We start from the raw sequence: 57671 nt of genomic DNA on the forward strand, positions 1-57671 counted from the left end.
AGCAGGTTTTGATCCTGTCATTCCCAGGTTCGAATCCTGGTAGCCCAGCCATTTTGCGGAAGTAGTTCAGTGGTAGAACATCACCTTGCCAAGGTGGGGGTCGCGGGTTCGAATCCCGTCTTCCGCTCCATGACTACAATTATGGCGGCATAGCCAAGTGGTAAGGCACAGGTCTGCAACACCTTTATCACCGGTTCAAATCCGGTTGCCGCCTCCAATATATCCTTTATATAATATGCCAGTATGGCGGAATTGGCAGACGCGCATGACTCAAAATCATGTTCCCTCTGGGAGTGCCGGTTCGACCCCGGCTACTGGTATCGAAAATATTGATAAATCAAGATTTTTAAAAGACTTTCCAGAAATGGTAAGTCTTTTTTGCTTTTCGAGAGAGATAGATCAATCATTCATTCATTCATGTGCATTAAAAGTGACATGTCTTTATTTTTGCATAGATTCGTTTTGCCACCCACTGTACTTATGAAACCGAAAAAGGAAGTTAACATAGACGAATTGATAAAGCTAAAGTTTACCTGGAAATAACACGGAACAGAAGGGGGTTCTAGGATATTGAATAAAACGCTGTTTGCTTTTTTAGTGATGATCACCACAGGCTTAATGGGCTCCTCATTTGCTGTTGGTAAAATAGGATTGAACTATATTTCACCTTTGCTATTAGTCGGAATACGTTTTACGCTAGCAGGTTTATTGATGGCCTTGATCGTCATCTTATTAAAACGGGATCATCCTAGGAAACTAACTGAATGGCTTAAAATTGTTGCTGTCGGCATTTTTCAAACGACTCTGGTTATGGGTCCTATATTTCTAAGTTTACGTACGATTACTGCGGGTGAGTCGTCTATTTTAACATTCACCAATCCGTTACTTGTGGTTATTTTTGGAACTTTTTTTATGGGAATGAAATATCGATGGGCTCAGTGGTTAGGTGTTTTGGTTGGCTTCCTAGGTGTTTTTATCACATTAGGTGCTAGTTTGGATATTCGGGAATCAGGAACCCTTTTGGGTCTAGTGAGTGCAGTCTCTTGGGCTATCGCAACATTGTTCTTGAAAAAATGGGGTTCTTCTTTCGATACTTGGGTTTTAACCGCTTATCAAATGCTTTTTGGAGGCCTATTACTAGTATTAGGAAGTGTATTATTTGAACAAGCTCACATAATGTTTACTCCAGTATCAATTTTTATAATAGTATGGCTAGCAGTCATGGCTTCCATTGTTCAATTCGCCATTTGGTTTTTCCTTCTAAAGAAAGAAGATCCGGGGAAGGTAAGTGCCTTTTTGTTTCTCGCACCCTTGTTTGGTGTTATCTTTGGTTGGTTTTTGCTGAATGAACAACTACATATCTCAACTTTGGTAGGAGGAGGTCTAATATTAGCTGGCATAATTTTGGTGAATTACTCCCCGAAAAAAAATGAGAATGATAGCGTCTACTAATTGGATTTACTGCTGTATGGCGGTTTTGGCAGACGCGTGTGATTCAAAGCTAATCCTGAATCATTCTAGACATCTATTGGTAAAATATTAATATGCCTGACGCTGGAACTGGCGGAAACAATGAATTCCCACTTGCATCTTCCTCTAACTTCCTTCAATATAAGTATAATGTGATTAGAAAGAAGGATGCTTTATGCAAAATGTTTTACGATGGGCGTTTTTTGTTGTGGGATTACTATTTTTTAGTCTTGGTATTTCTGTAACAATTAATGTACAGCATTTAGGTATTCATCCATGGGATGTGCTTAATGTTGGTCTGTTTGAAAAATATGGTTTTACCATTGGGACATGGAATATTGTTTGCGGAATTATCCTTGTACTAATCTCCTATATTCTCGATAAGCGATACATTAAATTTGGTACATTCTTAAATGCACTACTTGTTGGTGGGTTTGTCGATTTATTTTTATGGTCAGATTTTTTACCAAATGCCACACATACGTGGATAGATATCGCTCTACTTCTAATAGGTATAGCTTTTATGGGCTTTGGTGGGGGAATGTATAATGCAGCGGGAGTAGGTTCAGGGCCGCGGGATGGATTTATGTTATCCATATCTGATAAAACTGGTGCTCCTATACGGAGAGTAAGGATTATTACTGAAACTAGTGTACTCGTAATTGGTTTACTTTTAGGTGGGCCCGTGTTTATTTTTACATTTCTTTTTACATTTATACAAAGCCCATTATTCCAGTATTTTTATATAAAAATCAATGCCCTTATTAATTTCATAGAAAAACGGGGACTAAAAAGTCAAAATCGATCAGCATGAAATTAATAAAATCGAGAATCCAAGAAAGCTTACTAGTAGCTTTCTTGGATTTTTGTATGAGGCAGTATATGTAAGAATAATCAAGAATAAGAGATTATCTTAGAAATAATTACGCTTACACATAGTTTTAATTCTAAGTCTATATGTGGTATGATACATAGGTTGTTTACGGATAAAGCTTTATAGATAGCTTTGAAAAAATAATAATAGGAAGGGGTATAGATGTGAATATAGAACAATTAAAGAAGGATTGGTTTGGAAACGTCAGGGGAGATGTCCTATCTGGTATGGTCGTAGCTATGGCGTTAATCCCAGAGGCGATTGCTTTCTCTATTATTGCCGGCGTTGACCCAATGGTAGGCTTGTATGCTTCATTTTGTATCGCAATTGTAATTTCCATTGTTGGCGGCCGCCCCGCTATGATATCAGCAGCCACTGGAGCCATGGCGCTGTTAATGGTAACACTTATTGCAGAACACGGTTTACAGTATTTATTGGCTGCAACTATTTTAACAGGCATAATTCAGATCATATTTGGTATATTTAAATTAGCTAGAGTAATGAAATTTGTACCACGTTCGGTGATGGTTGGTTTCGTTAATGCATTAGCTATTTTAATTTTTATGGCACAGCTGCAACACTTTGTGGGAGAAACATGGGTTATGTATGCGCTAGTGGCTCTTACTCTAGCAATTATTTATCTATTTCCTAGAATGACAAAAGCAGTTCCATCAACGCTAGTTGCCATTATAATTATTACAGTAATTACTGTATTTGGTGGGCTGGATATTAGAACGGTAGGAGATTTAGGTAATCTATCATCACAATTACCAGTATTTTTGCTTCCATCTATTCCGTTAACAGTTGAAACGTTTATGATTATTTTGCCATATTCATTAGCACTTGCGATTGTAGGATTACTAGAAACGCTTTTGACCGCTAGTATTGTAGATGATATGACAGATACAGAAGGTAATAAAGATAAAGAAAGTCGCGGTCAAGGTATTGCAAACGTTGTAGCAGGTTGCTTCGGTGGGATGGCAGGTTGTGCAATGATTGGTCAATCAGTAATCAATTGTAAATCTGGTGGAAGAGGTAGATTGTCCACATTTGTTGCGGGTGCATTTTTAATGTTTTTAATTATTGTATTAGGTAGTGTTGTGGTGAAAATTCCAATGGCTGCACTAGTTGGAGTAATGTTCATGGTTTCTATTGGAACATTTGATTGGTCGTCCCTTAAAAATTTGCATAAGATACCTAGAACGGACGCAGTAGTTATGGTGACAACGGTCAGCATTGTATTGTATACACATGATTTATCACAAGGTGTTCTTGCTGGTGTATTGTTAAGTGCCATTTTCTTTGCTGCTAAGATATCAAAAGTGAAGGTAACAGATGAATTGGTATCTAGTGGTGAGAAACGAATTTACTATGTGAATGGACAATTGTTTTTTGCTTCTGTCAGTGATTTTCCGAAAAAGTTTAATTTCCATGATTCAGTGAAGGAAGTAGAAATTAATTTAAGTCTTGCACACCTGTGGGATGATTCAGCTATTGGGGCATTGGATAAAATTGAAACGAAATTTGAACAACAGGAAGTAAAAGTAACATATACAGGATTAAATGAAGACAGTAAACATCTGAAGAATCGAATTGGTGGGTTGTCAAAAGCTTCAGGACACTAATATGATGATCATCTAAATTGGGAGAGGTGTAGCGGATGTTTAAAAATATCTTACTGGCGACGGATGGTTCGGAGCACGCGATTCGTTCAACGAATCATGCGATTGAACTTGCTCAGAAATTTGAAGGCACGATTAAAGTGATTTATGTTGTAGACGGGCATGCATCAAAATCTGATGTATTACACCATGCAGATAAATTTGGAGTAGAACAGAGTCGTAGAGAAAAAATTCATCCTGTAGAAGAATTGCTTCATCGCTCAGGTGTAACGTACACGGTTGACGTGCTTCACGGGGAAGCAGGACCAACAATCGTAACATTCGCAAATGAACGAGACTTTGACTGTGTAGTGGTTGGAAGTAGAGGACTAAATGATTTACAAACATTCATCTTAGGCAGTGTCAGTCATAAAGTAGCAAAACGTGTTAACTGCCCCGTATTAATCATAAAATAAATCAAAAAAGCGCAAGCGCCCGTTTAGCGACGTATGAACTGCGCCCGTGCAGCACGGGTAGTTCGTGCTGCTCATGCTGTGTGGCGATTTTAATCGAACATTCCTTCCGCAGGAGATAAAGGAAACACGTCCCTTCATAGGGGGGGGGCGCCGACGCTTGTTAAGTGGTCCTTCCTTCTAACAACCGATGTTAAACTTATCGTACGGAGGCGAGGGAAGTCCATACAGCTTTAGCGTTGGTGCTAGACAGATAAATTCAAGAACTTATACTTTGCTTTCATGCGAGAAAAAACCCGATTTGGTATTTCTGACCAAATCGGGTTTTATTTTATTGCTTGTGCCACATCATAATCTTCCAGGTTAACATCTAGTTGTTGCTCTAGAGCTATTTTTGCAAGCTGCTCACCAATAAACGGTCCCATAGTAAGTCCAGATGCTCCTAATCCATTTCCGACTAGAAGTCCGTTGAAACCTGGGACAAAACCAAATACAGGCAAGAATCCAGGTGTGAATGGGCGAAACCCTACACGACTTTCTAAAAACGTGCTTTCTGCTAATCCCGGTGCAATTGTCAGCGCCTTCGATAAAATTTCATGTATTCCACCAGCAGTGACCCGGCAGTCAAATCCTACATCATTTTCATGTGTAGCGCCAAGAACAATGCGATTATCCGTTGTTAAGATGTATTGATCATTTGGCGGCATAATGACAGGCCACCTGGACGAATCAATTTGTGGGTGTTGGACATGGATGAGCTGTGCCTTTTGGCTGGTAACATCCATAGTTATTCCCAATGGATGTAAGAGTTCATGCATCCATACACCATTTGTAGCGATGACTAACCTGGAGTCAACTTTTTCTCCAGCAATCTGAACACCAACAATCGTTTTTTCGTCATGAAGTATTGATGCTTCACCTGAAATGAACTTTGCACCGTGCTTTTGTGCTCCGTTAATCAGTGACCTACATAGCTTTGCTCCATCTACTCGAGCTGCTCCGCTAACATGTACAGATTTGTAATCAGCTTCTATAAGCGGAAACATTGCTTTTGTTTGTTCATGGTCAAGAAGCGTGATATCACCTATCTCAGGTGCATTTTCCCGACGTTTTACTGCACGTTTTTTCATCGCTTCTAACTTTTCGAGCGATGTATGGATACTTAATGCTCCAACACGATCATAGCCTGTGTCAGTCTCTCCATCAAAAGCTAAGGAATCAATTAAACCAGGATATATTTTAGCGCCACCCTTTGCTAACTGATACCACTTTTGGTTTCGCCGTTGCGATAGCCATGGACAAATAATTCCTGCCGCTGCATCTGTTGCCTTCCCACTATCATCTCGATCAATAAGAACAACGTCAGCACCATTTTTGGCTAGGTGGTAGGCAGTTGATGCACCCAAAATTCCTGCGCCAATTACTATTATTTTTTCCATAAAAAATCCCTTTTCAGCTTAGTATCTTCACTTCACTATAAAAACAAATTGCCAGTTTGTAAAATATATCGCTTTTTATAGGGATTTATTTTTGTAATGTGTCATAATAATGAAGAGGAGGCAAAGTCTAATGTATGAAAATATCATAGCAAAAATATTATTTATTATCGGTATCGCACAAATTACAATAGGTATATTTGCTGGGATTCTGATAGGCTCGGACTATGATAGTTGGGCAACATTTTTCACTTGGTCCATAGGTGGTTTTATTTTGGGAATGTTATTTATTGGCTTTGCTGAAAATATCCAGCTTTTGCACCGAATTTATATGAAAATGTCCGCGGAAGAATTGCTGCAAGATACTGATGTTATAGTAGAAGAAATAGGGAAGCCAGCCGAATCGGAGGGATGGTATTTACCTGAGGACAGAGAAAAAATTGAACACTATTATAAAAATGAAACAATTATTGAGATCATACCATCAACTATCGAGGGCTATTGCATTGTAAAACTGGAATATGCGTCAAACGAGTTTGTACGGGTGGTAGATATCCATGGTTTTGGTCTAACGGAAGTTCAAGATGAGGAAACAAAAAGTTCTATTATTAGTTGGTATAATAATATGGAGTAAGTTAATCCCGATCTTCACATAGGAGACCGGGGTTTTTAATTAATTTTTCGTTTTAACCAAAGGCTAAAGACGGTTTCCTCAATGAAACTGGGTGTTTTTTCTTTTGCAATTAGGTCCTATAATTGATATAAATAGTAAGGATATAAAAAATTCACATAATCGACAGAGGAGAGTTACCATGGCTAAAACATTTATTTTTGGACATAAAAATCCAGATACAGACACGATAACTGCAGCACTTGCAGCTTCCCATTTGAAAAATAAGCTAGGACAGGATACAGAGGCTGTACGTTTAGGTGAAGTAAATAAGGAAACCCAATATGCACTTGATTACTTTAAAGTAGAAAAACCACAACTGATTGGGCGTGTTCCAAGTGATGTGGAGAATGTCATTTTAGTTGACCATAATGAATTCCAACAAAGCGTAGAAAATATCAATGAGGTCAAAATCATTGAAGTAATTGACCACCATCGAATTGCCAATTTTGAAACGAGAGAACCGCTTTATTTTCGCGTGGAGCCAGTAGGGTGTACAGCAACAATCTTAAAGAAAATGTATGAAGAAAATAATGTAGAAATTACAAAAGAAATTGCTGGATTACTAGTATCTGCAATTATTTCTGATTCATTATTGTTAAAATCACCAACTTGTACACAGGAAGATGTGGAGGCAGCACATGCATTGGCTGAAATTGCGGGGATTCATCTAGATGAATATGGGCTAGAAATGCTACAAGCAGGAGCAGATCTAAGTGATAAATCAATCAACGATTTAATAACCATGGATGCGAAGGAATTTGAAATGAATGGAGCAAAAGTAGAAATCGCACAAGTGAATGCAGTGGATACGAAAAAAGTGATCGAGCTTCAGTCAGATTTGGAACAAGAAATGAACGCAACAATTGCTGATAAAAAGCTGGATTTATTCTTGTTTGTTGTGACTGATATATTAAATAATGATTCTGAAGTTATTGCACTTGGACAAGCTAAAGGCAATGTGGAAAAGGCATTTGATGTACAACTCGAAAATAACCGTGCATTATTAAAAGGTGTTGTTTCACGTAAGAAACAAATCGTTACAAATTTGACTGACACGTTTATGTAGAATAATGAAAATGTTAAACAAAATGACTATCAAATTTCAAATTTGATAGTCATTTTGTTTATATTACGGATAACAATGGTTTGCAGCAGGGCTCCTCGACGGTTTCATTATATTGATTAAAGTTCTGAACGAGTGGATAATCCAGATCTAGTACTAGTTACTTATTTAGATTACTGACTAATCCCAGTTGGTGATGAGGTACTTTCAATGCTTGATCTAGATCGGCGATTAAATCTTCCACATGTTCCAGTCCAACAGAAAGTCTTAACAATCCATCGGTAATGCCTCTTTTTTCTCTTTCTTGCTTGGGCATTGCAGCATGAGACATTGTTGCTGGATAAGAAAGAATCGATTCGACCCCTCCAAGGCTTACGGCAAAAACAGGTAGTCGAATTTGTTCGACGAATACTTTAGCTGCAGCTTTATTTGGTAAACGGAAAGAAAGAACAGCACCAAAACCTCTAGAATGCCTAATATGGATTGAATGCCCTGGATGGAAAGTTAAACCAGGATAAAACACTTCTTCAATTAGCGGATGATTATGTAAATAAATAGCTATTTTATTTGCGGATTCGGATGACTGTTTTAGACGGGCGCCTAATGTTTTGATCCCTTGGATGAGGGTATAAGAATCCTGAGCCCCTAGTATGGATCCAAAGGAATTTTGAATAAATGCTAACTCCTCCCCAAGTTCCGTGTTCCTTGTCACTGCTAAACCGGCAATAACATCGCTATGGCCTGATAAAAATTTAGTGGCACTATGTAGCACGATATCAACTCCTAGTTCAAGCGGTTTTTGGTAGAGTGGAGTCATAAAGGTGTTGTCAAGAAAGGTTAAGCAATGATTAGCTTTAGCAACCTTTACTACGCCTTCAATATCTGTAATGTTTAAACACGGGTTAGATGGCGTTTCCATGTAAATCACCTTCGTATTTGGTTGGACTGCTCTAGCGGTTTCATTAAGATCTGTCATATTTACAAATGTGTGATCAATCTTGTACTTAGTTAACACTTCTGTTATAAAACGATACGTACCACCGTAAACATCCTCAGAAACTAGCACATGGTCGCCAGCAGAAAGTAGCATAAAAGCAGAAGAAATAGCTGCCATTCCAGATGCAAATGCTAACCCTTTAACACCACTTTCTAATTCGGCAATTGTTTGTTCCAATACTTGCCTTGTCGGATTTCCTGATCGACTATAATCAAATGGGCCAAAATGATCAAAGCTATCTTGGTGAAAAGTGGATGATAAATAAATAGGGACGTTTACTGCACCTGTTTTCTGTTCAACGTCCACATTTGATAATGCGTGAATTAATTTTGTTTCCAATTGATTCCTGTCAAAACTCATAGCCGGTCAACCTTCTTTCCTAAGGTTGAAAATACTTGTTTTAGTTCTTCTATTAAGTCTTCTGCTCGTTCAATTCCAACAGAAAAACGCAATAAGTGATCGTCTATTCCACGACGTATTCGTTCCTCTTGAGGAATTTCTGCGTGCGTCTGAGTTGAAGGGTAAGTAATAAAACTCTCTACTCCTCCAAGACTTTCTGCAAAAGTAATCAACTGCAGATTCTCTAAGAAGGGCTCCATCCAATCCCTTTCTTTTAGCCGAAAGGAAAGCATGCCACCCTTTCCTGGATATAAAACGTCAATAACACTAGGTTCACTTCTTAAATACCCCGCTATTTTCTTTGCATTCTCTTCATGTCGTTCAATCCGTAAAGCCAGTGTTTTCAACCCCCTGATTAATAGCCACGAATCAAAAGGGGGCAGTACCCCACCAGAAGCATTATGGTTTTCAGATAACCTCTCGCAGATTGCTCTTCCTTTAGCAATAACTAATCCAGCTAGCACATCATTGTGTCCACCGATGTATTTAGTTGCGCTATGAATTACGATATCGGCCCCGAGTTCCAGTGGTCGCTGCAGATAAGGGGTTAAAAAAGTATTGTCAACAATAAGTAAGAGGTTGTGTTTATCAGCAAGTGTTGCAAACTGCACGATATCGATTTCCTGCATTAATGGATTAGTTGGGGTTTCGATAAATAATGCCTTTGTACAATGTGTAATCAACTTCTCTGTTTCATGGATATCCGTAAACTCTGAATAAATTGTTTGTATATCATAGACATCTGAATAATGCTCAAGTAAACGGTATGTACCTCCATAAATATCTTCTGGAACAATTAATTCATCTCCTGTACGGAAAAGGGAAAGGGCTAACTGAATGGCAGCCATTCCGGAACTGCAGGCATACCCAGAATCACCAGTTTCCAAGTTTGCAATTCCTTCTTCCAAAATAGCTCGAGTTGGATTTTTTGTACGTGTATAGTCATATCCAGTAGACCTGCCAAGTCCTTGATGCTGGTATGCTGTTGACAAATATAGCGGTGGATTTACAGCACCTGTAGTCTCATCACTTTTATTACCTAATTGCACTAATCTGGTTTCTAAACTTTTAATAGTCATGTCATTCATCCTTTTCATATGAAATAAAAAAATTAAGGACCCTCTAGAAAGAAGAAGGTCCCTAATAACGAAAGCAATCTTCTCATCTACTAGGTAGGTAAAAACCTATTGGAATTAGCACCATGACCTAAATGGCTGGTTGCTGAGACATCGTCGGGCCAATCCCTCCGTCTCTCTTGATAAGAATAGTTATTTAATTTTACGAAAAGTTTAATTTCCAATACTTTAATATACATTGGAAAATAATGCAAGGGATAAATGGCTTTTTTTAAGAGCAAAAAAAGAAAAATTTCGGCGATGATCTGTCTAGCTCCAGCGCCTAGACACTCGAGACATAAGCAGTTCACTTACGCGCGAGGAAACCCATCCACACTGCACCGCTCTGCTTATGCTTGTCGTGTCCTTCAAGGGGCCCTGAGCTTTTTATAAAAATGAAAAAAACAAAATTCCTATATTTCACTCAAACAAAGTATAAAAACTTCTAAGTGATTAGGTTTAAAATAAATTTTTTTTACTATCAAAGAGAAGGCGAATACCGATTTTTTCTAAAAATCTTTTTATTCCCTGTTGACATTCAATGATAACAACTGTAGAGTTTGTAATAATTTAAAACTGAATATGCAATTTTCTTATCCAGAGAGGTGGAGGGACTGGCCCTTTGAAGCCTCAGCAACAGATTTTTAAATACTGTGCTAATTCCAGAAGTGAAAAACTTGGAGATAGGAAGAGTAACTAGCGATAGTGCCTACCTCTTCTTGTTTTTTTAGAAGGGGTTTTTAATTTGAAAGAATAGCTTTTATCTGGAGGGGTGTAGTATGAATAACGATACGGTCACATATAGTGATTTCCCTGGAGATCCTTTTCAAGAATGGGAACAAGACGATTTCACAAAAGGAGCATCTGGAATTCTAAGGTGGGCTTATGAATCATACGGGGATTCGATCGTTTATGCATGCAGTTTTGGTGCGGAGGGAGTTATATTAATTGATTTGATTTCCAAGGTGAAAAAGGATGCGAAAATTGTTTTTCTTGATACGGAGATTCATTTTAAGGAAACATATGAACTTATTGACAAAATAAAGAAAAAGTACTCTAAACTTTCTATTCAATTAAAAAAACCTGACATAACGCTGCAGGAACAGGCTGATGAGTACGGTTCAGCCTTATGGGCACGCGATCCTAACCAATGTTGTTTTATTCGAAAAATAAAGCCTCTTGAAGAAGCTTTAAGTGGAGCTCCAGCTTGGATTTCTGGCCTTCGAAGGGAACAGTCTCCTGCCCGTAAGAATACCAATTTTGTTAATAAGGATGAACGATTTAAATCCATCAAAGTTTGCCCATTAATTCATTGGACTTGGGGTGATGTTTGGGAATATATACGAGTAAACAACCTGCCATACAATGAATTGCACGATCAGGGATTCCCAAGTATTGGCTGTATACCATGTACGTCACCGGTATCAAATTCCGATGGTTCTCGTGCTGGTAGATGGGCTGGGGTTAATAAAACAGAGTGTGGACTTCATACCTCTAGTTGATGTTCTAATTAGATTCATCTTGATTGGAAATTGGAAGACTTTTAGATTAAATCCGAGTAAACTGATTTGCTTACAATGCATTATGTGAACAAGCTAAAAATAAGGTGGTGATTTATACCTGAAATATTTTTGATTAACCATTAAAAATATGTAAGCACGATATATTCAAAAAAATAATTTTGTGTGAGGTGAATATCTTTGCAGTTACAGGTAACAAACAGCCCTTTTAATCAAGAGCAAGCGGAGAACCTTAATCGTGTTCTGCCAACACTTACAGAGTCACAAAAAATTTGGTTGGGCGGGTATTTGTCTGCTCCCCAGGTTACGGAATCTTCGGTATCGGCTGGTTCACTGGTGCAGAACGCCCCAGGTAACGAAGTGTCTCCTCATAGTAATGGTCAGACCATTTCGCGTGAAGTGAGGATACTCTTTGGATCTGACACTGGTAATAGTCAGGCGCTTGCTGAAGAGATGTTTCATAAATTAGAAGAGCGGGATTTCAAGGTCTCGCTATCTTCATTCGACGACTTTAAACCAAAGGACGTAAAAAAAGTCCAGGACTTGCTCATTGTAACAAGTACACATGGAGAAGGGGATCCGCCAGATAATGCGCTATCCTTTTATGAATTTCTACACAGTAAGCGGGCACCTAACCTTGAGGATATGCGATTTTCTATTCTATCTCTGGGAGATCAATCCTATGAGTTTTTTTGTCAGACTGGCAAGGACTTCGACAAACGACTGGAGGAATTGGGTGGTAAACGGCTTTATCCTCGAATCGATTGTGATGTAGATTTTGACGAACCTGCAGCAGAATGGGGTGAGGGTGTCCTTGAGATATTATACGATTCTCAAGAGGTTGCTTCAATAGATGGAACTTTCCAGACAGGGCAGGTAGGAGCTGACTCACTAACAGCTAAACCGGCGATGTACTCACGGACAAATCCTTTTAAGGCAGAAGTCTTGGAAAACTTGAATCTCAATGGGCGTGGATCCAATAAAGAAACCAGACATTTAGAGTTATCGCTTGAAGGATCTAATCTTACTTTTGAACCTGGAGACAGCTTGGGTATTTTCCCTAAAAATGATCCTAGTTTGGTAGATGAGTTTATCAATGAGATTGGCTGGAACCCTGACGAGACTGTGTCAATAAATAAACAAGGAGAACAGCGCACATTACGCGATGCTCTAATCTTTAATTTCGAGATTACTAGACTGACGAAGCCGTTGCTTGAGCAAGCGGCGGAGCTGTTCTCGAATGAAGGTTTAAGTAAGCTCGTAAAACAAGGGCAGGAGGAAGAACTAAAAGCGTATATTGATGGGCGAGACCTGCTTGATTTAATACAGGATTTCCAACCCATTGGTGTTTCGCCTAGTGAATTTATACAGGTTCTTAGGAAGATCCCAGCTCGCCTCTACTCCATTACGAGTAGTTTTAAAGCGAACCCAGAAGAAGTGCATCTTACGATTGGAACGGTTAGATATAATGCACATGGACGGGATCGGAAAGGTGTCTGCTCTGGTGAATGTGGGGAACGAATACAGCCTGGTGAATTATTACCAGTCTATATCCAGCACAATGATAATTTTAAATTTCCTGCTAATTCCAAAACGCCAGTGATCATGATTGGACCAGGAACAGGTGTGGCTCCTTTTAGATCTTTCCTTGAAGATCGGGAGGAATCAGGTACAAAAGGGAAAACCTGGTTATTCTATGGTGATCAGCACTTTTCCACGGATTTCCTTTACCAGATTGAATGGCAAAAGTGGCTTAAGGAAGGCGTGTTGTCCAGGATGGATGTCGCATTTTCTCGTGATAGGCCTGAGAAGGTATATGTACAGCACCGAATGCTTGAAAGAAGCAAGGATCTTTTTCAATGGTTGAAAGGTGGAGCAAGTGTATATGTATGTGGCGATGAGAAACGTATGGCAAATGACGTTCATACTACATTGCTAACAATCATCAAACAAGAGGGGAACATGAGCCATGAGGAAGCGGAAGTTTATCTGAGTGAAATGCGACAGCAAAAACGTTATCAACGTGATATATATTAAGGCTCCTTTCGTAAGTTGCCACTAAATCAATAAACTACGATATTGCGGCAACGCCCGAAGCGGAAGTCAAAAGCCATGCTAGCGAAGGAATTACACGAAGACTCCAGCGGGAAAAGCGCAAGCCCTAAGGTGCGCGTAGTGTATTTCCGGAGAGGTATGTTAGGACACAATTTTTCGCAAGGGTTAAATAGCAACAAACAAAAACAACAACCTTTTAGAAAACAGCCTATATTAAAAATGACAGAATTTTTGACAATCCTGAGAGGAGTTTGAAAATGGTTGAAAATAGCAATCCAAAGCAGCCTGGACCGACAAGTGATCTTGAGCGTATAAAGAAAGAGAGTGATTATCTGCGGGGGTCAATTGCAGAAGGTCTTAAGGATCAGATTAGTGGAAGCATTTCTAATGATGATAATAAGTTGTTAAAGTTCCACGGCAGCTACCAACAGGATGACAGAGATTTACGAAATGAGCGGCGGCGGCAGAAGCTGGAACCTGCATACCAATTTATGATACGTGCACGTGTCCCAGGTGGTGTCGCGACACCGGAACAATGGTTAGTTATGGACGATCTTTCTCAAAAACATGGTAATGGAACGCTAAAATTAACGACTAGGCAGACGTTCCAAATGCACGGGATTCTAAAGTGGAACTTAAAGAATACCATGCAGGAAATTAATGATTCACTACTGGATACACTGGCCGCATGTGGTGATGTGAACAGAAATGTGATGTGCAATGTGAATCCCTCTCAATCAGAAATTCATGAAGAGGTTTACGAATGGGCATCAAAACTTAGTCGTTATCTATTACCAAAAACGAACGCCTATCACGAGATCTGGCTTGATAAGGAAAAGGTTGTTGACAGTCGCCAACCAGAAGAAATTGAACCTATGTATGGACCTCTTTATTTGCCTAGGAAATTTAAAATTGGGATTGCAGTTCCACCTTCAAACGATGTGGATATCTTTTCCCAGGATTTAGGTTTCATCGCAATTTTGGAAGATGGAAAGCTGCAAGGATTCAATGTTGCAGTAGGTGGAGGAATGGGAATGACTCATGGTGATACCAACACATATCCTCAGGTGTCAAGGATTATTGGGTTCTGTCCTACAGATAAAATCATCGAGGTTGCGGAAAAGATAATCACCATTCAGCGAGATTACGGGAATCGCTCGGAAAGAAAAAATGCCCGATTTAAATATACGATTGATGCCAGAGGACTTGATTGGCTTAAAAATGAACTAAACGAACGATTAGGATGGGATCTTGAAGAAGCGCAACCTTATCATTTCGATCATAACGGTGATAGCTATGGTTGGGTAAAGGGTGACGGCAGGTGGCATCTAACTCTATTTATTCAAAACGGTCGGGTAAAAGACTTTGAAAACTATTCGCTTATGACTGGTTTGCGTGAAATTGCTAAGATCCATACGGGCGATTTTAGACTTACCGCCAACCAGAACCTGGTAATCGCTAATGTAATAAGCCAAAAAAAGCAAGAAATTGTTGAATTGGTTGAAAGATATGGAATTACGGAAGGTAAACACGTATCCGCGCTGCGAAGAAATTCCATGGCCTGTGTAGCTTTTCCGACATGTGGCCTTGCTATGGCCGAATCAGAACGGTATCTTCCTTCTTTAATCGATAAGATCGAGGTGATTTTGGATGAGGCTGGTCTATCTGAAGAAGAAATCGTTATTCGTATGTCAGGTTGTCCCAATGGATGTTCGCGCCCAGCTCTCGCGGAAATTGGCTTTATTGGGAAGGCACCAGGAAAATACAATATGTATCTGGGGGGGAGTTTCGCTGGAGAGCGCCTAAACAAACTTCATCGTGAGAATATAGGGGAAGAAGACATATTAGCGTCCCTCCGTCCGATTTTTTTTCAGTATGCGAAAGATCGACAGGAAGGTGAACACTTTGGTGATTATGTTATTCGCGCTAACTATGTGGAAGAGGTTCTTTCTGGACTTAACTTTCATGCAACTGAATTGAGTAGAAGTTAAACACTTTCTCGGTAAGGAAATATACGGGTTCGTAATCAAAAATAAAGATGGGGTGAAAGGATGGGAAAGGTTTATTTAGTAGGCGCTGGTCCTGGCGACGCAGACTTGATTACGGTTAAGGGTTTGAAAACGATTCAAAAGTCGGATGTCATTTTTTATGACCGTTTAATCAATGAAGAATTACTTAATCATGCACCAGAGGGGACGGAATTAATTTATTGCGGAAAGAGTCCTAATCAGCACTCACTTACGCAAGATAAAATTAACGACTTACTCTGTAAATTTGCAAACCAAGGAAAATTTGTCACAAGACTGAAGGGCGGGGATCCATTTATTTTTGGAAGAGGCGGAGAAGAAGCCGAAGTTCTACAAAAAAATGGAATTGACTTTGAAATTGTGCCAGGTATTACTTCTGGTTCCGCTGCTCCAGCCTATGCAGGTATTCCATTAACCCACCGGGATTACAGCTCTTCGGTAACATTTGTTTCAGGAGTACGCAAAAGTGGAGAAGAAGTGGAGAAACACTGGCAACATCTTGCACAAGGGATCGATACGCTTTGCATTTATATGGGGGTTAACAATCTGCCTACTATTTGTGAAAAATTGATCCAATATGGTCGCAACCCTAAAACCCCCATCGCGTTGGTACATTGTGGCACGACGGCAAGGCAACAAACGGTTACAGGGACGCTTGAAAACATTGAGGAAAAGTCCAATACAATAAAGAACCCAGCCATGATTATTATCGGTGAGGTTGTTCGACTAAGGGAACAGATTCAGTGGTTTGAACAAAAGTCTAGTGAAAGGGAGGTCTCTGCTCACGCTATTGTCGGATGATTGGAGGTTTTAGGAATGCAAGGAGTTCTATATGTCAGTCACGGCAGTCGTATTTCCGAAGCGACATCAGAAGCAATTACGTGTATCACTTCCGTGCAGCAGCAGGTTGACGTTCCGATTCAGGAAATTTGTTTTTTGGAGCTTGCTGAACCAGATGTCAAGCAAGGAATTGATAACTTGGTAAATCAAGGAGCTTCGAGGATTTCTGTAGTACCTGTCCTGCTATTAAGCGCTGGACATTACTTCAAAGACATACCAGAAGAGGTAAATCGAGCGGTATCGAAGTATCCGTATATTACGTTTACCTATGGGCGTCCACTTGGTGTACAGGATCGCTTCATAAATGTTTTGGCAGAACGAATAGAAGAGACACAGATAGCAGTCAAATCTGATGCGAAGATATTGCTCGTTGGACGTGGCAGTCGCAATCCACAAACTAAAATAGATGTAGAAAACGTTAGGGCAAAGTTACAATCAAGAACGAGCTTTACCCGTGTTGATGTTTGTTTTTTAGCTGCCTGCAATCCTTCTTTTGAGCAAGGAGTTCAGTCTTCTTTAAAAGAGGACTATTCCCAAATCTTCATTGTTCCCTATTTATGGTTTACAGGGATACTCATGCGTTCTATAAAGGAAAAAGTAAGAGAACTAAATTCAACTAAGGATGTTGTAGTATGCAAACAATTAAGTGACCATCCTTTGATGAAAAAGGCGCTAAAAGAACGTGTTTATGAATCTATTAACTAGCTACAAATGAAGGATGTTCAAAAATGGCACTAACACCTTTGATGATTGAATTAGGTGGAAAAAACGTCGTTATTGTTGGTGGGGGACGTGTTGCTGAGCGTAGAGTCCACACCCTTTTGGAGAGCGGCGCTTTTCTAACTGTAATTAGTCCGGAAATGGAAGAGCAAATGCACGCACTATGGGAAAAAGGATTAATAGAATGGCGGCAAAAGTATTTTGAGGCTAGTGACCTTGATAAGGCCTTCTTAATTATTGTAGCTACAAACGATTCGGTGGTAAACCAAGCTGTCGTTCAGGCATCACCTTCCAATTCCTTACTAAGCGTAGCGGAAGATGCTATCCAAGGAAACGTACAATTCCCTGCCCATTTTAAGCAAGGAAAGTTGTCGGTGAGTATATCAACTAATGGAGCAAGTCCGTTGCTTTCCGCCAAAATAAAAAGGCAACTTCATACCATATATGATAAGGACTATGGAGATTATATAGAATTTTTGTATGAAAGCCGACAACTAATCAAACATACAGCCCTTGCTAAAAAGAAACAAAAGCAACTATTAACTGATCTATTGTGTGAAGACTTTCTAAACAGGGATAGGCAGAGAAAAAAACTTGATTGGCTGAGAAAATTAGCTGAAGAGGGGCATACGTAATGAAACACTTGCAAGGTAAAAGGATCGGTGTTGCGGCTGCCCGTAATGCAGAGAATATTTCCAAACTTATTCAAAAGAATGGCGGTACACCTGCTATTTTTTCCATACAGGGAGAACAGATTTTAAATGAAGCGGTCAGTCAGCGAGATGTAACAGAGTTAACGACCAAACCATTTGATCTAGTACTTTTAACCACTGGAATCGGTGCTGAGACGCTAGAAAAGGCAGCCGATAAGATGAATCGTCTTCCTGATTTCATCTGGAAACTCGAGAATACTACTCTGGCAGTTCGCGGTAGTAAAACGGTGGATTGGTTAAAAAAGCTATCCTTGTCCGCAACATTCGTTTCTGAGGATGGGACGATGAAAAATCTACTAGAGGGTATAGCTGTCGAAAAAACTAAAAATGGTAATCGTTTATTTTTACAAGCTTATACACAAGACGATGTAACACTAGTGCAACACTTTGAAGAAAGCGGCTATCAGGTCTATTTATCAAAGCCTTACCATTACAAGGAACCGGATGCTCAGACGTTAAGAAACTTGAGGCAGGAAATTATCAACCAGTCACTCGAGGCAGTTATTTTTACTAGTAAAGGTCAGGTTCAAAACCTTTTTAAGGCATGTAACCAATCAAAAGAGATGGTTGATTCGTTCAATAATGAAGTCTTAGCGGTAGCTGTTGGAAAAGTAACTGCCCGCGAGCTTGAACAACAGGGTATTGTGAACGTTTTTCAGCCTACTAAACCAAAAATGGGTGCTATGATCGTTGAACTTAGGGAGTATATGACCTAAAACGCTACTAAAATAATTATGGGGGTGTAAGTTTGACAATAACAAAAGCTAAACAATCGTTACAGCAAGCACATGGTGGTGCACTTGTTAATCGTGAATTTACTGGTAAAGAAAAGCTAAGGGAGGCAAAGTCCCTGAATGCAATTACTGTAAACGCATGGGTGATTTCGGATTTAGAACTAATCGGCATTGGAGGATTCAGCCCATTAATCGGTTTCATGGGACAGTCTGATTATGAAAGTGTTGTTACTAGTTATCGTCTTGATGATGGTACTATTTGGTCTATTCCAATCACGTTGTCTGTTACAAAAGACCAAGCAGATAATTTTGATAGTGGTGAAGAAGTTGCACTAAAAGGGGAAGACGGGATTATTTACGGTACGATTAAAGTGGAAGAAAAGTACACATATGATAAAGAACTTGAAGCGCAAAATATCTACGGTACTACCGAGGACAAACATCCAGGTGTCAAGAAATTATATGAACGCGGCGATGTTTATCTTGCTGGTCCTATTACATTATTACAGCGTCCTGATCATGGGGAGTTCAACAAATTCTATATGGATCCAAGTGAAACAAGAAAAATGTTTGCAGATCTAGGGTGGAAATCAATAGTAGGATTCCAAACCCGTAATCCAGTTCATCGTGCACATGAATATATTCAAAAATGCGCATTGGAAGCTGTTGATGGATTATTATTAAATCCATTAGTTGGTGAAACAAAAGCGGATGATATTCCAGCAGATATTCGGATGGAAAGCTATCAAGCAATTCTTAGACACTATTATCCTACTGATCGTACGCGTCTTGCTATTTATCCTGCGGCGATGCGTTATGCTGGACCTAAAGAATCAATTTTACATGCGATTGTACGTAAAAACTTTGGTTGTACACACTTTATTGTTGGCCGTGACCATGCGGGTGTCGGTGATTATTACGGTACCTATGAAGCTCAACAGTTTATATCGCAGTTTGAAGGTGAGTTAGGCATTGAAATTTTTAAGTTTGAACATGCATTCTTCTGCATGGAATGTGGTAACATGGCTACTGCTAAAACATGCCCACACGATAAGGAATTTCATGTGCACTTGAGTGGAACAATGGTCCGCGCGAAATTACGCAATGGCGAACGCCCACCAAAAGAATTTTCTCGTCCTGAAGTAGCAGACATTCTTATCAAAGGAATGCAACATAACTAGGAAAAGCGCAAGTGCCTTCGAAACAACCATAGTTCAGATTGTTCCTGCGGTGATTATTCGCAGAAGCTTTCCTTAGTGGTCAGCCTCAGACAAGTTTAAGTCGAATTTCTTAGTGATGGTCCATATCACAAATAAAAATTTGACTTAAAACCTCAGGCGGGCTAGGCGCTGAAGCTAGACAATTAATAGAGGGGATATATTCCCATGACATTTGATATGATTTTTGTATTGATCATGATTATAGCCATGCTGATTGCGTTACTATTCGAAGTAGCTCGACCAGACATGGTTGTTTTTTCAGTATTGGTAGTTTTTCTAATTTCAGGAATTCTAACTACGCAGGAGGCCCTAAGCGGTTTTTCCAATCAAGGAATGCTAACAGTTGCATTACTGTTTATTGTTGCAGGTGCCGTTCAGAAAAGTGGTTTGGTGGATCAATTGATGGCCAGATGGCTCCGGAATAGTAATAGCCAACTAGGATCCATGATACGTTTTTTTATTCCGACATCCGTATTTTCTGCCTTTTTGAATAATACACCAATCGTTGTTACCTTTACACCGATAATTAAGAAATGGTGTGAAGATAAACATATTGCGCCTTCCAAGTTTTTGATACCGTTATCTTATGTAACCATTCTTGGTGGAACAATAACCTTAATGGGTACATCTACAAACTTGGTTGTTCATGGTCTGCTGTTGGATATGGGATATCAAGGGTTCTCCTTGTTTACATTAACGCCTGTAGGTATTCCAGTAGCTATTGTAGGGATGATTTACATATTTTTCATAGGCCGGCATCTTTTACCCGACAATAAAGGATTTAGTCCAAAATGGAAAGAAAAATCAAAAGAGTATATCTCAGAAATGCAAGTGGAGGATTCTTTTAAGTATATAAATAAAAGTGTAAAAGAAGCTGGTCTTCGTGATTTAAAAGGTTTGTATTTGATCGAAATCATTCGAGAAAGTGAAAGGGTATCACCGGTTCGCTCAACAACGAAAATTTTTGTCGGGGATAGACTGATACTAACCGGACTGATTTCAACCATTGCGGACTTACAGAAAATAAAAGGCTTGAAATTGGAAACAGGTACCCATTTAGGGTTGGATCAATTAAAAAATGGATCCACAAACTTAGTTGATGCGGTAGTTTCTCATCAATCTTCATTGTTAACTAGGTCAATTAAGCAAAGTCAATTTCGTTCGAGGTACGATGCTGGTGTCATTGCTGTGCATCGAAATAATGAACGAATCAAAAGCAAGGTAGGGGATATTACCCTAAGACCCGGGGATACACTACTGTTACTAGCAGGGTCTCAATTTATTGAGAGAAATAATCAATCGAATGACTTTTATGTTGTATCATCACGTGATACGCCAGAAACGTTAAACCGAAATGCGAAAAAAGGGATTTTTTCAGTCGGAATTTTATTAACCATGATTATACTCGTTTCGTTTGGTGTATTGAGTATGTTTGAGGCTATGGCACTTGGAGTGTTTATATTGTTGTTTTCTCGCGTAATTTCTGTTGAAGAGGCTAAGCGGTATGTGCAATTCAACGTCTTACTATTAATCGCGAGTTCCCTGGGAATAGGTGCTGCAATGACGAAAACAGGACTTGCGAGTTGGATTGCGGATAAGTTAATGACAGTTGGGGCACCGATTGGACTCATAGCCATTTTAGTAATCATGTATAGCTTAACAAATATATTCACAGAATTAATTACCAATAGTGCTGCTGCGGTATTAATGTTACCAATTGGCTTGGAAATAGCTGAAGCATTAAATCTTGATCCAATGGGTTTTGCAGTTCTAGTTGCAATAGCTGCATCGTCAAGTTTTATAACACCAATTGGCTATCAAACAAATCTAATTGTTTATCGACCAGGCGGATATAAATTTATGGATTTTGTTAAGGTTGGAACACCACTAAGTATTTTAGTGATGATTACATCTGTTACATTTATTTATCATATATGGTTTTAGGAGGATTATATCATGACAAAATCAACGAATATCGTCTGGCATGATTCAAAGGTGTCAAAAAAAAATAGACAGGAATTAAATAATCATAAAAGTCCAGTCCTTTGGTTTACTGGATTATCAGGATCAGGCAAGTCAACTGTTTCTGTTGAGCTTGAAAAAGAACTTCATACATTGGGAATCCATACCTATCGTTTAGATGGCGATAATGTACGTCATGGTTTGAATAATAATATTGGGTTTAGCCCGGAAGACCGTACAGAGAACATCCGTCGAATTGGAGAAGTATCCAAGCTGATGGTTGACGCAGGCTTGCTTACGTTAGCTGCATTTATTTCTCCATATCGTGCGGATCGTGACAAGGTACGCGCCATTCTTGATGAAGGTGAATTCATTGAAATTTATGTAAAAGCAAGTGTCGAAACATGTGAATCCCGTGATCCAAAAGGACTTTACAAAAAAGCTCGTGCTGGAGGAATCAAGGGACTCACTGGTATTGATGCTCCGTATGAAGAGCCAACTAATCCGGAGATAGTTGCTGATACGGATAAACTTTCTATAGAAGAATCTGTCCAGCGTATTGTTATGTACTTAAAAGAAAAGGGATATCTTAAGTAATAAAAAACTTATTTGACAGATCATGATTTGTTGGGAAAGAAATGGTACTAAGAACAGAAGTTTATTGTGGTTTCTAACTAATTCAATGCAAAAAAACACTTCTCACAGAATGAGAAGTGTTTTTGTATAAGTTAAGGTTACTTACGCTTTGTTAACGTTAGTAGCTTGTGGTCCGCGGTTTCCTTCTTCAACTTCGAAAGTTACTGCTTGGCCTTCTTCTAAAGTTTTGAATCCTTCGCCTTGGATTGCTGAGAAGTGTACGAATACGTCGTCTCCACCTTCAACCTCGATGAAACCGAAACCTTTGTCTGCGTTAAACCATTTTACTGTACCGTTATTCATTAAAAATTCCTCCATGTGCATATTGCACGTTATTACTATTCTTGCTCTTCATCATAATTCAAGACGAGAATCACTTAAAAGTTGGTTCTGCAATCCTTAATTTACTACCGAACAACAATAATTAACCTTAGTATAGCATGATTATTTTAAAACAGCAACTTTTTCAGAAAAAAACTTTAAAAAATACATTCATTGAGTGTTTTAATATGTCGAAATCATTGATATGATAGGGTTTAATACATATTTATTAAAATTGAGAAAAGAAAAGAGGATTTCCATGAAGAGCAGTCAAAATTGTCCATTCTGCGTATCGCTTTATGATGAAGAACAAAAAATCATCTTTGAAAATGACTCCTGTTACTACATACAGAAAAAGAAGGAACAAACCATACTAGAAGGAAGCGGTTTAATCATACCCAAAAATCATGTGGAAACGGTTTTTGATTTATCTGAACAAGAATGGAAAGATACTGGAGATTTGATGCAAAAAGCTAAAGATTTTCTTGACGAAACATCTGCGCCTGATGGATATAGTGTTGGTTGGAATACTGGTGAGGTTGGGGGTCAATCGATTCCACATGCTCATTTTCACATTATTCCGAGGTTTGAAGATGAGCCTTATGCCGGAAAAGGAATCCGACATTGGATAAAGCAACCTGAAAACAAACGACCAAAAAAGAGGTAGGCATTGACCTTGTTTATTCTTATTTGCTGAAGGGAAAAGTCTAAGTAGATAAACAAGGAGGCAATATATACATGGTGAAAAATTTTGATTTAATCGTAATTGGGACAGGTCCAGGAGGTGCTAGTGTAGCATCAAAGTGTGCCAGTGCTGGCTGGAACGTTGCCATTTTAGATGAACGTGAGTATGGTGGCACATGTCCATTACGTGGTTGTGATCCAAAGAAAGTATTAGTAGGAGCGGCTGAACTTATAGACCGAAATAAGCGGATGCAAGGAAGCGGAGTTCAATCCACTGTTCAAATAAACTGGCAGGAGCTGATAAAGTTTAAAGATACTTTCACAGATCCAGTACCAGAATCTATGGAGAAAAGCTTATCTGAATCGGGTGTTACAACATTACATGGTACAGCAAAGTTCGTCGGTGAAAACGACATTCAAATCGGCGATCAAAAACTTACTGGTAAAAATATTGTTATTGCTACAGGAGCTATTCCAACACCACTTCCAATCGAAGGTTCAGAACATCTTACCATAAGTGATGAATTCCTAGATCTTAAAGAATTACCGAAGCACATCGTATTTGTGGGTGGCGGCTACATATCATTCGAGTTTGCCCATATTGCAGCACGAGCAGGTGCAGAAGTTCACATCGTTCATCGAAGCGACAAACCTTTAAAAGCATTTGACCAAGAGTTGGTTAACGAACTGCTAGATAAATCCAAGGATATTGGCATTCATGTTCATCTTAATAAGCCAGTAAATTCTGTAGTGAAATGTGAAAATGGCTATACGGTTAATTCGGATGAGGTTTCTTGGGATACTGATTTAGTTGTTCACGGTGCTGGACGAGTTCCTGCAATTGAAAAATTAGATCTAGAAAAAGGAAATGTTAAAAGTGGAAAGAGTGGTGTAACTGTAAATGAATTTTTACAAAGTTCATCAAATGAGCATGTCTATGCGATTGGTGATGTAGCAGATACGGAAGGACCGCCGTTAACCCCGGTTGCTAACATCGATGCAGGTACGGTTATCAGTAATTTATTAAAAGGAAATCAGAAGAAATCGATGTATAAAGGAACACCATCTGTAACGTACACTGTTCCAAAACTTGCGTCAGTTGGTATTTCTGAGGAGAAAGCGCGTGAGACTGGCAAAGATATTGATATCAATCATTTGGATACATCTAGTTGGTTCACCTATAGCAGAACCAACGAAACCCATGCTGCTGTTAAAATCATTACGGATAGAAGTAATGAGCTTATTTTAGGTGTGCATTTACTTAGTGATGAAGCTGATGAATTGATTAACTATTTTGCAATGGCTATTCAACTAGACCTGACAACTGATCAACTTAAAAACATTACTTTTGCTTATCCATCTGCGGCATCGGATATTGGTGCACTAGTCTAATCATTGACAAGCGGTATTAAGTACGATAGTTTTCCTATTAGTGTACTTAATAGGGAGTTGTTTTTAATTGGAAAACGTTTTAGTTATCGTTCTGGCGATAATCTTTTATTTATTGTTAAAAAGAATCATGCCGGTAATTGGTGTGAGACGTAAGAGCCCCTCTGAATTGCATGGCCATTTGAAGGATAAAGGTAAACAATTTATCGATGTTCGTTCAGCTGAAGCATATAAGCAAGATCATATACGTGGTTTTGAAAATATTCCATTGGGTGAGTTATCGTCAAGTATTGAAAAACTTGAGCGAAGTAATGAAATTGTTCTCATTAGTGATAACAAGAGGCAAATGAAAAAAGCGAGTGCAAAAATGAAAAGAAGAGGATTTCGATACGTTACAACTGTACAAGGTGGTATTCAAAGTTGGAACGAAGGAGGAAACAAATGATGGCCTCATCCGAATCAAATGAAGTTTATAAGCTCTATCAACGATTAATAGATGCATGGAATAATCGCGACGCAAATGAAATGGCGGAACTTTTCACAAATGAAGGTGAACTGATAGGGTTTGATGGGAGTTTAACAAGCGGTAGTGATGAGATTTATTCCCATCTCAAACCAATTTTTGAAGAACATCCAACACCACCTTTTGTGTATAAAGTTAAAGGGGTGCGAAAACTAGATTCAGATACAGAGATTTTGCGGGCTATAGCTGGTATGGTTCCGCCAGGACATTCAGATCTTGATCCTAATCTAAATACCCACCACACGCTCGTAGCTGTTAATAAAGATGGAAATTGGCAGATTGAACTTTTTCAAAACACCCCAGCTCAATTTCATGGTAGACCGGAATTAGTTGAAAAAATGACAAATGAATTAAGGGATATAGCAAATTAATAAAAATGGACTTCCGCACATAGGAAGTCCATTTTTTCATACTAATTTCTAAGTATCTTTATATATATAAACTAGGGTGGAGGTGACATTCGTGTGGGAAGAATTTAAAGCATTTGCAGTGAAAGGCAATGTTCTTGATTTAGCAATTGCAGTTGTAGTGGGAGGAGCGTTTGGGAATATCGTCTCATCTCTAGTCGATAATATTATCACGCCCCTGATTGGAATTTTGTTAGATGGTATTAATTTTTCCAACTTAATGTACAAGATCGGTAGCGCACAAGTTACGTATGGCATCTTTATTCAATCGGTGATCAATTTTGTTATTATTTCATTTACTATTTTTATATCTATCCGGTTATTAATGAAGATTCAACCTAAAGAGGACTCAGTTGAAAATAAGCCCCCAAAAGTTGATTCCAAAGAAAAACTCCTTATTGAAATACGTGATTTACTAAAAAACAAAAATAGGAAATAAGTCATTTATTATTCAACGAACTCCGGGGGTGACAGGCACCGACCAATCTGTTAACATAACTATGACAACTAAATAATGAAAGTTGTGGGGGGACCAGTGCATGCTGGTTGAGATTGTATCCGTTAGATACTGACCCTTGGAACCTGATCTGGTTGAAACCAGCGTAGGGAACATGTTCAGACGATAATGATAATGTATTTTCGTATGCGCCCTAGGACCGTTCCTATGGCGCTTTTTATATGTCTTTTTTATCATACATAATCCCTAACGCTTGTGAACAATCCGATCAATCCAAAACCCAAAGTACGGAAAAAAAAGAGGGGGAATGGAATATGAAAAAAGTATTACTAGCATTAACCTGTGTCCTTGTTCTTATTGCATGTAGTAAGGGCGATGAAACCAGCACGACAACAAAGAATCAAGAATTACAGGAAATATCGATTGTCCTTGATTGGACACCAAATACCAATCACACAGGAATTTATGTCGCACAAGCAAAAGGATATTTTGTTGATCAAGGTTTAGATGTGGAGATTGTTATGCCTGGAGAAGTAGGTGCAAACCAGTTGGTTGCCTCAGGTAAGGCCGATTTCGGTGTTAGTTATCAAGAGGGAGTCACCCAGGCCCGTGTGCAAGGCGTACCAATTGTATCAATTGCTGCTGTCATTCAGCATAATACTTCAGGATTCGCATCACCAAAAGAAAAGGGAATCGATTCATTAAAAGATTTTGAAGGTAAAACATATGGAGGGTATGGCGCTCCTGTGGAAAAAGCAATACTTTCCTCTTTAATGAAAAAAGAAAATGCTGCTATTGAAAAAGTAGACATCGTAAATATGGGTAATACAGATTTTTTCACAGCGGTAAAGCGTGATATCGATTTTGCTTGGATATATTATGGATGGACTGGAATAGAGGCAGAACTTCGAAATGTCGAATTAAACATGCTCTATTTAACAGACTACTCTGAGAAGCTGGATTACTATACGCCAGTACTTGCAACAAATGAAAAAATGATTGAAGAAAACCCGGAAACTGTGAAAAAGTTTATAGCAGCAGTTTCAAAAGGATATGGATTTGCAATAGACCAACCAGATAAGGCAGCGGAAATATTAATTGAAGCGGTTCCAGAAATAGATGCGGAATTAGTAAAAGCAAGTCAAAAATGGTTATCACCAAAATATCAAGCAGATGCAGAACAATGGGGAGTGCAAAAGCTTGAGGTTTGGGAGAATTATGCGGGCTGGATGTATGAACATGATCTACTAGAAAAAGAGTTGAATAGTAATGCAGCATTCACAAATGAATTTTTACCTAAAAAAGAGGAGGAGTAAGTATGAGCAATTCATTAGTAAGCATTCAAATTATACCAAAGACAAAAAACGGGGAGAATGTTATTCCATACGTAGATGCAGCGATTGCCGTCATAGAAGAATCGGCTGTTAAATATGAAGTTCATCCACTTGAAACAACCATGGAAGGAGACTTGTCAGAGCTCCTGGTGGTCATTGAAAAAATGAATGAAAAGATGGTTGAACTTGGGAGCGAAAGTATCATTTCACAGGTGAAAGTTTTCTATAAACCTAGTGGTGCATCCATGGATGAGTTAACGAAGAAGTACCGCTAATGAAAACTATGATGCAAAAAGGATGGAGACCTACAGTAGTTCTCCTCCTTCTATTTATATTATGGGAGGTGGGTAGTAAACTATTCGAAATACCGACATGGCTCCTTCCAGCACCGTCGCAAATTTGGCAAGTTGGTATTGATGAATGGCAAGGCTATCAGCACCATCTAGTATCAACGATAACATTAACATTGGTTGGATTTTCAATTGGAAGTCTAGTTGGAATAGTTGTTGCAAGCTGTCTGCACTTACTTCCATTGGTTAGAGAGGTATGTTATCCATTAATAATTTTATCGCAAAATATTCCTATTATCGTACTGGCACCATTACTTGTCATTTGGTTTGGTTTTGGGATGCTACCAAAGGTTATCATTATTACACTAGTTTGCTTTTTTCCTATTGTCGTAGCGGCATTAGATGGATTTAGGCAAACAGATCGTGATTTAAAGCATTATATGAAAATGGCTGGCGGAACAAGAAGCCAAATTTTTCGTAAACTCGAATGCCCACATGCGATGCCATCTGTTTTTTCTGGATTTAAAATATCCGCCACCTATAGTGTAATGGGGGCAGTAATAGCTGAGTGGCTTGGAGCCAGTGAAGGAATAGGTGTGTATATGACTTTAGCATCCTCTTCATTCCGAACCGATCGAGTATTCGTAGCGATAATGTTGATTATGATGTTGAGTCTATTATTTTTTGCATGTATCAATCTTCTAGAGAAGAAATTAGTCAAATGGAAACCAGAGAGGAGTTAATATGGGAAAACTTCTAGTAAACAAGCTATCCAAATCATTTGGAAATAAATCTGTTCTGGATAAAGTAACATTTACGGTGAATGAAGGGGAATTTGTTACCATACTTGGACCGTCTGGAAGTGGGAAAAGTACATTATTTCATTTGATTGGTGGCATCATTAACCCCGATTCAGGCGATATCTATTTAGATGAAAACCAAATCAATGGGAAAAGAGGGTCAATTAGTTATACACCACAAGCCCCTTCACTATTACCGTGGAGAACAATTCTTCAAAATGTTTTACTTGGTGCAGAACTAAGAGGTGAGAAAAATGAGGAGGAGGCATTGAAAATGATTGAGCGTGCTGGATTGAATGGCTATGAAAAGGCGTATCCCCATGAACTTTCAGGTGGGATGAGGCAGCGTACCGCATTCATTCGCAGCTTATTAAGTCCCCAAGCACTGATTTGCTTAGATGAACCATTTTCAGCCTTGGATGAATTTACCCGGTTGGATATGCAAAAATGGTTGTTGTCAATTTGGGAAGAGTATAAGCGATCGATTCTTTTTGTCACACATAACATTGAAGAAGCGATTTATTTATCAGACCGTATTATTGTCTTGTCAGCCAATCCTGCAACTGTTAAAAAAGAATTTACCATACCTTTTAAGCGACCAAGAAATGAAGATTTACTTTTAACAGAAGGATTTTTGCAATGGAAAAAAGCCATATATCAGCAATTAAGTAATCTCGGTTAAAAAGATCACAAAAATGTGTTGCCTTTTTCTCCCTTGGGATTTAAACTATAAAACGTTGTGATTTTGGATAACAAGGGGGCCTGCAACATGAAGGATAAAGATAATGAAATGGTTAGAAAAAATTTCACAGATATACTTTGGTATATACCACTGATTGTTTTTGTTGTTGGGGTTATTGTCATGAATGTTAATTAAATATCTTTAAGATATAAGGTCAACGTCTTTCAGAGGTGTTGCCCTTTTTTGTTTTGATTGATGAATATAGAAAGGAATTCATACTGTTGATATAGAAGTAATTAATGATGAAAAAAGAAAGTTGGAGTGATCAACTTGATGGATAAAATAAATATGGCTTCATCTATTGTATCTGTTGGATGTATTGTATTGTTTCTTGTTGCAGCCTCTTCAGAAGAATTCGGTAATTTTATTACTGCCATTAGTGGATTGCATCCATTTTATATTGTGTTATTTTTAACACTCGCCACCTTTCTATTCGGCGTGATAGGTTTTGGAGGAGTGTATAATTGGATTTCAATGCTAAGAAGCATAATGACGATCATACTTACATTAGCTTTATCGGCAATTATTATGTATATTTTATTTTTAACGAATTTGTTTCAACCTACATAAAGGGGTTTGCGGTTATGTTTGTTATAGTCATCTTTCTTGTATTTTTTATTAACGTGGTAATGTGCTTTTATATCAGAAAAGTTAATAAAAAGAAACAAATGCAGATATAAGATATTTGTAACTGGGCTGATATTAGCTGTTATATTAGTAGCATTGCTATTTTTTTCACGAAAGGAAAGCATAAAGGTTTTAAGGAAGCACCGGTATAAGAAAAATTCGCCATTCGCTATTAAGGACGAGGCGAATGGCGAATTTTTCTAAAGTACTTCATATCGTTTGGATAGTTTAAAGGAAGGTGCACATGATGAAGGTTCTAACAGTGACAGGCTATAAATCAATGGAATTAGGTATATTTAAAGCGGACGATCATAAAATATCGTTCATCAAGGCTGCAATCAAAAAAAGATTGATTATGCTTATTGAAGAAGGCCTGGAATGGATATTAATATCAGGTCAAATGGGTGTCGAATTGTGGACTGGGGAAGTAGTTTTGGATTTACAAGAAACGTATGATGTAAAACTTGGTATCATTCCGCCATTTGAGAATCAAGAAAATCGGTGGCCAGAGCCGATTCAACAATCGTATCAAGAACTTATTATGGCAGCTGATTTTCATCAACCGCTGTATAAGGGAGAATATAAGGGTGGTTTTCAATTCAAAGCGAAAAATGATTGGTTTGTTGAAAAAAGCGATGGGTGCCTAATCCTATTAGATGATGAACACCCAGGAAGTAATCAATTTTTTTATGAAAAGGCAAAAAAGGCAAGGAATTATCCCATATATTTAATCACTCCAACCGATTTGGATGATGCAGTAGAAGAGCAACGGATGGCAGATCCAGATTATTGGAGCTGAGCATGTTACATCGGTTTAAGTTGCCATTCTAACTAATGGTATAAGTTCTAATAAAGCGGCTGAAGTTTACAATTTAAATTGATGTAAGCCAGTAATTTCATCACAAAAATAAAGGCGACGACATTGTCATCGCCTTTATAGTCACTACCAATCTACCACAAATGATCTAGCATCTCATTTTGATATAAATTTGTGTTTATCCTACATTGTTCGGCTTCAATCGCGTATTGCCAACCGTAAAGCAACGAGTTTTCTGGCCCTTGAGGATTGTATTCCGGAGCGTTCTCTTTAGTGGTGATTTCACTCTGTGGAAATGCCGTCCACACAATTGTATTTCCTCTTGCTTCTTGATTCATTGCGTTATAGGCCTTTAATAGGGCGCTTCCTTCGCCAAAAACACCATAAATTCCCGGCTCATAAACAGAATCGGATAATGTATCATACCAACCTTCCATGAAAGCAGAATCTACTGGATAAACTGGCTCGATATCACCAAATATAGCAACTCCGTATAAGACGCCAAGGTCTTCGGCATATGCAATTGCCTCTTCAGCTTCTTCTTCTCCATGATCATAGCCAGTTGCATCTGTAAAATGGTTGTGTATGAGTAATATTCTTACACCTTGTTCATGCAGAAAGATTACCTCATTGGTATCTAATCCGGTTGAAACTCCATCCTTATCACCTAAATAACGTCCCCATATTTCTGGATGTCCAAAATTTTCATTTACACATTGATACAAGCCTTCATCCGTTGAACTAGCGGAATCAACACCCCAATATATTTTGATACCTTTGCTAATATTTTCCTCATTAGTCAATGTATTATCCGAGGAAGTTTGTTCATAAAAAATAAATATGTTTAAAATGATTGGGATCGCAAAGACGATAATCAAACCTATGGTTAAATAAATCGTGTACTTATTCATTAAAACCCTCCTTTCACACTTTAGCAGTATATTGGTGCTAAGGGAGGCTTGTGTAGGCAAAGAATAAGGTCATAAAAAAAGAGGCGAAACCCCTTTTGATAATCGGCAAATACGACAAGATACGGGTGGTGACAGCACAGAGAAAACAGATATCACGAAATAACGGCGTACATTTTATATTATCTAATTATATATCCGCGAAAAATCCTTTAAAAAAGCTTGGCTTATCTACCAATATTAAATTAATGTTTCAACCCAGTCTGGTGTAACTAACCCACATAATAGCTCAAGTTCCTCTTCACGCTTATCCAAATAGGAGCTAACTTGACGTAGGTCGTTATCAATATATGCTGGGTGAGTCATTACTTCCACAGAGTTAACATCTAATGCGCATAATTCATCAAAAACATCTTCACTAACGCCATCATTATAAAAATTTAACCATAGTTTTTCTGTTAGTAGAATGTCTTGATTATCTGTCAAGGTTTTCACATGTCGAACTGGTACATTGTATTCTGTTGCTAGTTTAATAATCACCTCTTTAAGTGGTTCCCATCCGTGTACATGATGGTGACTATCAAGGTGATGAAGAGGCAATCCTGTCATTAAAAATGCTTCAATTTGTGTGCGCCATTCTTTTTCTACCTGATGCACATCAGGATGTTCCATATTGCGGAATGTATTATCATATTTAAATGTTCCATTACTAGTTACTAGATTTGGTACTGCTTTGCTGAGTGGCTTTCCCCATGTTAATACAAGGTGAACACCTATCTTTAATGACGGATGTAGCTTAGCTTGTGCCACTGCATAATCTACCACATAACCATTCATCATTAATGTGGTAGAGCCAACAACACCATCGGTATGCGCCTTTATGATGCCGTCTGTTACTCCTTTGGTTAAACCAAAGTCATCTGCGTTAAATAAAACTTTCATTGTTTTCCCTCCATAGGATAATCTCGTTCGATTACAAAATTTGTTTTATCCCCACGGAAATAAGACCTAGAGTACTCTATCTTTTTACCTTTCTCATCTTCAGCGACTGTTTCGATATAAAAACACGGTAAACCGAGTTCGCAATCGAGATAAGAACAAGATCGTTCATTGGCTAGTGCAATTTCAACATGTTCAGTTGTTTTCGCAATATGAACTTTAAATTCCTCTTTCAAGGCCCTGTATAAAGATGTCTCTGCATGTGTTTTTTTTATTCCAGGAGCGGCACTCCAAGGGATGTAAGAAACTTCATATTGAATTGGTTCATTATTTGCTTTTCTAACCCTCTCAATACGTTGAATCGGATCATCAACCGAAACTTCTAATGATTGTTGAATGAGTTCTGATGCTGGTACAACAGTAATGCTTATTAATGTTATTTCGGCTGTTTTTCCTTGAACTGCTATTTGATCACTATACCTTTTTACAGTCTGGGAGAGTGTCTGTTTTACTTTCTTTTCAGCCACATATGTGCCTTTTCCTTGTACACGAAAAAGATACCCTTCCAAAGTGAGCTGATATAGCGCTGTCCTAACTGTGGTTCTGCTAACATTAAAATCTTTGCAAAGCTCAAGTTCAGTAGGGATTTGTTCACCTTTTTTATATTTATTGGATTTTATCCGTGTTAGCATCTCATCTTTAATATAGGCGTGTAATGATTGATTTTTTTCCATGGTATTCTCCTTCGACTCATGTATGCCTAAAGTGTACAAGATAATACATCTTAAGACAATGTTCAATATTTGTTATTACAATAAATAATAAATGTATAGACGTTTTTAAATTTGTATGATACATTTTAAACAACAAGTAAACATATACATGAATAGTAGGATTTATTAGTAAGCTATCACTTTTTTTAAAAGCGCTTTCAAAAAACAACATGATAAGGAGTTTGCAAAAATGACACTAAAATTAGTAGTAGTGGGTGGGGGATCAAGCTATACACCAGAGATAATTGAAGGGATTATTCGTCGTCACGATAGCTTTCCGGTAACAGATATCGTGCTTGTTGATATTGAAGCTGGGGAGAAGAAACTCGAAACGATTGGAAAGCTAGCATCAAGAATGATCGAGAAATCCAGCAAATCTATTAAACTAACATGGACACTCGATCGAAAGAAAGCACTTGAGAAGGCAGATTTTGTTTCTACACAAATACGTGTTGGGGGGTTAGATGCTCGATCAAAAGACGAACGTATTCCACTAAGTCATGGATTTGTTGGTCAGGAGACAAACGGTGCGGGTGGTATATTCAAAGCGTTTCGTACAATACCAGTATTATTAGAACTTGCTGAAGACGTTCATAACATTTGTCCAGATGCGTGGATTATCAACTTTACGAACCCAGCTGGTATTGTAACAGAAGCACTTTTAAAGCATTCGGCCCATAAGAAAGTAATCGGTGTCTGCAACATTCCATATAACATGCGTCATTCAACTGCTGAGATTTTAGATGTTTCACCAGATGATGTGAAGATAGAGTTTGTTGGCATGAACCATTTTGTCTTTGGTAAGAAAGTGTATGTGAAAGGGATGGATCGTACCATCGAAGTTTTAGGGGAATTAGTTGGAAATGGACTTAATTATTCTCCAGCAAATATTGTCAGTCTTGGCTGGTCAAAGGAATTTATTGAAACGTTTAAACTTTTGCCGAATCCATACCACCAATACTATTTTCAAACTAAAGACGTATTGGAAAAGGACATCAAGGCCTTTGAAGAACATGGTACACGTGCAGAAGTTGTACAGGAATTAGAAAAATCACTTTTTGAAATATACAAAAACCCTGAACTACGTGAGAAACCAAGTGAGCTGGAAAAACGAGGGGGGGCATTTTATAGTGATGTAGCCTGCAGTCTGATGGATTCTATCTATAATAACAAAGAAGATATTCAGACAGTAAACACTTTAAATAATGGAGCAATCCCAGATCTTCCCGATGATGCTGTTATCGAAGTAAACTGTGTCATTACAAAACATGGTCCGAAACCGTTAGTGGTTGGTCCGTTACCACACACAATAAAAGGCATTATCTATCAAATGAAAGCGTTTGAAGAGCTTGTTATCCATGCAAGCCTGTCAGGAGACTACAATGATGCCTACTTAGCATTTGTGATGAATCCATTAATTGCTGATGAAAAGCATAGCAAGGTAGTACTTGATGAACTGCTGGAAGCACATAAATCTTATTTACCGCAATTTAACTCAGGGGGGATGTAGAATGAATAGTAAGTTTATGCAAAAATTTATTGAAATTGCTGGGCGTATTGGTGCCCAACGACACCTGGTTGCCATACGTGATGGATTTGTCGCGATCATGCCATTAGTAATTATTGGGTCACTAGCTATCCTGGTCAATAACTTTCCACCACTTGGCAATTTTAGCTTTGTTGAATGGATGAATGAAATATTTGGCGAAGGAAATTGGCAGCAAGTGGGAGGCAGTATATGGAATGGAACATTTGCTGTACTTGGTTTACTAATCGCTTTTTCTATTGCATATAATTTGGCTAAATCATATAATGTTGACGGACTGTCAGCAGGTTTGATAGCAGCCGCGTCATACATTATGCTTGTTCCAGTTACGGGGGATTTCGGATTAAGTATGGCTTGGTTAGGAACACAAGGATTATTTGTCGCAATTGTTGTTGCATTAGTATTGACAGAGTTGTTTAGGATTTTAGTGAATTCAAAAATGACGATAAAGATGCCAGAAGGTGTTCCAGATGGCGTAGCAAGATCATTTACAGCACTTATACCAGCTACTCTTATATTGATCTTAGTAGGATTATTCCAAGCGCTTATGAGCGTTTTTGCAGATATAAGTGTATTTGAATTAATTTTTAGTGCAATTCAAAAACCTTTACAGGGCCTAGGTAATACATTACCTGCAGCAATAATCATTGCACTTCTAAATCATATATTATGGTTTTTTGGTTTGCATGGCACAAACATTATCGGCTCGGTTATTGAACCAATTTATTTACCATTAATAGAGAATAATTTAAAGTTGTTCCAAAATGGCATGTCAGCGTTTGATGTACCAAACATAGTTACAAAGCCGTTTTTAGACTCATTTGTCTTTATGGGTGGATCAGGGACAACAATTGCACTTTTACTAGCAATATTTATTGTAATCCGGAATGAGAAAAAACATCCCTATCGTGAAGTTGCAAAACTATCCGCACCAGCTGGAATATTTAATATTAATGAACCAGTAATCTTCGGTTTGCCGATTGTATTAAATCCAGTAATGTTAATACCGTTTGTTTTAGTACCTGTTACATTAACCATTATATCGTACGTAGCACTTGCAACTGGAATCGTACCAAGGACAGTCGTAATCTTACCGTGGACAACACCGCCGATTCTAAGTGGTTATCTTGTGACAGGTGGTAGCTGGCGCGGAATTGCTTTGCAAGTAGTTAACCTAACAGTTGCTGTTCTGCTCTATATTCCATTTGTCATGGCAGGAGCAAGAGAAATGAAACAACGGATGGAGGGATAAACAACAATGATTAAAACCTTGGAAGAAATGCAGATGCTCTCATTCAACATCATTCTTCATGCTGGCAATGCACGATCTAATGCAATGGAAGCAATTTCTTTAGCTAAAGAATATAACTTTGATAAAGCACGTGAGAAAATAACAGAGGCAGACCAAGAATTTGCAAAAGCACACCATGAACAAACAAAACTTCTACAGGAAGAAGCAAATGGCGAAAAAAATGATGTTACTGTTATCTTAGTTCATGCACAGGATCACTTGATGACTGCCATGACCGTAAAGGATTTAGCTAATGAGATGATTGATATGTACGAACGAATGCAACGATTGGAGGATAAATAAAATGAAAATTGTTCTTGTATGTTCAGCGGGCATGTCTACATCTATGCTTGTAAATAAAATGAAAAAATCAGTTGAAGAGCGAGGAATTGAAGCGGATATTCAAGCGGTAGCAGAATCCGAGTTGAAAAATCATTTAAATGACCTGGATGTTGTGTTAATCGGTCCACAGGTTCGTTATCTGGAGAAGAAAATCAAAGCACAGGTAGAACCAAGGGGTATTTTAGCAGACATTATTGATCAGAGGGCATATGGGATGATGCAAGGGGATAAAGTATTAGAACAAGCACTCAACTTAATCAAGAAATAACTAAGAATGGCTTGCAGACATTGCAGGCCATTTTTATTAAATTACTCTCAATAACTACTTCTCCTTATCTTTTAATCGACATTAATCAACAATGAACGAGTGGTGACAGGCGAAGTGAAAAACGATACAATAAAGAATATATAGAAAATTTCAGGGGGGGGAATGACGGTGAGTGTATCGTCGATTAAATTAACTGAATTAACGAAGTCTTACGGAAAACAGGAAGCGGTACATAGTATTGATTTAAATGTTAATAAGGGAGAACTTTTCGGATTTCTCGGTCCAAATGGCGCTGGAAAAACGACAACAATAAAAATGATGACGGGGCTATTGGAACCTACTAAAGGAAACGTGGAGATAGGCGGAAGTGACATATGGAAAGATCCAATCAATGCAAAAAAAATGATTGCGTACGTTCCGGATCAACCGAATCTTTATCCGAAACTAACGGGATGGGATTACCTCCATTTTGTCGCATCTGTTTTCAAACTGGAAAAGAATGATTACATAAATAGAGCAAAGGAATTACTAGAAATTTTTACATTAACAGATCGTGCAGATGATTTGATAGAAAGTTATTCACATGGAATGAAACAAAAAATAGCAATATGCGGAGCGCTTGTACATAATCCTGATGTGCTTTTTCTAGATGAACCAACAGTGGGTTTAGACCCTAAAAGTGCTCGTAACTTAAAGAAACTACTACGTGAATTATGTAATGAAGGAATGACTGTTTTTATAACCACACATATTCTTGAAATCGCTGAGCAATTATGTGATCGTATTGGAATTATTTTAGATGGCTCGATCATAGCCCTTGGCTCAATGGAAGAATTGAAAAAACAAGAAGGAAACGCTGACAGGAGTCTAGAAGACATATTCTTAGAATTGACGGGTGACGAAGATCAACAAGCACTAATTTCCGAAATTTCAAAGGTTGAGCAAGGTGACTTTAAATGATGAAAATATTACTGCGCAGTCAGCTGAAAATATTCACTAATACCATGAAGACGCAAGCCTACAAAAATTATGTAGGTTATGCAATTTCAGCAATCCTTTTAGGAATAGTAGTATATTTTATGTCTAAAGGGGTTTGGAGTATTAGCCAATCTTTACCTAGACCAATTCTTGAAGGTATCATTTCGTATGGTTTTATAGCTGTCATTGGATTTATTTTATTGGTCGGCTTACCGCAAGTATTTAAGCATTTATACGCTGCAACAGATTTACAAATGTTATTCACCATGCCAATACCAACACGACATATCTTCTGGGTTAAATACATGCAAAGCTTCATCGGAATTCCATTTGGTCTTTTTTTAGTATTTGTCATTCCGTTAGTTGTTTATGGGATTGCCGTTAGCGCAAATATTCTTTTTTACCCAGTATTAATTTTGGTCGCTCTAGCGTTTGTAATTATAGGTCTTTCGATGGCTTATTTACTAAACTTGGTCCTTATTCAATTAATACCAGGAAACCGTGCAAATGAATTTATGACGATTATGAGCGCGCTTTCAGGGTTAATTGTGTATTTACTTTTTGTATTCCCAAACATCGTGAGTGATCAATCAATGACAGAAAGATTGATGAGTGGTTTACCATTAATGCCAGAATGGGTTCCAGTGAGTTGGGGAAGCTCTGCCATCATGGAATCTACAACTGGATCAAGTCAATTTTTATTGCCCTTGTTATTAGTTTTATTACTTGCAGGCGTTAGCGTGGTTATTGCTACCTCACTTGTGGAAAGAGGCTTTCGAACGGGCTGGATCAGATTAAGTGAAGGCAGTGGTAAAAAGTCAAAGAAACGCAGTAAGAAAAGTAAGACCAAAACATCTGTTCATCATCCAGCAATTGCTATTGGAATCAAGGAATGGTTTGCAATAAAACGAGACATGCGTGAATGGCTAGTATTCATGCCACTGATCTTTTTTATCATCTTTCCGGTCTTTGGATTTTTAAGTAGTGGAGCTGAACTTAGTGATCTACAAGGACATAATGATATTTCATGGCCAATCGCCCAAGGGGCCTTACTGTTTGTTTATGCAATTTTCAACGGTAGCATGGCAGCATCATCCGTTGCCCGCGAAGGCTCATCCATTTGGATATTACGTACACTACCACTTTCTGGACGCGACATAGCAGTTGGTAAGCTTTGGATCAGCTGGTTATTGCCGTTTATTTTGCTAACTGTTATTGAATGTATTGTTGGCGTTTTCCTTGGCTTTACACTTTTGCAATTTGCTATCGGCATTGTGTTAAAAGCAATTATCACAGTTGGGATTAGTTCAGTCGGCCTTTGGCTAGGAACAATTGGGGCAAAATATAATTCTAAAAATCCGCAAGCCCGACTTAAAGTTGGAACTGCAATTATTTTAATGATTTCATCCTATATCTATTTAGCATTAACAGCGATTCCTTATATATTTCTGATTGTGCCGATTGATGCAGTTGACGTGACTGCTGAAATGGGTAATACTAGTGGGTTCTTAGGATTTCTTGCTGATGTTGCCTTCACATTGCTGTCATGGAAAGTAAGCTTTCCGACATTAACGGGAGTAATTGGGGCCATCGTTATGCTAATTCTATCGATAGGAATCGCGGTAATATTTGTACGCTTAAGCGCTAAACGATTTGATAAAGGAATCGTGATTGACATGGGCCACGGAAGTAATTCTAAACCCTTAAAACCTGGTAAAAGTTTATATTAAAAGCTGTTTTCGTATAGTTTGTTGCTCATACCGCCGAAGTTGATATAAAATGCGACATAATAGCAACGTGATTTCCGCGGGCGGCTGGTGAGCCTCCTCGTGCTCCGCACTGCGGGGTCTCACCTATGCCTATAATCCCGCAGGAGTCGACTGCCCTCCGCTCCAATCACTGTAAAGTTAAGAGGTGAATGGGAGAGAATTATAGGTAAATCTCTAACCCTAGCGAAGGAAAAACACGGAGGCTCATCGCGAGCCCGCGGAAAGCGTAGTATTTTTCCGTAGCGGTCACAGCGCACATAACATGGTTTTAGTTACGTCGCATTTTATAGATTTTGTGTCAAAAACAACAATCTTTTAGAAGACAGCCATATTAAAATTAGAATAAGAGAAAGGAGGAGTCAGATGGAAGTAGCATTTTCGCTTGCGCCAATCTTACTCTACTTAATATTCATGGGAGGTGCGGTGTTTGTTTTATATCTTGTGATCCAAGCTGCAGTGAGAAATGGCATTATTCATCAATTGTCGGAAAATGGGTTAGGGAAAAGAAGGATGCGGATTCAAATGATAAGCAATAGGTAGGGGGAAATGAAACAGTGAAAAAGTGCGTTACCATTAGTTGATAGATACAGTGATTTATTATTCAGAGTACTTCTAAAGGGGGATTATTCATGGCACTACATACAGAAATTGTAGGAGAAGGCGAACCAATTGTCTTTCTTCATACAGGCTTGCAAACGGGAACAACAGATTTTGAACACCAAGTAGAATATTTTAAACAAAATTACAAGGTAATCCTTCCTGACTTAAGAGGGCATGGTAAGTCAAATTCCAATGATCTAGCAAACTATTTTGAGGATTGCGCACAGGATTTATCGGAAACCCTTGATCATTTAGGAATCGAATCAATCAACAAATATTGTCGGTTGCTCGTTGGGAGGAAATGCATGCAGTAGATGTCGAACATCAAACATAAATTTTGCAAAATGAAGATGCAATTTCCTTGTTTGATAGTATGCACGAGGGTGACTGGCGACAGTTTCTCTACATGGCTCGTGATCCAGACTGGTATCCGTTTGATGAAACGAAGGATTTAGCCACATTAAACATGCCCATTTTGTATATGGTTGGAGAAGACCAACCCGATGAGGTAAAAACCACAATGATATATCCTAAAACGAATAATAATGTACATGTGTCTATCATCCCTTTTGCAGGTTATCTATACGAAAATAGTAGAAGGATTTTTGAATAAGGTTGCGGATGAGATATAAAAATTCTCAAAAATGAATTTGGGATGAAGTTAAGTTGAATTAATGGGAAGGGTGTAAAAATGGTTGTTGAAGCATTCAAAACTTTTCATGATCAATTTTTACAGGAATGGAAGAAAACCATGGAAACAGGTGATACTACTTTTGTAGAAAGAATGTCTTCTGATTACTATGTTGCGTTTTTTACTGATAACACAAAGCTTACTTATTTCAACCGATCTGAGGCTATTGAAGGGTTAAGAGATTCTGTTGAAAATTCAATCGGTCGGTACACCAAGAAATTTGAGAACCGTGTAATACGAATGAAAGCGGCTGATCAAGCAATCGTATTTTATGAACAAGTTCTCCAAGAAAATGATCAAGAAAAAGCTAGGTTATTTACCATTGAAACTTGGAAAACTATCGATGGTGAATGGTTATTGACAAGAGAAGTTGAGGAAAGAGTCTAGTAGCTTAAGGAGCATGCATATGTTTACCACTTATATAGATCGAATTAACCAAGTTTATCCAAGATTAACGATTGATGATGTTCAGGTAAATGAAATTGGGCAAAATAATGACGTTATAATTGTAAATAAAGCTATCGTATTCCGGTTTCCTAAATACGAGCAAGGGATGGAAAACCTACGACATGAGACTATGATTTTGGAACATGTCAATCAGCGTGTGACTTTGCCAACTCCTGTTCCTATCTATCAATCATTTGAAATATTTGAGGTACGTAAGGTCTTCACGGGATATAAACTAATAACCGGGATTCCGCTGTGGAGAGATAATTTTACAAAAATTACAGACGAATTTCAACTAGATAAAATAGCATCTCAACTGGTAGGCTTTTTAATGGAACTACATGCTATTTCTGAAGAACAGGTGAGGAAAATCCTGCCAAAACAAAAATCTGGTATTCAAGCAAAGTTTATGGATTTATATAAACGTATTAAAGAAAAGCTTTTTCCATTTATGAGAGATGAAGCTAGGAAAGATGTTTCAGGCTTATTTGAAGAATTCCTAACACAGGTAAAAGATGATCAATTTAAACCTACCCTTATTCATGGTGACTTTGGTGCATCTAATATTTTATATAACTCAAGTAAACAAGAGATATCCGGTATTATTGACTTTGGGGGATCTGAATTAGGAGATCCTGCATATGACTTTGCAGGTATTCTGGCAAGCTATGAGGAAGCATTTTTCAATAAGTGCATAGCTCATTACCCGAATGGAAATCAAATTGCAAAAAGAGCTTTTTTCTATAAACGCACTTTTGCATTACAGGAAGCCTTACATGGGATTGAAAATGATGATAAGAATGCCTTTGAAAACGGGATGAAGGATTACATATAAAGTGAAAACTTCATTAAATGTCTAGTTTTCTTTTTTTACCGCCCGTCAAACTGCGATAATCGATAAAGAGGTGATTTTAATGACTAAAAAAGTAGCATTATCATTCAGTGGAGGAAAAGATAGTTGCCTTACGTTGTACAAACTACAACAACAAACTGTTAAAGTATCTTGTTTGATCACGACTATTTGGGAACAGAGCCAGGAAACTGTTGCACATGATGAAAAACGGGAAAAGATTGCTGAGCAAGCCAAAAGCATTGGAATCCCAGTCCATTTTATCGAAACCGATTTTGAAACGTATACAGAAGATTTTGTTCGTACCCTGGAAGATTTAAAAAAACAATACAACATTGACGGGATTGCATTTGGTGATATTTATTTAGATGGGCATCGTGAATGGGGAGAACAAGTAGCTGAAAAGGCTGATTTAGAAGCGCTTTATCCTATATGGACGAAACAAGAAAATGTTTTACGATTGCTACAGGAAGTAATAGATGTTGGTTTTAAAGCTCAGGTAATCAAAGTTGATGAAAAGAAGCTTCCTAAAAATTGGGTAGGCCGAAGATTGGATGAATCGTTCATTCATGATATCGTGCAAAAAAGTGTTTGTCCTATGGGTGAATCTGGGGAATATCATACAGCCGTATATGATGGCCCAATATATAAGCATTCGGTAAAATAAAAAATACCACTTCTATAAAGAAGCGGCAATGGATATTATAATCCTAATTGTTCAATTTGATCTAGTAGACCTGTGATGTCAGCAATGGTTTGATAGAGTTCCGATTGTTGTAGCTGATCGATTGCAACTTCACCATTTTGTAAGACCTGGTTGACCGTTTCTTCAAGTTGTTGATTTTTAGCTTTTAATTCTTGATGGATGTCTTCTGCAAGTGCGGGTACTTCAATACCATTGTATTCTTGAATATTTTCTTTTAGAGATGTTAATCGCGATTCTAATTCAGCTTTGGCTTCCGAGTTATTAGCTGCTTCGCTAACAAGCGAGGAAGTATCTTCTGCAAATGTGCTTAATTCATTTATATATTCAGTAGATTCATTGACATAGTTCAAGGAGTTATTTGCCTCCTCTAAGAAAGAACAACCACTAAGTGCCAACAAAGCAGTGACAAGTAACAGACTGATAAGTTTTTTCATCAGATTCCCCTTTCATGGTTCTGTATATACCATACCATTAAAGAATAAATAATACGAAACCGAACAACTTATGCTGCTTGTACTTTTTTACATGCCTTTAATTTCAGAAACTTTGACAAAGCAATTTCCCAATTTACATTTTGTCCCTCACGTACAGCATATAATAATCCATGAAAAATTGGTTGTATCCCATAAAAATTCTTCACCCTAATCCTTTCATTTTCGGTCATATGCATAGGCCCTCACTTTTTTATAACTAAAGTTTTATCATTGAATTGCAGGATTTTAACCATGAAAAGTTGAATAAATAAGGTAGACTGGTGTCGTGTGATATAAATTCTTTATTCGTGAGATTGGGGATGATTGTGTTGAGTGAGGATGAGTCCCATAAAAGTCGTGATCAGAAAAAGAAAGATGTAGAATACCAGGCAGAATATACTGATTTTATGACTGAGATGGTTAGAAAAGCCGAACGAGAAGGGCATTTTGATGATTTACCTGGTAAAGGAAAGCCGCTTAAGTTGGACAAAAATTACTATAACCCGTCTGATAAGCAACTTTATCAAACCCTAGCGAATAACCATGTACTACCAAGGTGGGTGGAACTGGGTAAAGAAATTGATTTACTGAAAGAAAAGATTGTTAACCTAGAAGGAAAAGAGAAGTATAAGAAAATAAAAGAGGCCAACAAAAAAATAAAAGAATACAATTATACATGTCCAACATTTTTGCAAAAAAATAAGTTGAGTGAATAGTAGTGTTTCTACAAGAAGGTAGTAAAAATTAACGAAAAAAGTGGTTCATACCAAGAAGAAAGGAAATGCAATATGGAATTTAATGACTTTACAACAGCACAAATTAGAATAGCTAGACCTACGGATAAATTTGAAAAAGTAAGCGATTTTTATGAGAAGGGTCTTGGCTTAACGCGTTTGACAGAATTTACAGGTCATCGTGGGTATACCGGTGTTATTTATGGTCTGCCTGGTACTTCCTACCACTTGGAATTCACGAAACATGTTGATGGTAGTCCGTGTCCTGCACCTTCAGAAGATAATTTGTTGGTTTTGTACATACCTGACAAAAATGAAATTGATCAGATCTATACCAGATTACAAAACATGGGTCATGAACAGGTAGAACCTGAAAATCAGTATTGGAAAGAAAAAGGGATTACAATTGAGGACCCAGATGGGTGGAGGATAATCCTTATGAATACGAGTGGAATTTGATATGGATATCCAGAAATTACATGCAAAAGAAGACCCTCCGATGCACTTATTGCTATTAGCTGACCCTTCCAAAATGCTTGTGGAAAGGTACCTGAAACAAGGTCAATGTTTTGTTGCAAAAGTTGATACTAACATAGTTGGTGTTTATGTTTTGTTACCAATTGATTCAGCTACAGTTGAACTAATAAATGTAGCTGTTTCAGAAGATAAGCAAAAGCAAGGGATTGGCAAACAATTGGTTAAGCATGCTATAAAAAAAGCGAAAGTACATGGTTATGAAAACATAGAAGTAGGAACAGGAAATTCAAGTATCGGACAACTGGCACTTTATCAAAGATGTGGCTTTCGAATTAGTGGAATTGAACATGACTTTTTTATAAAAAACTATGCAGAAAAAATCATGGAAAATGGGATACAATGTCGAGATATGGTTCGATTGAGTATTAACTTTGAAAATTAGATAGATTGGCGGGGATTATCATGGAGTTTCCAACACTCGAAACAAAACGACTTAAGTTAGTACATATCGATCATCAATACGATCAAGCATATTTTGAAATCATGTCAAATACTACTGTAACAGAGTTCTACGGCATGGATAGTTTAGAAAGCGTCGATCAGGCAGCCAAGATTATTGACTCATTCCAAAGTACCTATTCGGAAAAGCAGGGTATGAGATGGGGAATTATTTGGAAAGAAACAAATACTTTCATTGGGACAATAGGCTTAAATAACCTAAGCAATTGGAGTAAAAGAGCTGAAATCGGATACGAGTTGCATCCGAATAATTGGAGAAAGGGTATCGCAACAGAAGCAATTGAGGTAGTTTTATATTATTCTTTTAAAGATTTAGGTTTATTCCGAGTGGGTGCAATAACCTTTCCGGATAACGTTTCATCCAATAATTTGTTAGGGAAGGTAGGCTTTAAACAGGAAGGCATATTGCGTGGGTATTTATTTCAACGTAACCAATCCCATGATGCGCTTGTTTTTTCTATGCTCCGAACAGAGTGGATATAGTATGTTTAATATTTCATGGAAAAGGAAAGATACAAGTAAGATGAAATATTATACAAGCCCTTGTATGTAATGGAGGAGATATCCATGGGAAAATTAATAAAAAGACTGATTAAATATGGTCCAATGATTTATCCATTAATAAAAAAGTTTCGTGATAAACGTAAAAATAAAACAGTTAATCAAAAGTAGAAGAACGCCGTACTAGTTGGAAATGAACTAGTGCGGTATTTTTTTATGCAGAATGATAAAATCCGTAAATTTGCTGATGAATAACCGAAGTAGCTGATGAACCTTGATTGTTACCACCAACATAAATTCTTCCGCAAACTCGTATTTTTTTGATATGATAGACGAGGATGAATAATTCACAATTTTTAGCCTAACAACGTCCTATTAAATGCATTGATGAAATGAATAATCAAGAAAAAGTAGATTATATAAACCTAAAGAGGTGTATTAAAATTAAGAAGTATACAAAACTAGGGAATCTAATATTTTACATTGGATTACTTGTATTTATTATTGGATTAAGTATGAATGAGGATATCGGATGGAAAAAGTATTATCCAGAACATTTTACTTCTTATTCTTTACCAATCATGGTTATCGGAGTAGTGGTTGTTATCGTTACAAACTTTTTCAGAAAGAAGAAAAAGAAAGATAATACATCCGAAAATGGAAAAGAAGAGTGATACAGGTTGGGGGGGTGAGCGAAGTTATGCATTTAGAAAAAAGAAATATGAATAGAGACTACGCTGTAGAGATTCTAAATTGGCTCTATGAAAAACCATATGATTTATATAACAATGAGTTAAATTCTAACGAAATTGATGAGATGCAGAAAAATCCCCACTTTGTAATTGTGGATCAGGATGATGAGTTAATTGGTTATTATTGCACTGGTAAATCCGCACAGGTTCCAGCAGGTAATAAAAGTAATGCCTATGAAGAGAAGAATATTGATATCGGAATAGGAATGAAGCCAAATCTTACTGGTAAGGGATTTGGTAGTGCGTTTTTTTCTTTTATTCTTAATGACATACATAAAACGCATCCTGATAAACCGATGCGTTTAACTGTAGCAACATTTAATAAAAGGGCCATACGATTGTATGAAAAATTTGGATTCGTGAAACAAAAACAGTTCGATGCAGGTGTTACGGAATTTATCACGATGAATAAGGAGTGCCCAAAGTGATACGACCATTTAAGTACGACGATAGCGAAAGCATTAGCAATATGATTGTGAATATAGATACAGGCTATGAAATGAACGAGGTTGAAATAATTCGCGACCAAGCAAATTCATTTTTAATCCACGAAGAAGCAGAAATAAATGGGTTTGCTTATGCGATTTCATTCGTGAACGATAATCAAGAAAACGAAATAGAAATTAAGTTATATGTGAAGCCTAAATCTCGTAAACGAGGAATTGGTACGACCCTATGCCACGAATTAATTGAATCTCTAAATTTAAAAAATTCAAAAGCGATCATTTCCTATATCAGAGTAGATATAGATGATCCCGCTGATTTTTGTGAGAAAATGGGTTTCAACAAATGGTGGGGGTCTCCCGAATTAATCTATACAGGAAACAATTTCCCTGATGTTGCTTTGGAATTCCATCAGTATGAAGATAAGTATTATGAACAATATAGAACAATTAAAAACGAGTGCTATTACGAGATACAGAAAACGAATGATATAAAACCATATAACCTTTCATTTAGTAATGAGGAGCGGGAACAACTACTAACTATTAGGGAAAACATTTTTCTTATCTTAGATAACAATCAAATTGTTGCATCTGTAACAATTGGTGATGGAGAGATAGATAATCTTATGGTTTCACCTGCCTATGAAGGAAAAGGATACGGTAAAAAATCCTTGCAGTTTGCTATGAATAAAATGTTGGATCAGGGCTACAATGAAATTCGAATTTGTTATATGGAAGGAAATACTGGTGCTGAAAAATTATACTATTCTCTTGGATTTAAAGCACTTCAAAACACACATGTTTACCGTAAAATTTTGTGATGAATATAATCGCACAAGGAGCTTTCACTTATGATACTGGACCATCAAAACGGCATACTCCTCATGCGAAATGATCATTTAGGAGAAAGAAACTGGAGAAGCGATGACTGCTATAAGTTGATATTTTCCCCAGTTGGGAAAGGCACATTTCAAACGAAACGGAATGATTTAACAATTGCTTCAGGTGAATATTTAATCGTCAATCCATACGTGGAGCATAAACAGTTACAGATCACTCAAGAAAAGTTTCTAGTAGAACTCAATCAATCTCTACTCAGAAGCATTGCTACTGAATTAAAGTTACCTATAATAGACCCTGAATATGCACTACATTCCTTTAAACATCCACAAATTACAAAGTGGGTTACCTTTATGCGTGAATTTATGTTCTACAATGAGGATGCTTCGATAGAAATGAAACAGCTTTTTATCGAAAACTCGCTTGCACAATTAGCGATATTGATGCTGCAATATGGCCTTGGCACCCATTTACGTGAATTGCCAACTTTTCAGGCAACAATTGAGATTGGAAGGGTGATAGATGCATTAAAAGAAAGCTATGACGCAGACTGGACACTTGATGAAATGGTAGCAGAATCAGGTTTAAATAAGTATCAGTTTGCGCATTTATTCAAACAGACAACTGGATTGTCCCCATATTCTTGGTTACAAATGTATCGATTAATGAAGAGTCATTACCTTCTAACCCAAACAACAACAACAATTCTTGCGATTGCCTTACGGGTTGGCTTTAAAAACGTTAGTTCGTATAACAATTTATTCAAAAGGGTTTATGGAAAAACGCCGACCGTTTTTCGAAGCATTTATCATAAACATAACTAAACCGATTAAGCTGACCAAAATAATAAGTGAACCACTACCAATCATTAATGTTCGAATCGGAAACGAAGCTGCTAACAAACCAAAAGTCGCTAAAGAAAGTGTATTAGCCAGGTATAATAACACAGCATTTGAACTGAATGCCCGTCCCAATTTATTTTCAGGCACAAATGATTGAATCAGGTATACTCTAACAAGACTTGAAATCGGCAAACCAATGCCAACTAATAGTGCACCAACAAAAAAGTGTTCAATATCATAAAGAATCCCATAATAAAGTATGCCTGTACCCCAGATTCCAGCGCCAACCAGATAGACTTTTACATTCATTTTTTTAATAAAAAATGGAACACAAAGGTTGATCACAATTACCGTTATACCGAATACCCCTTGCAAGATACTATAGATTTCTTCGTTTTTACTAGTCATATCAGTTAATGCTAGTAAAAGACCCACTTCCCAAACCCACGTATTGAAAAAAACGACAATGAAAGTTAGCAGGAATAAATACTTGAGCGTGCCTTGACCCTTCAACCATACAAAAAATTCTCCGATAGCTAGCAAGACATGCTTAAGTGATTTCTTCATTTCTTGTTTCTGCTCGGTAAAGGACACCCGGGAGAGACAGACAACACTAATAACATACGTTAACGCATCGATCACAAAGAAATAAATGACCCCATATGACAAAAGCAAGACTGAAATAATGGGGCTAAGAACAGTCACACCTCGACTCACAGTATCATTCAAACTATTTGTCATGGTACGATCATTCGTTTTTGTGATCAATGGTAGGACAGCCCGATGAGCAGGATTGAAGAAACATCCAATACTCTGTATCAAAAAACTAGTAATGAGCAAATACGGATAGCTCATCATATCAAAGTAATAGAAAACTACTACGGAAGATACTAATGGAATACGTAGGCAATCAAGAATTATCAGTAACTTTTTTCTTGGTAACCAGTCGGCTATTACCCCACCAATTAAACCAAATAATAAATATGGCACTGTTTCCGCTATGGCCATCCCTGTTGTGTGTGCAGCAGATCCAGTTAAATCGTATGCCAGAAACAAAAACGCCATTCCGGATAATACATCCCCTAACCGGGAAACTCCACCACCAATTAAATAATACCGTATATTTTTATTTTGCAAGATTGTTTTATACATTAAAGTCACCTCATTCATAACTATACAAGTCTAAGAATTCAGAGTCTGTTTAATTATTGCTAAAATGTGCCACAAGAATTGCATCTTGCGTTCTTTTCTATCAAGTATCTATCATCTATAATAAGTAAAGGATTATATCTGGGGGTGAGACAAGTGTGGGATTTGCTGTTATTAATGCTGGAGAGAATTGGAATTATTGTTACAGTGGCTTTTTTGATGACAAGGGTACGTTATTTCCGAACCGTTATCCATCAACAGGATGTGACGGATAAACAACGGCTTCCAGTTATGATTATGTTCGGTTTATTTGGCATTCTTGGTACATACACAGGATTAGTAGTAGATACAGATTCATTGGGATTATCGAGTTGGGCGATGGATCTTGAGGAAGATGAAGCGATTGCTAATTCAAGGGTGATTGGAATTGTTGTCGCAGGTCTAATCGGTGGCTGGAAAATTGGACTTGGTGCGGGTATTATTGCTGGTGTTCATCGTTTCACCTTAGGTGGATTTACAGCTATTTCTTGCAGTATTTCAGGTGTTATTGCAGGATTACTGGCTGGTCTCATTCATAAACGCCTTCAAAAGAGCAAGAGGCATGTTCCACCACTTGTTGCATTGCTTGTTGGAGGTTTAGCAGAGGCACTACAAATGGGTCTAATATTACTTATTTCAAGACCCTTTGACCAAGCTATCCAACTCGTAGCGGAAATTGGATTACCGATGATTGTTGCCAATGGAATAGGTACGGCTATATTCGTATTAGTTATCCGTAGTGTTTTTCAAGAAGAAGAAAAAATGGGTGCAACGCAAGCACAAAAATCATTACGACTTGCTGAAATGACGATTGCTCATTTAAGACAAGGATTATCTACAAAAACAGCTAAAGCAACTTGTGAAATCCTGTTAAAAGAGGTGCAGGCGTCAGCTGTTGCGATAACGGATCGAGAGATAATCCTTGCACATGTAGGTGTTGCAGCAGGACATCATAAATCAAACCAAGAAATCCAAACAAAAGGTACGCAGCAAGTGTTACGCGAAGGAGAATTATTAATTGCAGATAAAGAAGCCATCAATTGTAACTTCCAAGGCTGTCCTCTTGATAAAGCAGTTATTGCGCCATTAAAAAGGAAATCTGAAACGGTTGGAACATTAAAGTTTTATTTTCAAGATGAAAAAGACATATCTTCCGTCACAATTGAGTTCATAAAAGGGCTCTCATCTCTATTGAGCCAACAACTAGAAATTGCGGATGGGGAGCGATACTACCAATTAATGAAGGAAGCGGAAATTAAAGCATTACAGGCCCAAGTTAGCCCTCATTTTTTGTTCAATGCACTCAATACGATTGTTTCGTTAGTTAGAATAGATCCGGACAAAGCGAGAAAGTTATTGATTGCTTTATCACGTTATTTCAGAAAAAATCTGGAAAGCTCAACTAACAAGACGACAACACTCGCGCGGGAGTTTGAACATGTTAATGCATACCTATCGATTGAAAAGGAAAGATTTGTGGAAAAGCTTCAGGTTTCATTTGAAGTGGAAGATGAAAAGTTAATGAACTGTAAAATTCCCACTATGACCTTGCAACCACTAGTCGAAAATGCCCTAAAGCATGGAATGAAAGGTTTAACACCGAAAAGCAATATTGCAATTTTGGTTCAGCGACAAGACGCGGGTGTATTGGTGACGATAAAAGATAATGGAAAAGGTATTAACAAGCAACGTTTAAGCGAACTACTTCATAAGCCAATCGCATCTGAAACAGGTACAGGGATTGGTCTTTATAATGTGAACCGTCGTTTGGAAATGATGTTCGGAAAAGATTCGGTGCTAGATATTCGTTCAATAGAAGGGAAGGGAACGACTGTTGTGTTCTACTTACCTCAAGAAGTGAAGGGAGAACGAAACGATGTCCAATAGAAAGCTTAGGGCTATTATTGTGGATGATGAATTATACGCACGCGCGGAATTGAAACATTTATTAACTAACCATTCTTCCATAATAATTATTGCAGAAGCAGATTCTGGCGAGAAAGGTCTAGAAAAAGCAATGACTCAAAATCCTGATATTATATTTGTCGATATTGAAATGTCCGATATGTCTGGAATGGAAATGGTCGCTGCTTTAGAGAACATGAAAAAACCGCCTAAAGTCGTTTTTGCTACAGCTTATTCCAATTACGCAGTTAAAGCCTTTCGGTATGGCGCTGTTGACTATTTATTAAAACCATTTTCAGAAGATGAAGTAGGAGAAACTGTTCAAAGACTAGAAAAGTTGTTATTGGCTGGCTACACGGATCTGGTACAAGAAAGCAAGGAGAGGCCGATTGGAAAGCTTGCTGTAGAGGAAGAAGGAAAAATTGTATACCTTTCTCCTAAGGAAATTGTTTATTGTACACATCAATCCAGGGAAACAGTGATTTATACACGACACCACATCTATCACTCCAGAATAAAGTTAAAGGAACTAGAGACTAAGCTTAAGGGCTATTCTTTTTACCGAACTCATAAGAGTTTTCTTGTGAATTTAAAGGAAATCGAACAATTAATTCCTTGGTTTAATGGGGCTTACGAGTTAAAACTGAACAATATCGAAGAAAAGATTCCAGTTAGCCGTAATTATGTAAAAGCGCTTCGGGAACAGCTTGAGCTATAATTACTTTCATGTACTATTTTCGACACGTTAGGTAGAAAATTAGACAACTTAATCACTTTTTTCACAATTACTTCACAACTCTGTTTATAATTAGATCATAGTATGAAAGCGCATTCACATATATGGGGGAATTATAAATGATAACATTTCTAGTATCAATCGTATTACTTATAGTAGGTTATTTCACATATGGTAAATATGTAGAAAAGGTGTTTGGATCCAACGCGACTCGCAAGACACCAGCTTTTAGTATGGCGGATGATGTCGACTACGTGCCGATGAATACCAAAAAGAATTCACTTATTCAATTATTGAACATTGCAGGGGTTGGTCCTATATTTGGTCCTATATTAGGAGCTTTATATGGCCCTGTAGCGTTTTTGTGGATTGTTTTAGGCGCAATTTTTGCTGGAGCGGTTCATGATTATTTGACAGGTATGATTTCGATTAGAAACCGAGGTGCTCACTTACCTGAATTAGCGGGTAAGTTTCTAGGAAAGAGTATGAAGCATGTCGTAAATGCTTTTTCAGTTTTATTATTATTGTTAGTTGGAACAGTTTTTGTAACTGCTCCGGCAACACTACTTCATAACTTATCATCAAATTGGTTGGGTTTAAGTGTTATTGTCGCTGCGATCTTTGTTTATTACATCGTGGCAACGATTTTACCAGTTGATAAAATAATCGGTAAAGTTTATCCATTATTTGGCGCATTACTATTGATTAGTGCAGCTGGTGTCGGGATTGGTCTAATTGTTACAGGGGCACCAATTCCAGAAATGAATTTTACGAACATGCATCCAGACAATCTGCCAATTTTTCCACTGTTATTTTTAACCATTTCATGTGGAGCATTGTCTGGATTTCATGCAACACAATCACCGATCATTTCTCGTACAACGGAGAATGAAAGTCAAGGTCGCAAAATTTTCTATGGTATGATGATTGCCGAGGCGATAATTGCAATGATTTGGGCAGCGGCAGCAATGAGCCTGTTTAGCGGTAATCAATTGAATGAAATTTTGGCTGCTGGTGGCCCAGCAGCAGTTGTAAGTGAAGTGTCTATAAGAATGTTAGGTGCAATAGGTGGTACACTTGCTATCCTTGGTGTTATCGTTTTACCAATTACATCTGGTGATACATCTTTCCGAGGTCTACGAATGATTGTTGCAGATTATTTTAAAATTGGACAAAAGAAAGTGTTGAATCGTATTTGGATAATTGTTCCATTTTTTGTACTATCATTTGCTTTAACAAAAATTGATTTCACCCTATTGTGGAGATATTTTTCATGGGCAAATCAGTCAACAGCAATGATTGCATTATGGGTAGGGGCTATGTATTTGATCTTAGCAAAGAAAAATTACTGGATTGCTTTTGTTCCAGCGGTATTTATCACAATGGCGTCAGTAACATATATTTTATACGCAGAAATCGGATTTGGATTACCAATTAATATTTCCTACGTAATTGCTGCAGTTATAACAGTAGTCATTATTGGACTATTTTACCGTTCAGCAAATAAACAAATGCAAAAATCCATCGAACTGGATGATGGAATGGACAAAGTAGCATAAAAGATTCAATGAAAGAGCTTATCCTTTTGGGTAGGCTCTTTTTTTGTACATAAAAAATGCTGTTTTGCAGGAATAATTAAGGTGCGAGGCGAAACTGTTACTATATAGTAACTTGAGAGGGGAATGCAAAAATGTATAGTGAAACTTTCAGGGAAGTCGTGGACATCATGCACAATGATTATGCAGGACATCAAGACAAAAAAGGATGGGATAACCCAGATACGTATAAGCATAAAATAAATGAATTAGAAGAATTAAATGCGATCACCGCAGAAAATTTCACAGAGATTGTTCAAGATTATTTAATAGACTTTAAGGATAATCATATGCTATTCAAGTTAATAAATAAAAAGGAGACCAATGATAGAGGGTTTAAGGTGAGAAGATATAAGGACCGACTATATATCACATCAGTTGGAAAAGAAACACAAATGAGAACGGGTGACGCTCTTATTTCTCTGGAAAATATCAAAATTCCGGAATTGTTGGAAAAACATAAAAGAATTCTAGCAGAAAGTGCCCCTGAACGAGAAAAGTGGGAATCTATTATCAATAATTATTCGTTTTGTGAAGTTTTAGATAGGAATGGTGAAACTTACAAAATTAAATTACAGATGTATGAGCAAGAGCCTTATACACCGCAGTATTCGATGGAAAAGTTTGATGAGGATACTTTACTCATGACACTTACTGACTTCAATAATCCTGACGCAATAAACAATTTAATTAAAGAGAAAGAAGAATTACTAAATAAATGTGTGAACCTAATTATCGATGTAAGAGTTAACCGTGGGGGGAGTGACTTGCCCTATTTTGAATTACTATCTTATTTGTTCGAGGAAGAAACAATAGATTTATCTAGCCTTAATGAAGATACGATGGTGATCAATCACACTGAACGTAATTATCAGCTGCGAAAAAATCAGTATAATTCGATGTCAGACAGTATACAAGATGCAGAGACTATTAGACTTTTAACTATTCTCATTCGGGACTTGGAAAGAAACAAAAAAGCTGGGTTTGTAGAGTTCAATGTTCCTGAGCTAGGCAATGAAATAATAAATGGAAAAAGTTCTCCTTCTAAAGTTATTGTATTAACCGATGTAACTTGTGGGAGTTCAGGGGATTCATTTGTTGAAGTATGCAAAAAATCTTCTAAGGTAACGGTTATTGGAAGACCTACTGCAGGATTGAACGATTATTCCAATTTAGCAGTTAACAATTGGAACGACCAATTCGAATTATGGTACCCAACGTCAAGACTTACTAGAATAGACGCGGGGAAAGGAATGTCTGGTGTAGGAATAAAACCAGATGTTTATGTACCTTGGACACCTGAACATATTGCTAGGGATCTAGATTTAGAAGAAGGTCTAAAAATGTTACGAAAAAATAAAGTTACTTGAGCTAGATTAGGATAAAATAATATATCACCCAAAAAATGAACACACTCTAGGAGGCACCAAAATGACAGTTACACTAATTCCAATGACACAGGATGACTTTGCTCATTACACATCAAAAAGTATTCTGGGTTATGCAGATGAAAAAGTAGAAGCGGGAACTTGGACAAAAGAAGAGGCACCAGAAAAGGCTGAAAAGGAATTTGAGAAACTATTACCAGAAGGTTTGGATAGCGAAAACCAATTTCTGTATGCCATTACGAAAATAGAAGATAAGAAAAAGGCTGGTTGGCTTTGGTATCAGTTTGACCCAAGTCATCGACAAAAAGAAGCCTTTATTTTTGATTTTCTTATTTTCGATGAATTACAAGGGCAAGGCTATGGCAAAGCAGCTTTGCAGGGGTTGGATGATCATGCACTCGCCAATGGAATTGAAAAAATATCATTGCATGTATTCGCCCATAATAGACGAGCAATTAACCTATACGAAAAACTAGATTATGAAGCTAAGGATATTATCATGTCTAAATGGTTGAAAAGAGGTTAAGGGGTGAGCCGGTATGGAACCTATAAAAAAGGCATACGGATATGTTACTAGAATAGTAAATGGAAAACCCCAGGTGTTAGTATTCCAGCATTCGATAAAAGAATCGGGAATTCAAATAACTAAAGGGACAGTCGAGGCAGGGGAAAGTCCTTATGACGCTGTTATTCGAGAGATGAAGGAAGAAACTGGTTTGAATAATATTCAAGTTGATGGATTAATACAACGTGATAGTTGGAAAAATAACGGGAAACTTTACGAACGGTATTTTTACAAGATTATTGTTGACGAGAATCGTAACAAATGGAGTTATGAGCCTACTGGTGGTGGAAGTGAAGAAGGATTAGTATTCTCCTTCTTCTGGATTTCCCATCAAGAACAAGTTATGTTAGCCACAGGACATGGGGATTATTTGTACCGAATTTTTTCTGATGAAGAGGTGAAAAAATGACCACCTATATTGCGCTATTGCGCGCTATTAATTTGGGTAAGCGCAACAAAGTTAAGATGGCAATATTGAAAGAATTACTAGAATCGATGGGTTTGAAGAATGTCCAAACTTATATTCAAAGTGGTAATGTCGTTTTTGATTCTGAAGAGAATGCTGCATATTTAACTCAACAACTTGAACAAGAAATCCAGTCAACATTTCGATTTTCAGTTCCTGTTATTTTAAGAACAGCGACTGAACTGGAACAGATTATCAAAAGATGTCCGTATTCATTTGAAAATTTATCGGAAGGTGAAAGCATTCATGTCTCCTTTTTAACTGAATCACCTTCACAGGAAAGAAAAGACCAATTAGTCAATTTTGATGATGCAATAGATGAGTATCAAATCAATGGGCAAGAGGTCTACCTGTATTTTCGCCAGAACTTACATAAATCCAGGATGCCGACTCATCTTCAAAAGTTGGATGTGCCCGCAACTTTGCGTAACTGGAGGACTGTTATGAAGTTATCTGCAATGATAGGGGCAAGAGAGTAAAGTGTATTCAAACCAATGATTCAAAAATTCGATGGAACAACTAAAACATATCAGTACACGATCAATAAAAACGATTATTGGAAAGTTAGGAGACAATACAAATCGAATTCGAGGCGCAAACTCAATTAGAGATTTGTGCTGTTTTTTTGACTCAATAGTGGGAAATGTACAAAAAAATATATATTAAAAGTAATTATTAGCCTATCCAAGAATAAAATATAACAAGCTATCATAAAAAATTAATTGGTTTGCAGCGGTGTTTATCATAATGGATGGGGGTGGAGAGCATGAGATTCGACAGAGGAGTAATCGTGTTTGTAGGCTGCATGTTACTTGGTATAGGGCTTGGTATATTATTTGGAAATGCGGCAGTAGGTACAATAATTGGGATGGGAACAGGCCTATTGGCTATGTTTTTTAGTAAAAGGATATAAATTTAAAGCATGCCATACTAATTGACTTGTAATGGTTGGACGGCTCCCAGGGTTAGTTGTTAGGGGTACGGGTTCTGTCCAACCTATATTAACCTTGTTCTGATAAAGTGTTTTGAAAAGCTTTATGATCATCTACATTTTTTTTGAATCCATACATATGATAAACCTCTTGATAAATACTTGATTAATGGGGGAATTTATGATTAAAATGAAACATTATCGACTTATAACACGTAGATTAATAGATATTATTTTTTGAACTGGAAGGAGGTACATATATGAAACGAACTGGAGAAGTTGTTCT

Annotated in this window: 67 protein-coding genes, 3 tRNA genes and 3 riboswitches (1 of these 73 running past the window's edge); of the genes, 60 read left to right on the plus strand and 10 right to left on the minus strand. The window is 37.6% G+C overall.

The features are described 5' to 3' along the window. Positions 1-55: 55 nt before the first annotated feature. The 7 genes from AC3G7N_RS10495 (at position 56) to AC3G7N_RS10525 (ending at position 4421) form a co-directional block, all read left to right on the plus strand. Positions 56-130 (plus strand) — tRNA-Gly (locus tag AC3G7N_RS10495). A gap of 13 nt (positions 131-143) precedes the next feature. Further along, a tRNA-Cys gene (locus AC3G7N_RS10500) sits at positions 144-217 on the plus strand. Positions 218-237: 20 nt separating this feature from the next. Beyond that, positions 238-320, plus strand: a tRNA-Leu gene (locus AC3G7N_RS10505). A 250-nt stretch (positions 321-570) separates the two neighbouring features. Then, positions 571-1452, plus strand: a complete 882-nt coding sequence (locus AC3G7N_RS10510) for a DMT family transporter (RefSeq protein WP_489422106.1) — start codon at positions 571-573, stop codon at positions 1450-1452. Positions 1453-1645: 193 nt separating this feature from the next. Further along, a complete protein-coding gene (locus AC3G7N_RS10515) occupies positions 1646-2284 on the plus strand; it encodes a YczE/YyaS/YitT family protein (protein ID WP_489422107.1) in 639 nt (212 codons plus the stop codon). Positions 2285-2508: 224 nt separating this feature from the next. Further along, positions 2509-3969, plus strand: coding sequence for a SulP family inorganic anion transporter (locus tag AC3G7N_RS10520; protein WP_489422108.1), 1461 nt, complete (start codon positions 2509-2511; stop codon positions 3967-3969). 35 nt (positions 3970-4004) lie between these two features. Then, positions 4005-4421, plus strand: a complete 417-nt coding sequence (locus AC3G7N_RS10525; RefSeq protein ID WP_489422109.1) for a universal stress protein — start codon at positions 4005-4007, stop codon at positions 4419-4421. A gap of 323 nt (positions 4422-4744) precedes the next feature. Here AC3G7N_RS10525 and AC3G7N_RS10530 read toward each other — a convergent pair whose 3' ends face one another. After that, a complete protein-coding gene (locus tag AC3G7N_RS10530; protein WP_489422110.1) occupies positions 4745-5857 on the minus strand; it encodes an NAD(P)/FAD-dependent oxidoreductase in 1113 nt (370 codons plus the stop codon). A gap of 130 nt (positions 5858-5987) precedes the next feature. On the opposite strand from AC3G7N_RS10530, the gene AC3G7N_RS10535 reads away from it, so the two are divergent. Both AC3G7N_RS10535 and AC3G7N_RS10540 read left to right on the plus strand, forming a co-directional pair. Further along, the gene (locus AC3G7N_RS10535) at positions 5988-6488 is read left to right on the plus strand and encodes a hypothetical protein (protein WP_489422111.1); all 501 of its coding nucleotides are present in this window, start codon (positions 5988-5990) and stop codon (positions 6486-6488) included. Between the two features lie 178 nt (positions 6489-6666). After that, on the plus strand, positions 6667-7593 hold the full coding sequence (locus AC3G7N_RS10540; RefSeq protein ID WP_489422112.1) for a manganese-dependent inorganic pyrophosphatase: 927 nt from the start codon (positions 6667-6669) through the stop codon (positions 7591-7593). Between the two features lie 157 nt (positions 7594-7750). On the opposite strand, the gene metC is transcribed toward AC3G7N_RS10540, so the two are convergent. Together metC and AC3G7N_RS10550 are read right to left on the minus strand one after the other, a co-directional pair. Next, the gene (gene metC, locus AC3G7N_RS10545; RefSeq protein ID WP_489422113.1) at positions 7751-8947 is read right to left on the minus strand and encodes a cystathionine beta-lyase; all 1197 of its coding nucleotides are present in this window, start codon (positions 8945-8947) and stop codon (positions 7751-7753) included. Further along, the gene (locus AC3G7N_RS10550; protein ID WP_489422114.1) at positions 8944-10065 is read right to left on the minus strand and encodes a methionine biosynthesis PLP-dependent protein; all 1122 of its coding nucleotides are present in this window, start codon (positions 10063-10065) and stop codon (positions 8944-8946) included. The genes metC and AC3G7N_RS10550 overlap by 4 nt, the downstream gene beginning before the upstream one ends. A 79-nt stretch (positions 10066-10144) precedes the next feature. Then, positions 10145-10251, minus strand: a riboswitch (SAM riboswitch). 440 nt (positions 10252-10691) lie between these two features. Then, positions 10692-10791: riboswitch (SAM riboswitch) on the plus strand. A gap of 89 nt (positions 10792-10880) precedes the next feature. On the opposite strand from AC3G7N_RS10550, the gene AC3G7N_RS10555 reads away from it, so the two are divergent. The 10 genes from AC3G7N_RS10555 to cysC all read left to right on the plus strand — a co-directional run bounded on the left by AC3G7N_RS10555 (position 10881) and on the right by cysC (position 22489). Then, positions 10881-11603, plus strand: a complete 723-nt coding sequence (locus AC3G7N_RS10555; RefSeq protein WP_489422115.1) for a phosphoadenylyl-sulfate reductase — start codon at positions 10881-10883, stop codon at positions 11601-11603. A 198-nt stretch (positions 11604-11801) separates the two neighbouring features. Next, positions 11802-13658, plus strand: a complete 1857-nt coding sequence (locus AC3G7N_RS10560; RefSeq protein WP_489422116.1) for an assimilatory sulfite reductase (NADPH) flavoprotein subunit — start codon at positions 11802-11804, stop codon at positions 13656-13658. Between the two features lie 275 nt (positions 13659-13933). Continuing rightward, entirely contained in the window at positions 13934-15667 is a 1734-nt protein-coding gene (cysI, locus tag AC3G7N_RS10565) for an assimilatory sulfite reductase (NADPH) hemoprotein subunit (RefSeq protein WP_489422117.1), read from the plus strand. 60 nt (positions 15668-15727) lie between these two features. Then, positions 15728-16504, plus strand: a complete 777-nt coding sequence (gene cobA / locus AC3G7N_RS10570; protein WP_489422118.1) for a uroporphyrinogen-III C-methyltransferase — start codon at positions 15728-15730, stop codon at positions 16502-16504. A 15-nt stretch (positions 16505-16519) separates the two neighbouring features. Beyond that, positions 16520-17248 carry a sirohydrochlorin chelatase gene (locus AC3G7N_RS10575; protein WP_489422119.1) on the plus strand — a complete coding sequence of 243 codons (729 nt, stop codon included), beginning with the start codon at positions 16520-16522 and terminating at the stop codon, positions 17246-17248. A gap of 23 nt (positions 17249-17271) precedes the next feature. After that, positions 17272-17898, plus strand: coding sequence for an NAD(P)-binding protein (locus tag AC3G7N_RS10580; protein ID WP_489422120.1), 627 nt, complete (start codon positions 17272-17274; stop codon positions 17896-17898). Further along, positions 17898-18692 carry a uroporphyrinogen-III synthase gene (locus AC3G7N_RS10585; RefSeq protein WP_489422121.1) on the plus strand — a complete coding sequence of 265 codons (795 nt, stop codon included), beginning with the start codon at positions 17898-17900 and terminating at the stop codon, positions 18690-18692. Before AC3G7N_RS10580 ends, AC3G7N_RS10585 begins: the two co-directional genes overlap by 1 nt. A 32-nt stretch (positions 18693-18724) precedes the next feature. Continuing rightward, positions 18725-19891 carry a sulfate adenylyltransferase gene (gene sat / locus AC3G7N_RS10590; protein WP_489422122.1) on the plus strand — a complete coding sequence of 389 codons (1167 nt, stop codon included), beginning with the start codon at positions 18725-18727 and terminating at the stop codon, positions 19889-19891. Between the two features lie 204 nt (positions 19892-20095). After that, entirely contained in the window at positions 20096-21874 is a 1779-nt protein-coding gene (locus tag AC3G7N_RS10595) for an SLC13 family permease (protein WP_489422123.1), read from the plus strand. 12 nt (positions 21875-21886) lie between these two features. Beyond that, positions 21887-22489 carry an adenylyl-sulfate kinase gene (gene cysC / locus AC3G7N_RS10600; protein WP_489422124.1) on the plus strand — a complete coding sequence of 201 codons (603 nt, stop codon included), beginning with the start codon at positions 21887-21889 and terminating at the stop codon, positions 22487-22489. Positions 22490-22630: 141 nt separating this feature from the next. On the opposite strand, the gene AC3G7N_RS10605 is transcribed toward cysC, so the two are convergent. Next, complete coding sequence (locus tag AC3G7N_RS10605) at positions 22631-22831, minus strand: cold-shock protein (protein WP_089533783.1); 201 nt, start codon at positions 22829-22831, stop codon at positions 22631-22633. Positions 22832-23054: 223 nt separating this feature from the next. On the opposite strand from AC3G7N_RS10605, the gene AC3G7N_RS10610 reads away from it, so the two are divergent. The 11 genes from AC3G7N_RS10610 (at position 23055) to AC3G7N_RS10660 (ending at position 30901) form a co-directional block, all read left to right on the plus strand. Continuing rightward, positions 23055-23516, plus strand: a complete 462-nt coding sequence (locus tag AC3G7N_RS10610) for an HIT family protein (protein WP_489422125.1) — start codon at positions 23055-23057, stop codon at positions 23514-23516. 71 nt (positions 23517-23587) lie between these two features. Next, on the plus strand, positions 23588-24925 hold the full coding sequence (locus AC3G7N_RS10615) for a dihydrolipoyl dehydrogenase family protein (protein ID WP_489422126.1): 1338 nt from the start codon (positions 23588-23590) through the stop codon (positions 24923-24925). A 67-nt stretch (positions 24926-24992) separates the two neighbouring features. Then, positions 24993-25367 (plus strand): rhodanese-like domain-containing protein, encoded by a 375-nt coding sequence (locus AC3G7N_RS10620; RefSeq protein WP_489422127.1) that lies wholly within the window; start codon positions 24993-24995, stop codon positions 25365-25367. Further along, positions 25367-25816, plus strand: coding sequence for an SgcJ/EcaC family oxidoreductase (locus AC3G7N_RS10625; RefSeq protein ID WP_489422221.1), 450 nt, complete (start codon positions 25367-25369; stop codon positions 25814-25816). Before AC3G7N_RS10620 ends, AC3G7N_RS10625 begins: the two co-directional genes overlap by 1 nt. Before the next feature lie 91 nt (positions 25817-25907). Further along, positions 25908-26291: a large conductance mechanosensitive channel protein MscL gene (mscL, locus tag AC3G7N_RS10630; RefSeq protein ID WP_489422128.1), complete on the plus strand. Its 384-nt coding sequence runs from the start codon at positions 25908-25910 to the stop codon at positions 26289-26291. A 76-nt stretch (positions 26292-26367) separates the two neighbouring features. Further along, positions 26368-26478: riboswitch (TPP riboswitch) on the plus strand. 145 nt (positions 26479-26623) lie between these two features. Further along, a complete protein-coding gene (locus AC3G7N_RS10635) occupies positions 26624-27625 on the plus strand; it encodes an ABC transporter substrate-binding protein (protein ID WP_489422129.1) in 1002 nt (333 codons plus the stop codon). A 2-nt stretch (positions 27626-27627) separates the two neighbouring features. Then, positions 27628-27918, plus strand: coding sequence for a thiamine-binding protein (locus tag AC3G7N_RS10640; protein WP_489422130.1), 291 nt, complete (start codon positions 27628-27630; stop codon positions 27916-27918). Continuing rightward, positions 27918-28676, plus strand: a complete 759-nt coding sequence (locus AC3G7N_RS10645) for an ABC transporter permease (protein ID WP_489422131.1) — start codon at positions 27918-27920, stop codon at positions 28674-28676. The genes AC3G7N_RS10640 and AC3G7N_RS10645 overlap by 1 nt, the downstream gene beginning before the upstream one ends. A gap of 1 nt (position 28677) precedes the next feature. Further along, positions 28678-29415, plus strand: coding sequence for an ABC transporter ATP-binding protein (locus tag AC3G7N_RS10650; protein ID WP_489422132.1), 738 nt, complete (start codon positions 28678-28680; stop codon positions 29413-29415). Positions 29416-29748: 333 nt separating this feature from the next. Beyond that, a complete protein-coding gene (locus AC3G7N_RS10655; RefSeq protein WP_489422133.1) occupies positions 29749-30045 on the plus strand; it encodes a hypothetical protein in 297 nt (98 codons plus the stop codon). A 304-nt stretch (positions 30046-30349) separates the two neighbouring features. Next, positions 30350-30901 (plus strand): SLOG family protein, encoded by a 552-nt coding sequence (locus AC3G7N_RS10660; protein WP_489422222.1) that lies wholly within the window; start codon positions 30350-30352, stop codon positions 30899-30901. 152 nt (positions 30902-31053) lie between these two features. Here AC3G7N_RS10660 and AC3G7N_RS10665 read toward each other — a convergent pair whose 3' ends face one another. From AC3G7N_RS10665 to AC3G7N_RS10675, 3 genes are all read right to left on the minus strand, one after another. Further along, entirely contained in the window at positions 31054-31830 is a 777-nt protein-coding gene (locus tag AC3G7N_RS10665; protein WP_489422134.1) for a glycoside hydrolase domain-containing protein, read from the minus strand. Positions 31831-32067: 237 nt separating this feature from the next. After that, positions 32068-32769: a chitin disaccharide deacetylase gene (chbG, locus tag AC3G7N_RS10670; RefSeq protein ID WP_489422135.1), complete on the minus strand. Its 702-nt coding sequence runs from the start codon at positions 32767-32769 to the stop codon at positions 32068-32070. Then, positions 32766-33500, minus strand: a complete 735-nt coding sequence (locus AC3G7N_RS10675; protein WP_489422136.1) for a GntR family transcriptional regulator — start codon at positions 33498-33500, stop codon at positions 32766-32768. The genes chbG and AC3G7N_RS10675 overlap by 4 nt, the downstream gene beginning before the upstream one ends. A 229-nt stretch (positions 33501-33729) precedes the next feature. Here AC3G7N_RS10675 and AC3G7N_RS10680 point away from each other — a divergent pair, with 229 nt between their 5' ends. The 12 genes from AC3G7N_RS10680 (at position 33730) to AC3G7N_RS10735 (ending at position 42988) form a co-directional block, all read left to right on the plus strand. Then, positions 33730-35049: a 6-phospho-beta-glucosidase gene (locus AC3G7N_RS10680; RefSeq protein WP_489422137.1), complete on the plus strand. Its 1320-nt coding sequence runs from the start codon at positions 33730-33732 to the stop codon at positions 35047-35049. 1 nt (position 35050) lies between these two features. Beyond that, positions 35051-36337, plus strand: coding sequence for a PTS sugar transporter subunit IIC (locus AC3G7N_RS10685; protein WP_489422138.1), 1287 nt, complete (start codon positions 35051-35053; stop codon positions 36335-36337). A gap of 6 nt (positions 36338-36343) precedes the next feature. Then, positions 36344-36679, plus strand: coding sequence for a PTS lactose/cellobiose transporter subunit IIA (locus tag AC3G7N_RS10690; RefSeq protein ID WP_489422139.1), 336 nt, complete (start codon positions 36344-36346; stop codon positions 36677-36679). Between the two features lies 1 nt (position 36680). Next, the gene (locus AC3G7N_RS10695) at positions 36681-36986 is read left to right on the plus strand and encodes a PTS sugar transporter subunit IIB (protein ID WP_489422140.1); all 306 of its coding nucleotides are present in this window, start codon (positions 36681-36683) and stop codon (positions 36984-36986) included. Positions 36987-37148: 162 nt separating this feature from the next. Next, a complete protein-coding gene (locus AC3G7N_RS10700; protein ID WP_489422141.1) occupies positions 37149-37946 on the plus strand; it encodes an ABC transporter ATP-binding protein in 798 nt (265 codons plus the stop codon). Beyond that, positions 37943-39694: a putative ABC transporter permease subunit gene (locus AC3G7N_RS10705; RefSeq protein WP_489422142.1), complete on the plus strand. Its 1752-nt coding sequence runs from the start codon at positions 37943-37945 to the stop codon at positions 39692-39694. The genes AC3G7N_RS10700 and AC3G7N_RS10705 overlap by 4 nt, the downstream gene beginning before the upstream one ends. Before the next feature lie 402 nt (positions 39695-40096). After that, entirely contained in the window at positions 40097-40273 is a 177-nt protein-coding gene (locus AC3G7N_RS10710) for a hypothetical protein (protein ID WP_489422143.1), read from the plus strand. Positions 40274-40362: 89 nt separating this feature from the next. After that, the gene (locus AC3G7N_RS10715) at positions 40363-40647 is read left to right on the plus strand and encodes an alpha/beta fold hydrolase (RefSeq protein ID WP_489422144.1); all 285 of its coding nucleotides are present in this window, start codon (positions 40363-40365) and stop codon (positions 40645-40647) included. 23 nt (positions 40648-40670) lie between these two features. After that, positions 40671-40946, plus strand: coding sequence for a hypothetical protein (locus AC3G7N_RS10720; RefSeq protein WP_489422145.1), 276 nt, complete (start codon positions 40671-40673; stop codon positions 40944-40946). 78 nt (positions 40947-41024) lie between these two features. After that, positions 41025-41411, plus strand: a complete 387-nt coding sequence (locus AC3G7N_RS10725; protein ID WP_489422146.1) for a DUF4440 domain-containing protein — start codon at positions 41025-41027, stop codon at positions 41409-41411. Positions 41412-41430: 19 nt separating this feature from the next. Beyond that, positions 41431-42306: a phosphotransferase family protein gene (locus AC3G7N_RS10730; protein ID WP_489422147.1), complete on the plus strand. Its 876-nt coding sequence runs from the start codon at positions 41431-41433 to the stop codon at positions 42304-42306. Between the two features lie 79 nt (positions 42307-42385). After that, on the plus strand, positions 42386-42988 hold the full coding sequence (locus AC3G7N_RS10735; RefSeq protein WP_489422148.1) for a Dph6-related ATP pyrophosphatase: 603 nt from the start codon (positions 42386-42388) through the stop codon (positions 42986-42988). Positions 42989-43023: 35 nt separating this feature from the next. On the opposite strand, the gene AC3G7N_RS10740 is transcribed toward AC3G7N_RS10735, so the two are convergent. Beyond that, positions 43024-43461 carry a DUF6376 family protein gene (locus AC3G7N_RS10740; protein ID WP_489422149.1) on the minus strand — a complete coding sequence of 146 codons (438 nt, stop codon included), beginning with the start codon at positions 43459-43461 and terminating at the stop codon, positions 43024-43026. 68 nt (positions 43462-43529) lie between these two features. Next, positions 43530-43691 (minus strand): hypothetical protein, encoded by a 162-nt coding sequence (locus tag AC3G7N_RS10745; RefSeq protein WP_489422150.1) that lies wholly within the window; start codon positions 43689-43691, stop codon positions 43530-43532. 138 nt (positions 43692-43829) lie between these two features. Here AC3G7N_RS10745 and AC3G7N_RS10750 point away from each other — a divergent pair, with 138 nt between their 5' ends. The 9 genes from AC3G7N_RS10750 (at position 43830) to AC3G7N_RS10790 (ending at position 48593) form a co-directional block, all read left to right on the plus strand. Then, the gene (locus tag AC3G7N_RS10750; protein ID WP_489422151.1) at positions 43830-44216 is read left to right on the plus strand and encodes a DnaJ family domain-containing protein; all 387 of its coding nucleotides are present in this window, start codon (positions 43830-43832) and stop codon (positions 44214-44216) included. 72 nt (positions 44217-44288) lie between these two features. Continuing rightward, positions 44289-44693, plus strand: coding sequence for a VOC family protein (locus AC3G7N_RS10755; protein WP_489422152.1), 405 nt, complete (start codon positions 44289-44291; stop codon positions 44691-44693). A 1-nt stretch (position 44694) separates the two neighbouring features. Beyond that, the gene (locus AC3G7N_RS10760) at positions 44695-45153 is read left to right on the plus strand and encodes a GNAT family N-acetyltransferase (RefSeq protein ID WP_489422223.1); all 459 of its coding nucleotides are present in this window, start codon (positions 44695-44697) and stop codon (positions 45151-45153) included. Between the two features lie 20 nt (positions 45154-45173). Continuing rightward, positions 45174-45713 carry a GNAT family N-acetyltransferase gene (locus AC3G7N_RS10765; protein ID WP_489422153.1) on the plus strand — a complete coding sequence of 180 codons (540 nt, stop codon included), beginning with the start codon at positions 45174-45176 and terminating at the stop codon, positions 45711-45713. A gap of 69 nt (positions 45714-45782) precedes the next feature. After that, positions 45783-45902 (plus strand): small protein YxzF, encoded by a 120-nt coding sequence (locus AC3G7N_RS10770; protein ID WP_489422154.1) that lies wholly within the window; start codon positions 45783-45785, stop codon positions 45900-45902. Between the two features lie 221 nt (positions 45903-46123). Continuing rightward, positions 46124-46405, plus strand: coding sequence for a hypothetical protein (locus tag AC3G7N_RS10775; protein WP_489422155.1), 282 nt, complete (start codon positions 46124-46126; stop codon positions 46403-46405). 26 nt (positions 46406-46431) lie between these two features. Beyond that, complete coding sequence (locus AC3G7N_RS10780) at positions 46432-46911, plus strand: GNAT family N-acetyltransferase (protein ID WP_489422156.1); 480 nt, start codon at positions 46432-46434, stop codon at positions 46909-46911. Beyond that, positions 46908-47750, plus strand: a complete 843-nt coding sequence (locus AC3G7N_RS10785; protein WP_489422157.1) for a GNAT family N-acetyltransferase — start codon at positions 46908-46910, stop codon at positions 47748-47750. Before AC3G7N_RS10780 ends, AC3G7N_RS10785 begins: the two co-directional genes overlap by 4 nt. A 30-nt stretch (positions 47751-47780) precedes the next feature. Beyond that, positions 47781-48593, plus strand: a complete 813-nt coding sequence (locus AC3G7N_RS10790) for a helix-turn-helix domain-containing protein (protein ID WP_489422158.1) — start codon at positions 47781-47783, stop codon at positions 48591-48593. Here AC3G7N_RS10790 and AC3G7N_RS10795 read toward each other — a convergent pair. Next, entirely contained in the window at positions 48528-49763 is a 1236-nt protein-coding gene (locus AC3G7N_RS10795) for an MFS transporter (RefSeq protein ID WP_489422159.1), read from the minus strand. The two genes, AC3G7N_RS10790 and AC3G7N_RS10795, sit on opposite strands and share 66 nt — an antisense overlap. A 153-nt stretch (positions 49764-49916) precedes the next feature. On the opposite strand from AC3G7N_RS10795, the gene AC3G7N_RS10800 reads away from it, so the two are divergent. The 9 genes from AC3G7N_RS10800 to AC3G7N_RS10840 form a co-directional block, all read left to right on the plus strand. Next, a complete protein-coding gene (locus AC3G7N_RS10800; protein ID WP_489422160.1) occupies positions 49917-51686 on the plus strand; it encodes a LytS/YhcK type 5TM receptor domain-containing protein in 1770 nt (589 codons plus the stop codon). After that, complete coding sequence (locus tag AC3G7N_RS10805; RefSeq protein WP_489422161.1) at positions 51676-52422, plus strand: LytR/AlgR family response regulator transcription factor; 747 nt, start codon at positions 51676-51678, stop codon at positions 52420-52422. Before AC3G7N_RS10800 ends, AC3G7N_RS10805 begins: the two co-directional genes overlap by 11 nt. A gap of 137 nt (positions 52423-52559) precedes the next feature. Then, positions 52560-53999, plus strand: coding sequence for a carbon starvation CstA family protein (locus AC3G7N_RS10810; RefSeq protein ID WP_489422162.1), 1440 nt, complete (start codon positions 52560-52562; stop codon positions 53997-53999). Positions 54000-54130: 131 nt separating this feature from the next. Then, positions 54131-55405 (plus strand): S41 family peptidase, encoded by a 1275-nt coding sequence (locus tag AC3G7N_RS10815; protein ID WP_489422163.1) that lies wholly within the window; start codon positions 54131-54133, stop codon positions 55403-55405. Positions 55406-55466: 61 nt separating this feature from the next. Then, positions 55467-55949: a GNAT family N-acetyltransferase gene (locus AC3G7N_RS10820; RefSeq protein ID WP_489422164.1), complete on the plus strand. Its 483-nt coding sequence runs from the start codon at positions 55467-55469 to the stop codon at positions 55947-55949. 13 nt (positions 55950-55962) lie between these two features. Then, complete coding sequence (locus AC3G7N_RS10825; RefSeq protein ID WP_489422165.1) at positions 55963-56397, plus strand: NUDIX hydrolase; 435 nt, start codon at positions 55963-55965, stop codon at positions 56395-56397. Beyond that, complete coding sequence (locus tag AC3G7N_RS10830) at positions 56394-56933, plus strand: DUF1697 domain-containing protein (RefSeq protein ID WP_489422166.1); 540 nt, start codon at positions 56394-56396, stop codon at positions 56931-56933. The genes AC3G7N_RS10825 and AC3G7N_RS10830 overlap by 4 nt, the downstream gene beginning before the upstream one ends. A 287-nt stretch (positions 56934-57220) precedes the next feature. Beyond that, positions 57221-57367 (plus strand): hypothetical protein, encoded by a 147-nt coding sequence (locus tag AC3G7N_RS10835; RefSeq protein ID WP_489422167.1) that lies wholly within the window; start codon positions 57221-57223, stop codon positions 57365-57367. A 278-nt stretch (positions 57368-57645) separates the two neighbouring features. Then, positions 57646-57671: the beginning of a DUF4064 domain-containing protein gene (locus AC3G7N_RS10840; RefSeq protein WP_489422168.1), read on the plus strand. The gene runs 406 nt beyond the window's last position; only the first 26 of its 432 coding nucleotides appear in the window; its start codon is at positions 57646-57648; its stop codon lies off the right edge, out of view.

This window comes from Virgibacillus carmonensis (genome assembly GCF_057836705.1).

Bases quoted from the DNA above. Each gene is read 5' to 3' on its own strand.
- AC3G7N_RS10515 (WP_489422107.1), top strand. From the start codon at position 1,646: ATGCAAAATGTTTTACGATGGGCGTTTTTTGTTGTGGGATTACTATTT.
- AC3G7N_RS10525 (WP_489422109.1), top strand. From the start codon at position 4,005: ATGTTTAAAAATATCTTACTGGCGACGGATGGTTCGGAGCACGCGATT.
- AC3G7N_RS10530 (WP_489422110.1), bottom strand. From the start codon at position 5,857: ATGGAAAAAATAATAGTAATTGGCGCAGGAATTTTGGGTGCATCAACT.
- AC3G7N_RS10535 (WP_489422111.1), top strand. From the start codon at position 5,988: ATGTATGAAAATATCATAGCAAAAATATTATTTATTATCGGTATCGCA.
- AC3G7N_RS10540 (WP_489422112.1), top strand. From the start codon at position 6,667: ATGGCTAAAACATTTATTTTTGGACATAAAAATCCAGATACAGACACG.
- metC (WP_489422113.1), bottom strand. From the start codon at position 8,947: ATGAGTTTTGACAGGAATCAATTGGAAACAAAATTAATTCACGCATTA.
- AC3G7N_RS10550 (WP_489422114.1), bottom strand. From the start codon at position 10,065: ATGACTATTAAAAGTTTAGAAACCAGATTAGTGCAATTAGGTAATAAA.
- AC3G7N_RS10555 (WP_489422115.1), top strand. From the start codon at position 10,881: ATGAATAACGATACGGTCACATATAGTGATTTCCCTGGAGATCCTTTT.
- cysI (WP_489422117.1), top strand. From the start codon at position 13,934: ATGGTTGAAAATAGCAATCCAAAGCAGCCTGGACCGACAAGTGATCTT.
- cobA (WP_489422118.1), top strand. From the start codon at position 15,728: ATGGGAAAGGTTTATTTAGTAGGCGCTGGTCCTGGCGACGCAGACTTG.
- AC3G7N_RS10575 (WP_489422119.1), top strand. From the start codon at position 16,520: ATGCAAGGAGTTCTATATGTCAGTCACGGCAGTCGTATTTCCGAAGCG.
- AC3G7N_RS10580 (WP_489422120.1), top strand. From the start codon at position 17,272: ATGGCACTAACACCTTTGATGATTGAATTAGGTGGAAAAAACGTCGTT.
- AC3G7N_RS10585 (WP_489422121.1), top strand. From the start codon at position 17,898: ATGAAACACTTGCAAGGTAAAAGGATCGGTGTTGCGGCTGCCCGTAAT.
- AC3G7N_RS10595 (WP_489422123.1), top strand. From the start codon at position 20,096: ATGACATTTGATATGATTTTTGTATTGATCATGATTATAGCCATGCTG.
- cysC (WP_489422124.1), top strand. From the start codon at position 21,887: ATGACAAAATCAACGAATATCGTCTGGCATGATTCAAAGGTGTCAAAA.
- AC3G7N_RS10605 (WP_089533783.1), bottom strand. From the start codon at position 22,831: ATGAATAACGGTACAGTAAAATGGTTTAACGCAGACAAAGGTTTCGGT.
- AC3G7N_RS10610 (WP_489422125.1), top strand. From the start codon at position 23,055: ATGATAGGGTTTAATACATATTTATTAAAATTGAGAAAAGAAAAGAGG.
- AC3G7N_RS10615 (WP_489422126.1), top strand. From the start codon at position 23,588: ATGGTGAAAAATTTTGATTTAATCGTAATTGGGACAGGTCCAGGAGGT.
- AC3G7N_RS10625 (WP_489422221.1), top strand. From the start codon at position 25,367: ATGGCCTCATCCGAATCAAATGAAGTTTATAAGCTCTATCAACGATTA.
- AC3G7N_RS10635 (WP_489422129.1), top strand. From the start codon at position 26,624: ATGAAAAAAGTATTACTAGCATTAACCTGTGTCCTTGTTCTTATTGCA.
- AC3G7N_RS10640 (WP_489422130.1), top strand. From the start codon at position 27,628: ATGAGCAATTCATTAGTAAGCATTCAAATTATACCAAAGACAAAAAAC.
- AC3G7N_RS10645 (WP_489422131.1), top strand. From the start codon at position 27,918: ATGAAAACTATGATGCAAAAAGGATGGAGACCTACAGTAGTTCTCCTC.
- AC3G7N_RS10650 (WP_489422132.1), top strand. From the start codon at position 28,678: ATGGGAAAACTTCTAGTAAACAAGCTATCCAAATCATTTGGAAATAAA.
- AC3G7N_RS10655 (WP_489422133.1), top strand. From the start codon at position 29,749: ATGGATAAAATAAATATGGCTTCATCTATTGTATCTGTTGGATGTATT.
- AC3G7N_RS10660 (WP_489422222.1), top strand. From the start codon at position 30,350: ATGAAGGTTCTAACAGTGACAGGCTATAAATCAATGGAATTAGGTATA.
- AC3G7N_RS10665 (WP_489422134.1), bottom strand. From the start codon at position 31,830: ATGAATAAGTACACGATTTATTTAACCATAGGTTTGATTATCGTCTTT.
- chbG (WP_489422135.1), bottom strand. From the start codon at position 32,769: ATGAAAGTTTTATTTAACGCAGATGACTTTGGTTTAACCAAAGGAGTA.
- AC3G7N_RS10675 (WP_489422136.1), bottom strand. From the start codon at position 33,500: ATGGAAAAAAATCAATCATTACACGCCTATATTAAAGATGAGATGCTA.
- AC3G7N_RS10680 (WP_489422137.1), top strand. From the start codon at position 33,730: ATGACACTAAAATTAGTAGTAGTGGGTGGGGGATCAAGCTATACACCA.
- AC3G7N_RS10685 (WP_489422138.1), top strand. From the start codon at position 35,051: ATGAATAGTAAGTTTATGCAAAAATTTATTGAAATTGCTGGGCGTATT.
- AC3G7N_RS10690 (WP_489422139.1), top strand. From the start codon at position 36,344: ATGATTAAAACCTTGGAAGAAATGCAGATGCTCTCATTCAACATCATT.
- AC3G7N_RS10695 (WP_489422140.1), top strand. From the start codon at position 36,681: ATGAAAATTGTTCTTGTATGTTCAGCGGGCATGTCTACATCTATGCTT.
- AC3G7N_RS10700 (WP_489422141.1), top strand. From the start codon at position 37,149: ATGACGGTGAGTGTATCGTCGATTAAATTAACTGAATTAACGAAGTCT.
- AC3G7N_RS10705 (WP_489422142.1), top strand. From the start codon at position 37,943: ATGATGAAAATATTACTGCGCAGTCAGCTGAAAATATTCACTAATACC.
- AC3G7N_RS10710 (WP_489422143.1), top strand. From the start codon at position 40,097: ATGGAAGTAGCATTTTCGCTTGCGCCAATCTTACTCTACTTAATATTC.
- AC3G7N_RS10715 (WP_489422144.1), top strand. From the start codon at position 40,363: ATGGCACTACATACAGAAATTGTAGGAGAAGGCGAACCAATTGTCTTT.
- AC3G7N_RS10725 (WP_489422146.1), top strand. From the start codon at position 41,025: ATGGTTGTTGAAGCATTCAAAACTTTTCATGATCAATTTTTACAGGAA.
- AC3G7N_RS10730 (WP_489422147.1), top strand. From the start codon at position 41,431: ATGTTTACCACTTATATAGATCGAATTAACCAAGTTTATCCAAGATTA.
- AC3G7N_RS10735 (WP_489422148.1), top strand. From the start codon at position 42,386: ATGACTAAAAAAGTAGCATTATCATTCAGTGGAGGAAAAGATAGTTGC.
- AC3G7N_RS10740 (WP_489422149.1), bottom strand. From the start codon at position 43,461: ATGAAAAAACTTATCAGTCTGTTACTTGTCACTGCTTTGTTGGCACTT.
- AC3G7N_RS10745 (WP_489422150.1), bottom strand. From the start codon at position 43,691: ATGACCGAAAATGAAAGGATTAGGGTGAAGAATTTTTATGGGATACAA.
- AC3G7N_RS10755 (WP_489422152.1), top strand. From the start codon at position 44,289: ATGGAATTTAATGACTTTACAACAGCACAAATTAGAATAGCTAGACCT.
- AC3G7N_RS10760 (WP_489422223.1), top strand. From the start codon at position 44,695: ATGGATATCCAGAAATTACATGCAAAAGAAGACCCTCCGATGCACTTA.
- AC3G7N_RS10765 (WP_489422153.1), top strand. From the start codon at position 45,174: ATGGAGTTTCCAACACTCGAAACAAAACGACTTAAGTTAGTACATATC.
- AC3G7N_RS10770 (WP_489422154.1), top strand. From the start codon at position 45,783: ATGGAGGAGATATCCATGGGAAAATTAATAAAAAGACTGATTAAATAT.
- AC3G7N_RS10775 (WP_489422155.1), top strand. From the start codon at position 46,124: ATGAATAATCAAGAAAAAGTAGATTATATAAACCTAAAGAGGTGTATT.
- AC3G7N_RS10780 (WP_489422156.1), top strand. From the start codon at position 46,432: ATGCATTTAGAAAAAAGAAATATGAATAGAGACTACGCTGTAGAGATT.
- AC3G7N_RS10790 (WP_489422158.1), top strand. From the start codon at position 47,781: ATGATACTGGACCATCAAAACGGCATACTCCTCATGCGAAATGATCAT.
- AC3G7N_RS10795 (WP_489422159.1), bottom strand. From the start codon at position 49,763: ATGTATAAAACAATCTTGCAAAATAAAAATATACGGTATTATTTAATT.
- AC3G7N_RS10805 (WP_489422161.1), top strand. From the start codon at position 51,676: ATGTCCAATAGAAAGCTTAGGGCTATTATTGTGGATGATGAATTATAC.
- AC3G7N_RS10810 (WP_489422162.1), top strand. From the start codon at position 52,560: ATGATAACATTTCTAGTATCAATCGTATTACTTATAGTAGGTTATTTC.
- AC3G7N_RS10815 (WP_489422163.1), top strand. From the start codon at position 54,131: ATGTATAGTGAAACTTTCAGGGAAGTCGTGGACATCATGCACAATGAT.
- AC3G7N_RS10820 (WP_489422164.1), top strand. From the start codon at position 55,467: ATGACAGTTACACTAATTCCAATGACACAGGATGACTTTGCTCATTAC.
- AC3G7N_RS10825 (WP_489422165.1), top strand. From the start codon at position 55,963: ATGGAACCTATAAAAAAGGCATACGGATATGTTACTAGAATAGTAAAT.
- AC3G7N_RS10830 (WP_489422166.1), top strand. From the start codon at position 56,394: ATGACCACCTATATTGCGCTATTGCGCGCTATTAATTTGGGTAAGCGC.
- AC3G7N_RS10835 (WP_489422167.1), top strand. From the start codon at position 57,221: ATGAGATTCGACAGAGGAGTAATCGTGTTTGTAGGCTGCATGTTACTT.